At 67.4% G+C, this 41,557-nt stretch carries 37 protein-coding genes and 1 pseudogene; 25 read left to right on the top strand and 13 right to left on the bottom strand.

Annotated elements, in window-relative coordinates:
* Positions 1–247: 247 nt before the first annotated feature.
* From IEW19_RS19620 to IEW19_RS19585, 8 genes are all read left to right on the top strand, one after another.
* Positions 248–1,006, top strand: coding sequence for a LamB/YcsF family protein (locus IEW19_RS19620; protein ID WP_188573259.1), 759 nt, complete (start codon positions 248–250; stop codon positions 1,004–1,006).
* A 2-nt stretch (positions 1,007–1,008) separates the two neighbouring features.
* Entirely contained in the window at positions 1,009–2,691 is a 1,683-nt protein-coding gene (locus IEW19_RS19615) for a 5-oxoprolinase subunit B/C family protein (protein WP_188573258.1), read from the top strand.
* Positions 2,684–4,447 (top strand): acetyl/propionyl/methylcrotonyl-CoA carboxylase subunit alpha, encoded by a 1,764-nt coding sequence (locus tag IEW19_RS19610; RefSeq protein WP_188573257.1) that lies wholly within the window; start codon positions 2,684–2,686, stop codon positions 4,445–4,447. Before IEW19_RS19615 ends, IEW19_RS19610 begins: the two co-directional genes overlap by 8 nt.
* Positions 4,448–4,496: 49 nt before the next feature.
* Positions 4,497–5,174 (top strand): GntR family transcriptional regulator, encoded by a 678-nt coding sequence (locus IEW19_RS19605; RefSeq protein WP_188573256.1) that lies wholly within the window; start codon positions 4,497–4,499, stop codon positions 5,172–5,174.
* 286 nt (positions 5,175–5,460) lie between these two features.
* Positions 5,461–6,174, top strand: coding sequence for a DUF969 domain-containing protein (locus IEW19_RS19600; RefSeq protein WP_188573255.1), 714 nt, complete (start codon positions 5,461–5,463; stop codon positions 6,172–6,174).
* Positions 6,171–7,142 carry a DUF979 domain-containing protein gene (locus tag IEW19_RS19595; protein ID WP_188573254.1) on the top strand — a complete coding sequence of 324 codons (972 nt, stop codon included), beginning with the start codon at positions 6,171–6,173 and terminating at the stop codon, positions 7,140–7,142. The genes IEW19_RS19600 and IEW19_RS19595 overlap by 4 nt, the downstream gene beginning before the upstream one ends.
* Positions 7,143–7,166: 24 nt before the next feature.
* Positions 7,167–8,264: a DUF2891 family protein gene (locus IEW19_RS19590; protein WP_188573253.1), complete on the top strand. Its 1,098-nt coding sequence runs from the start codon at positions 7,167–7,169 to the stop codon at positions 8,262–8,264.
* 185 nt (positions 8,265–8,449) lie between these two features.
* The gene (locus tag IEW19_RS19585) at positions 8,450–8,752 is read left to right on the top strand and encodes a hypothetical protein (protein ID WP_188573252.1); all 303 of its coding nucleotides are present in this window, start codon (positions 8,450–8,452) and stop codon (positions 8,750–8,752) included.
* Positions 8,753–8,755: 3 nt separating this feature from the next.
* Here the strand turns inward: IEW19_RS19585 and IEW19_RS19580 are convergent, their stop codons facing one another.
* From IEW19_RS19580 to IEW19_RS19565, 4 genes are all read right to left on the bottom strand, one after another.
* Complete coding sequence (locus IEW19_RS19580) at positions 8,756–9,391, bottom strand: hypothetical protein (protein ID WP_229748604.1); 636 nt, start codon at positions 9,389–9,391, stop codon at positions 8,756–8,758.
* A gap of 105 nt (positions 9,392–9,496) precedes the next feature.
* Positions 9,497–12,325 (bottom strand): FAD-binding and (Fe-S)-binding domain-containing protein, encoded by a 2,829-nt coding sequence (locus IEW19_RS19575; RefSeq protein WP_188573251.1) that lies wholly within the window; start codon positions 12,323–12,325, stop codon positions 9,497–9,499.
* Between the two features lie 16 nt (positions 12,326–12,341).
* Entirely contained in the window at positions 12,342–13,094 is a 753-nt protein-coding gene (locus tag IEW19_RS19570) for a FadR/GntR family transcriptional regulator (protein WP_188573250.1), read from the bottom strand.
* 69 nt (positions 13,095–13,163) lie between these two features.
* Positions 13,164–14,909 carry an L-lactate permease gene (locus IEW19_RS19565; protein ID WP_229748603.1) on the bottom strand — a complete coding sequence of 582 codons (1,746 nt, stop codon included), beginning with the start codon at positions 14,907–14,909 and terminating at the stop codon, positions 13,164–13,166.
* Positions 14,910–15,102: 193 nt separating this feature from the next.
* Here IEW19_RS19565 and IEW19_RS19560 point away from each other — a divergent pair, with 193 nt between their 5' ends.
* From IEW19_RS19560 to ppsA, 5 genes are all read left to right on the top strand, one after another.
* Complete coding sequence (locus tag IEW19_RS19560; protein WP_188573248.1) at positions 15,103–15,906, top strand: (Fe-S)-binding protein; 804 nt, start codon at positions 15,103–15,105, stop codon at positions 15,904–15,906.
* The gene (locus IEW19_RS19555; RefSeq protein WP_188573247.1) at positions 15,903–17,420 is read left to right on the top strand and encodes a LutB/LldF family L-lactate oxidation iron-sulfur protein; all 1,518 of its coding nucleotides are present in this window, start codon (positions 15,903–15,905) and stop codon (positions 17,418–17,420) included. Before IEW19_RS19560 ends, IEW19_RS19555 begins: the two co-directional genes overlap by 4 nt.
* A complete protein-coding gene (locus tag IEW19_RS19550; RefSeq protein WP_188573246.1) occupies positions 17,417–18,076 on the top strand; it encodes a LutC/YkgG family protein in 660 nt (219 codons plus the stop codon). The genes IEW19_RS19555 and IEW19_RS19550 overlap by 4 nt, the downstream gene beginning before the upstream one ends.
* A 9-nt stretch (positions 18,077–18,085) precedes the next feature.
* The gene (locus IEW19_RS19545) at positions 18,086–18,904 is read left to right on the top strand and encodes a pyruvate, water dikinase regulatory protein (protein ID WP_188573245.1); all 819 of its coding nucleotides are present in this window, start codon (positions 18,086–18,088) and stop codon (positions 18,902–18,904) included.
* Positions 18,905–19,049: 145 nt separating this feature from the next.
* Positions 19,050–21,461: a phosphoenolpyruvate synthase gene (ppsA, locus tag IEW19_RS19540; protein WP_188573244.1), complete on the top strand. Its 2,412-nt coding sequence runs from the start codon at positions 19,050–19,052 to the stop codon at positions 21,459–21,461.
* A gap of 93 nt (positions 21,462–21,554) precedes the next feature.
* Here ppsA and IEW19_RS19535 read toward each other — a convergent pair whose 3' ends face one another.
* On the bottom strand, positions 21,555–21,908 hold the full coding sequence (locus tag IEW19_RS19535) for a nuclear transport factor 2 family protein (RefSeq protein WP_188573243.1): 354 nt from the start codon (positions 21,906–21,908) through the stop codon (positions 21,555–21,557).
* A gap of 164 nt (positions 21,909–22,072) precedes the next feature.
* On the opposite strand from IEW19_RS19535, the gene IEW19_RS19530 reads away from it, so the two are divergent.
* Complete coding sequence (locus IEW19_RS19530; protein ID WP_188573242.1) at positions 22,073–22,966, top strand: helix-turn-helix transcriptional regulator; 894 nt, start codon at positions 22,073–22,075, stop codon at positions 22,964–22,966.
* A 17-nt stretch (positions 22,967–22,983) separates the two neighbouring features.
* Positions 22,984–23,913, top strand: a complete 930-nt coding sequence (locus IEW19_RS19525) for a CPBP family intramembrane glutamic endopeptidase (RefSeq protein ID WP_188573241.1) — start codon at positions 22,984–22,986, stop codon at positions 23,911–23,913.
* Positions 23,914–23,962: 49 nt separating this feature from the next.
* Here IEW19_RS19525 and IEW19_RS19520 read toward each other — a convergent pair whose 3' ends face one another.
* Positions 23,963–25,279 (bottom strand): MFS transporter, encoded by a 1,317-nt coding sequence (locus tag IEW19_RS19520; protein ID WP_188573240.1) that lies wholly within the window; start codon positions 25,277–25,279, stop codon positions 23,963–23,965.
* 21 nt (positions 25,280–25,300) lie between these two features.
* Positions 25,301–26,320: an MBL fold metallo-hydrolase gene (locus tag IEW19_RS19515; protein WP_188573239.1), complete on the bottom strand. Its 1,020-nt coding sequence runs from the start codon at positions 26,318–26,320 to the stop codon at positions 25,301–25,303.
* Positions 26,321–26,445: 125 nt separating this feature from the next.
* Between IEW19_RS19515 and IEW19_RS23995 the strand changes: the two are divergent.
* Both IEW19_RS23995 and IEW19_RS19510 read left to right on the top strand, forming a co-directional pair.
* A pseudogene (locus tag IEW19_RS23995) lies at positions 26,446–26,604 on the top strand (helix-turn-helix domain-containing protein); the annotation flags it as partial.
* The gene (locus IEW19_RS19510; RefSeq protein WP_268236310.1) at positions 26,596–27,333 is read left to right on the top strand and encodes a LysR substrate-binding domain-containing protein; all 738 of its coding nucleotides are present in this window, start codon (positions 26,596–26,598) and stop codon (positions 27,331–27,333) included. The pseudogene IEW19_RS23995 and the gene IEW19_RS19510, both read left to right, overlap by 9 nt.
* A 19-nt stretch (positions 27,334–27,352) precedes the next feature.
* Here IEW19_RS19510 and IEW19_RS19505 read toward each other — a convergent pair whose 3' ends face one another.
* Positions 27,353–27,847, bottom strand: a complete 495-nt coding sequence (locus IEW19_RS19505) for a DinB family protein (RefSeq protein ID WP_188573237.1) — start codon at positions 27,845–27,847, stop codon at positions 27,353–27,355.
* A gap of 42 nt (positions 27,848–27,889) precedes the next feature.
* The gene (locus IEW19_RS19500) at positions 27,890–28,780 is read right to left on the bottom strand and encodes a potassium channel family protein (RefSeq protein ID WP_188573236.1); all 891 of its coding nucleotides are present in this window, start codon (positions 28,778–28,780) and stop codon (positions 27,890–27,892) included.
* A gap of 177 nt (positions 28,781–28,957) precedes the next feature.
* On the opposite strand from IEW19_RS19500, the gene IEW19_RS19495 reads away from it, so the two are divergent.
* The 4 genes from IEW19_RS19495 (at position 28,958) to IEW19_RS19475 (ending at position 33,411) form a co-directional block, all read left to right on the top strand.
* Positions 28,958–29,410, top strand: a complete 453-nt coding sequence (locus IEW19_RS19495) for a DUF1214 domain-containing protein (RefSeq protein ID WP_188573235.1) — start codon at positions 28,958–28,960, stop codon at positions 29,408–29,410.
* Positions 29,407–29,979 (top strand): DUF1254 domain-containing protein, encoded by a 573-nt coding sequence (locus IEW19_RS19490; RefSeq protein ID WP_188573234.1) that lies wholly within the window; start codon positions 29,407–29,409, stop codon positions 29,977–29,979. The genes IEW19_RS19495 and IEW19_RS19490 overlap by 4 nt, the downstream gene beginning before the upstream one ends.
* 120 nt (positions 29,980–30,099) lie before the next feature.
* Positions 30,100–31,845, top strand: coding sequence for a SulP family inorganic anion transporter (locus IEW19_RS19485; protein ID WP_188573233.1), 1,746 nt, complete (start codon positions 30,100–30,102; stop codon positions 31,843–31,845).
* Between the two features lie 237 nt (positions 31,846–32,082).
* The gene (locus IEW19_RS19475; RefSeq protein ID WP_188573232.1) at positions 32,083–33,411 is read left to right on the top strand and encodes a diacylglycerol/lipid kinase family protein; all 1,329 of its coding nucleotides are present in this window, start codon (positions 32,083–32,085) and stop codon (positions 33,409–33,411) included.
* A gap of 81 nt (positions 33,412–33,492) precedes the next feature.
* Here IEW19_RS19475 and IEW19_RS19470 read toward each other — a convergent pair whose 3' ends face one another.
* The 3 genes from IEW19_RS19470 to IEW19_RS19460 are packed head-to-tail and all read right to left on the bottom strand — an operon-like array spanning position 33,493 to position 37,620.
* Positions 33,493–35,169 carry an FAD-binding dehydrogenase gene (locus IEW19_RS19470; RefSeq protein WP_188573231.1) on the bottom strand — a complete coding sequence of 559 codons (1,677 nt, stop codon included), beginning with the start codon at positions 35,167–35,169 and terminating at the stop codon, positions 33,493–33,495.
* 52 nt (positions 35,170–35,221) lie between these two features.
* Complete coding sequence (locus tag IEW19_RS19465) at positions 35,222–36,355, bottom strand: alkaline phosphatase family protein (RefSeq protein ID WP_229748602.1); 1,134 nt, start codon at positions 36,353–36,355, stop codon at positions 35,222–35,224.
* Positions 36,352–37,620 (bottom strand): alkaline phosphatase family protein, encoded by a 1,269-nt coding sequence (locus IEW19_RS19460; RefSeq protein WP_188573230.1) that lies wholly within the window; start codon positions 37,618–37,620, stop codon positions 36,352–36,354. Before IEW19_RS19460 ends, IEW19_RS19465 begins: the two co-directional genes overlap by 4 nt.
* A gap of 359 nt (positions 37,621–37,979) precedes the next feature.
* Here IEW19_RS19460 and IEW19_RS19455 point away from each other — a divergent pair, with 359 nt between their 5' ends.
* Both IEW19_RS19455 and IEW19_RS19450 read left to right on the top strand, forming a co-directional pair.
* Positions 37,980–39,371, top strand: a complete 1,392-nt coding sequence (locus tag IEW19_RS19455) for an OFA family MFS transporter (RefSeq protein ID WP_188573260.1) — start codon at positions 37,980–37,982, stop codon at positions 39,369–39,371.
* Position 39,372: 1 nt separating this feature from the next.
* Positions 39,373–39,519 carry an MFS transporter small subunit gene (locus IEW19_RS19450; protein WP_188573229.1) on the top strand — a complete coding sequence of 49 codons (147 nt, stop codon included), beginning with the start codon at positions 39,373–39,375 and terminating at the stop codon, positions 39,517–39,519.
* Positions 39,520–39,696: 177 nt separating this feature from the next.
* On the opposite strand, the gene IEW19_RS19445 is transcribed toward IEW19_RS19450, so the two are convergent.
* On the bottom strand, positions 39,697–40,128 hold the full coding sequence (locus tag IEW19_RS19445; protein ID WP_188573228.1) for a DUF2177 family protein: 432 nt from the start codon (positions 40,126–40,128) through the stop codon (positions 39,697–39,699).
* A gap of 267 nt (positions 40,129–40,395) precedes the next feature.
* On the opposite strand from IEW19_RS19445, the gene IEW19_RS19440 reads away from it, so the two are divergent.
* A complete protein-coding gene (locus tag IEW19_RS19440; protein WP_188573227.1) occupies positions 40,396–41,265 on the top strand; it encodes a DUF1295 domain-containing protein in 870 nt (289 codons plus the stop codon).
* Between the two features lie 75 nt (positions 41,266–41,340).
* On the top strand, positions 41,341–41,557 hold a 217-nt coding region (locus IEW19_RS24310; protein WP_373283628.1), incomplete at its 3' end, for a twin-arginine translocation signal domain-containing protein.

Raw genomic sequence — 41,557 nt, 5'->3', positions numbered from 1 at the left:
GAATGCCACACCGTGACACTAGAACAAATCCCATTAGTGCGTGAAAAACCATGAAGCAGCCCGCATCACCGCAGGTCAGCACGATACGCTCCCGAAATATCCCGGCCCATGAGCCAAGTCAGGTTGGGGTGGGCGCGCAGAATGTGATGGAGCGTCCTGGATGGGCTCTAATGGGCGTGCAAGATTGTTGAACAATCTGAGTTTTTAGGGCATCCTTGAAGGACAGCAATTCGAGACGGAGATCACAATGCCCAGCATCGACCTGAACAGCGACGTCGGCGAGTCCTTTGGGAACTGGTCCTTCGGCGATGACGCCGCCATTTTTGAAAGCGTGACCAGTGCCAACGTAGCCTGTGGCTTCCACGCCGGGGACCCAGTGGGCATCATGGCCACCTGCCAGGCAGCCGTGAAAGCCGGCGTAACGGTGGGCGCGCATCCGGGATACCGGGACCTTGCCGGCTTCGGCCGCCGCTATGTGGACATGACTCCGGACGAGTTGACGGCAGATGTCGTCTACCAGATCGGCGCAGTCCAGGCCGTTGCCCTTGCTGCCGGTACCGCCGTCCGCTACGTCAAGCCCCACGGCGCCCTTTACAACACCATCGTGAACCACCCGCAGCAGGCCGGCGCCGTAGTCGCCGCCATCCTGGCCGTGGACCCCACGCTGCCGCTCATGGTGCTCCCGAACTCCGAGATCCACCGCCAGGCCGAGGCTGCCGGGCTGCGGACCGTGGCCGAAGCGTTCGCTGACCGTGCCTACAATCCGGACGGTACCCTTGTCTCCCGGCGCGAACCGGGCTCCGTCCTGCACGAGGTAAGGGACGTCGTCGAGCATGTCCTCCGCCTGGCCGGGGACGGCGTGGTCCGCGCCACCGACGGATCACTGGTTCCCGTCAGGGCGGAAAGCATCTGCCTGCACGGTGACACCCCCGGCGCCGTGGCGATGGCCGCCGCCGTCCGCGCCGCGCTGGTGGACGCCGGCATCCAGATCCAGAGTTTCGCCTAGCCATGGCCGGCACTCAGCAACAGGCAACCACGGCGCCGGAGGCGGGAAACCGGGCCACATACGCCGAACTGACCGGGATCCGGCCGGCGGGGGACCGGGCCATCCTGGTGGAGCTGCGGTCCCTGGACGCGGTACTCAGTCTCCAGGCCAAGCTCGCCGCACATCCACTGCCGGGCCAGATCGACGTCATCGCCGCCGCCGCGACAGTCCTGGTGACGGCGGATTCGCCCCAAACGGCGCGGGCGCTGGCCGCACATATCCGCAGCCTGGACCTGGAGGCACCCGCGGAGACCGAGAGCGCGCTGGTCACCATCGAAGTGGTGTACGACGGCGAAGACCTGGAGCAGGTCGCGGCGCTCACGGATCTGGGCCGCGAGGGAGTGGTGGCCGCCCACACGGGGCAGCTGTGGACCGCTGCCTTCGCCGGCTTCGCCCCGGGCTTCGCCTACCTCACCGGGGAGGACTCCAGCCTGGAGGTTCCGCGCCGCCGTTCCCCACGAACCGCGGTGCCCGCCGGGGCTGTGGCCCTGGGTGGCGCGTACTCAGCCGTCTACCCCCGGCAGTCGCCGGGCGGCTGGCAGCTCATCGGCCGGACCGATGCCGTGATGTGGGACCTCAACCGGGAAAACCCGGCCCTGATCCGGCCCGGCGACACCGTCAGGTTCAGCGCTGTCCGGGCGGGGGCCACGATGACCCAGCGGCAGGAGACGGCCGCCAGCCAGGCACCGGAAGTGGAACCAGCTGCCGCGGGCCTGGCCGTCCGCAAACCCGGATTGCAGGCCACGGTCCAGGACCTGGGCCGCCCCGGATTCGCGTCGCTGGGGGTCAGCAGTGCGGGTGCCATGGACCGCGGATCCCTGCGCCGTGCCAACCGCCTGGTGGGCAACTCCGAAAGCGCTGCAGGGATCGAGGCCCTCTTCGGAGGGCTGGAACTCGAAGCCCTCACCGACCAGGTCCTCGCCGTCACCGGAGCAGCTGTTCCAATCGAAATCACGCCCTCCAGCCAGGCGACACAGCGGACGACGGCGGCACGGCACCCCGGGTGCGACGCCCCCTTCGCGCTGCTGGCAGGGGAAAAGCTCACTCTGGGAAACCCCACCCAAGGGCTCCGCTCCTACATCGGCGTCCGTGGCGGAATCGACGGCCCCGATGCCCTGGGCAGCCGTTCCACGGACACGATGTCAGGCGTCGGCCCGGGACCGCTCCAGGCCGGCACCATCCTGCCCGTGCTGGCCGCGAAACCGGGCAGCGTGGTGGGCCACCCCGAAGTATCACCCCTCCCGGAGCAGGATAAAGCGACCGTACTGCGTGTGGTCCCTGGGCCGCGCCAGGACTGGTTCAGCACCGAAACGCTCCAGGACTTCCTGTTCCGCGAATGGACCGTCACGCCGCAGTCCAACCGGATCGGACTGCGCCTGAACGGCCAGGGCCTCACCCGCAGCCGCGACGGCGAACTGGCCAGCGAAGGCACCGTCCGCGGCGCCGTCCAGGTGCCCCCGGAAGGCCAGCCCGTCCTGTTCCTCGCCGACCACCCGGTGACCGGCGGGTATCCGGTGATTGCCGTCGTCGTCCATGCTGACCTGGACAAGGCAGCCCAACTTCCCCCGGGCACCACCGTGCGGTTCGCTGCCGCGGCGTCCCCGGCAGAACTGCCCGAAGCACCTAAGGAAACCTCCCATGCGTAAAGTCCTCATTGCCAACCGCGGCGAGATTGCCGTCCGGATCGCCCGGGCCTGCGACGATGCAGGCCTGGACAGCGTTGCCGTCTACGCCGACCCTGACGCCGACGCGCTGCACGTCGCCGCGGCCACCGAGGCGTACTCGCTGGCCGGTTCCAGGCCCCAGGAAACCTACCTGGACATCGGGAAAATCCTGGCCATCGCGGCGAAAAGCGGCGCGGACGCCGTCCACCCTGGCTACGGGTTCCTGTCCGAAAATGCCGGCTTCGCCCAGGCTGTCATTGACGCCGGCCTGACATGGGTGGGCCCTTCCCCGGAGACCATCCGGCTGCTGGGCGACAAGGTCAGCGCCCGCGAGGTGGCAGTCCGCGCCGGCGCACCGCTGGCGCCCGGCAGCGACGGACCGGTAGGCAGTGCTGAAGAGGTCCGTGCCTTCGCGGAGCAGGTGGGCCTGCCCGTAGCCATCAAGGCCGCCTTCGGCGGCGGCGGACGCGGCCTCAAAGTCGTCCGGAATATGGCCGACATCGAGGAGAGCTTCGACTCCGCGGTCCGCGAATCGCTGGCCGCCTTCGGCCGGAGCGAGTGCTACGTGGAGAAGTTCCTGGACCGGCCACGCCACGTGGAAGCCCAGGTCATCGCGGACACCCACGGGAATGTAGTGGTGGTGGGCACCCGCGACTGCTCGCTGCAGCGCCGCCACCAGAAACTCGTGGAGGAAGCCCCCGCCCCCTTCCTCACCACTGAACAGCGGACCGCCATCCACGCCTCGGCGAAGGCCATCTGCCGCGAGGCCGGATATGTCGGCGCCGGCACGGTGGAGTACCTCCTGGACGGCAGCGGCTTCCTCAGCTTCCTGGAAGTCAACACCCGCCTGCAGGTGGAGCACCCCATCACTGAAGAGACCTCGGGTGTGGACCTGGTGGCCGCCCAGCTGTCCATCGCAGCGGGGGAGAGGCTTCCCGTCCTCGAGGACCCGGAACCGCGAGGGCACGCCTTCGAGTTCCGCATCAACGCCGAGGATCCGGGCCGGGGCTTCCTGCCGTCGCCCGGCGCGGTTGAGTCGTTTGAGGTGCCCACCGGGCCCGGGATCCGCCTGGACACCGGCGTCCGCGCCGGCTCGGTGGTCCCCGGGCAGTTCGACTCCCTGCTCGCCAAGCTCGTGGTGACCGGCGCGGACCGGCGGCAGGCCCTCCGCCGCGCCCGCCGCGCCCTGCGCGAGTTCCGGATCGGCGGCCTGGCCACCGTCCTCCCGTTCCACCGCGCCGTTGTGGACGCTCCGGAGTTCACCCGCACGGACACCCTGGGCGTCTACACCACCTGGATCGAGAACGAATTCACCACCGAACTCGAGGCGGATCCCGCGTTCAGCCCCGCCGCGCCGGAGGAGCCCCGCCGGACCATCGGCATCGAGGTGGACGGCAAGCGGATGGAGCTGGGGCTTCCCCAGGCGCTGATGGATTCCCTGCTCGACGGCGGCGGCCGGCGCGGTGCCCAGGCTCGGGATACACAGGCGGAAGCTCCGGAGGAGACGGACGACGGCGACCTCCTGGCAACGATGGCCGGCACCGTGGTGAAGTGGCTGGCCGCGCCCGGTGCCACGGTGGAGGAGGGGGAGACGGTGCTGGTCCTCGAAGCCATGAAGATGGAGACAATGGTGGCTGCCCACCGCGCCGGCACCCTGGGGGAGCAGTTCGCTTCGGCGGGAGACGCCGTCGCCCCCGGCCAGGTGCTTGCAACCATCGGTGAGCCGGGAGCCGAATAAGCGGGTGCGCCGGCGATTCGGTGCAGGTCCGGGCCGATATCGTGGTGCCATGACGTTTGACGAGGTACTGGCGGATCTCCAAGCCCAGGCCAGGACCACAAAGCACGCCGAAACCGGCCTCTGGGTGGCCTCCCAGCTCCGCAGCCGCATAGAGGCAGGCCAGCTCAAGCCCGGCTCCAAGCTCGCGGAGGAAGCGCTCCGCGAGGCCCTTGGCGTGTCCCGCAACACCCTGCGGGAGGCGTTCACGGCGCTCCATGCCGAGCACATTGTCACCCGCATCCCCAACCGCGGCGTGTTCGTGGCCCACCCCACCGCCGACGACATCCGCGAGATCTACCGCGTGCGCCGCTTCCTGGAGCCTGCCGCGGTGCTGTGGTCCGGCGAAGCTTCCAATGAAGCCCTGGCGGGAATCATCAAGGCCGCCAGGGGCGCCGCCGCGGAGGGCGACATTCCCGGCATGGCCGGCGCCAACCAGCACTTCCACCGCGCCATCGTTGACCGGGCCGGCAGCGAGCGGCTCAACAGCCTCATGGACCAGGTCCTGGCCGAGATGCGCCTGGTGTTCCACTCCATGGCTGCCAACCCTGCCTTCCACGAGCCGTACGTTGAGGACAACGCCAGGATCGTGGAACTCCTGGAGGCTGGCGACCGGGCCGCGGCAGCGGACTTCCTGGCCGCCTACCTGGACCGGGCAGAAGCGCAGCTGCTCGACGCCGTCGGCCGCTAACCCCTCCCGGCACACCCAACTAGGTAGCGCCAACTGTCGTTTTGAGCCCTCAAAACGACAGTTGGCGCTACCTAGTTGGGCGGGGGTCGCGCAGAGGGGTTGCGGGATTGTTGAACAAAACGCTATGCTGTGGATCACACCGATGTTCTGCAGCTCACTTAATCCTGCAGCCCTAACGTGACCGGGGCTCCCGCCCCTCGGCGCCGTCACCCCAATGACCAACCCCACGGACGCGCCGGCCCCCATTTACGCAGACCCGTCACGGGTCCCCTGGGAAGGGATAATCATGCTTGTACTCATCGGGGTGCTGCTGGTGATCGTTGGCTTCGCCATCCGCCTGAACCCCCTGATTGTCGTCACCGTCGCGGGCATCGTCACCGCACTGCTGGGCGGCATGAACCCCGCACAGATCCTCGACTCGTTCGGCACCGGCTTTGCCAGCAGCCGCTCGGTCACCATCTTCGTGGCGGTGCTGCCGGTGGTGGGCATTATCGAGTTTTTCGGGCTGCAGGAGCAGGCCAAGGTCCTCATCGGCCGGCTCGCCAAGCTGACCGCCGGACGCGTCCTGATCGGTTACCTGGCCGTCCGCCAGATCACCGCCGCCGTGGGCCTCACCAGCATCGGCGGCCACGCACAGACCGTCCGCCCGTTGGTGTTCCCGATGGCTGAAGGTGCAGCGCTGCGCCGCTACGGCCACGTGCCGGAAAAGATCAGCGAGAAGATCAAGGGCCACTCCGCCGGCGCCGACAACGTTGGCGTGTTCTTCGGCGAGGACGTGTTCGTGGCGGTCGGCTCCATCCTGCTGATCACCACGTTCGTGGACACCACCTACCACCTGCACCTGGAACCGCTGCAGCTGGCGCTCTGGGCCATCCCCACCGCCATCGCAGCCTTCCTCATCCACGGCTTCCGGCTCCTGCGCCTGGACAAGCAGCTGGACAAGGAATATCGCGAGTTCGAGCTCACCGCCCAGAAGGAAACCGCAGGAGAAGCCAAATGATCAACGTTGAAGCCGTTTACTGGCTGGTCGGCATTCTGTTCGTCGCGTGGGCATCGCTGATCGCCGCCGACACCAACCACCCACGCCGCTGGGGCAGCTCGGCCTTCTGGGGCCTGCTGGGCCTGTGCTTCTTCTACAGCACCTGGGTCCAGGCCGGAACCGCACCCGCCTGGATCCTCGGCGTCGCCGTCCTGGTCCTGGTGGTGCTGGCCTCCACCGGCCTGCTGGGCCACGGCAAGCACCGCACCTCCACCGGGCCCGAGCGCGAGGCGTACGCCAAGCGGTTCGGGAACAAGCTCTTCATCCCGGCCCTGACTCTGCCACTGGTCACCGTGATCCTGGTGCTCGCAGCTCCTGTGCTGGTGATCGGCGGCACCCCGCTGCTCGACCCCAAGAACACCACGCTGGTAGCCCTGGCCATCGGTGCCGTGGTTGCCGTCGTCGTCGCCCTGGTGATCCTCAAACCCAAGAACCCGGCGACGCCCATCTTCGAAAGCCGCCGCATCCTTGAGTCCATCGGCTGGGCCGCGCTGCTGCCGCAGATGCTCACCACGCTGGGCATCCTCTTCACCAAGGCCGGCGTGGGCACCGCCGTGGGCAACCTGGCCTCCGGGCTGCTGCCCAAGGGCTCGCTGATCGCGGGCGTGCTGGTCTACTGCATCGGCATGTTCCTCTTCACCGTGCTGATGGGCAACGGCTTCGCGGCGTTCCCGATCATGACCGCGGCCATCGGCTGGCCCGTGCTGGTGGAAGGATTCCACGGCGACCCCGCGATCGTCTTCGCCATCGGCATGCTGGCCGGTTTCTGCGGCACGCTCTGCACGCCCATGGCCGCGAACTTCAACCTGGTGCCGTCCGCGCTGCTGGAGATGAAGAACAAGTACGGCGTCATCACGGCGCAGGTGGGTACGGCCATCCCGCTGCTGGCGGTCAACATCGCGCTGATGTATTTCCTGGCCTTCCACTAAGACCTTCCCTTGAAGAGGAGCATGATGGACAACGATCTCCGCGTACAGGCGGCACCGGACTACGCGGCCGTGGTGCTGGGCAACCTTTCGGAACCCTTCCCGCATTCGGCCCACCACACCCAGGTTTCCGCCGATGACCGGCCCACGCCGGAGCAGATCCACCCCGCCTTCTACACCTCCTTCGACTGGCACTCCTGCGTCCACATGCACTGGCTCGGGGCCAGTTTGCTGGGTGGGACCCCTGGCTCACCCCTTGCCGGGGCTGCTCCGGCAGGGGCGTCCGACGGCGGCACGGCGGCGTGGGTGGACGGCCCCACCGCCGCGTCGCTCAGGGAAGCGATCGGCGCCAACCTGACCAAGGCCAAGCTGGCGGTGGAGCGGGACTACCTGCTGGCCAACCCGTCCTGGGAGCGGCCTTACGGGTGGGCCTGGCTGATGCGGCTGGCGGCCACCTGCTCCGTTTCCGACGATGCCCAGCTCCGCGAGTGGGGCGCTGCGCTGGACCCGCTGGTGGATGCGGTGGCGGGGCTCAGTGTGGCGTGGATGGCCAAGGCGCAGTACCCCGTCCGGCACGGGCTGCACACCAACGCGGCGTTCGGCGTCGGCTACATGCTTGATGCGTTCCGCTCCCTGGGCCGAACGGAAGCCGCAGAGGCCTGCGAGGAAGCGGCACGCGGCTGGTTCGGTAAAGACCGGGGCTGGCCGGCGGACTGGGAGCTCAGCGGCCAGGACTTCCTCTCCGCCGGCCTCAGCGAAGCGGACCTCATGCGCCGCGTCCTGCCGGCTGACGAGTTTGCCGCCTGGTTTGCGGCGTTCCTCCCCGGGCTTTCCGTTGAGTCGCGGATCCTGCGGCCGGTCAGCGTCACCGACGAGAGTGACGGCTACCTGGTGCACCTGCACGGGCTGAACCTGACCCGGGCCGGGCAGGTGGCACGGATTATTGCCGCGCTTAGGGAATCTGGCAGCGCGGAGGCTTCCACTGCTGCGGGTGTGCTGAATGAGGCGCTGGATCCGCTGCTGAAGGCCGGACTCCACGGGCTGGAGAGCGGCGACTTCATGTCCACCCACTGGCTGGCCAGCTTCGCGTGGGACGCACTCGGATCTGTGGCGGCTTTGGACTGAGTTTTTTCGCTTTGCCCAACGGCCCCCTTGGAACGGAGCAGTCACACTCCGTTCCAAGGGGGCCGTTTGTGCATCCGGGAGTACCGCCGCGCTAGTCTTGCTGCACCACGCCGGAGCGCGTGACCTGGGAGCAGCGGGCAGGGTCGTAATGAGCTGACCGTCCGTCCGCGAGCCCAAGGAAGCCGATGAGCCAGCACGCCACCACCTGCCCGTCATACCCTGCGATGGCAGGGAAAGCAGCCTCGCCCAGGCCCCGGAGGAAACGGACGAGGCATCCGCGGCTGGCGGTCGGGGACAGGGTCCGCTTCGCCGAAGGAACCCTGGCCGGCACCGGCGTAGTGGATGCGGTAACGTCCGACTACTCAGTCATCTGGGTGTGGACCGACGAAGGCCAGGGCCGGCGGATGTTTTTGCAGGGTTACGGCAGCATCGTGTCCGCGTTTTCGGATGAGGCAGCGGAACCGGAGCAGGCCGCGGCCCCCTGCTGACTGCTACCTGCGCTCCTCCTCCGGCCAGTATTGCTGGACGGACGCCGACGCCTGACGCAAGGCCCCGCCGTCGAGCATTAGGGACGTTTCCTCCAAACCGAAGTCGGTCCACTGGGCAACCAGCCGGAGGTCACCGGCAGGCGGCAGCGGCCACAGCCACAGCGTGCCGCTGCCGGAGAACTCCTCATCGCCCCCGCCGCCACCGCCCCCGTTCAGGGCCAGAACCGGCGGTACCGGGTCGGTGCCCGGTTCCATCATTCCGTAGGGAATTTGGCTGCCGGTACTGGCCTTTGAGCCGTCGGGGAACTCGACGCCGAACATCAGCCCGGTTTTGCGGCCACTGCCCCGGCGGATGCCCCTGCCGGACTGGAAGAACAGCTGCTGGAGGTCGGCCCAGTCCTCGTCGGATTGATCGCCCCGGCGAAGGACCCAGGACAGGCTGAACAGGCACCCGGTGGAGAACACCTCGGCGCCTTTGAGCGCCACCACCATGTTGGGCGTCCGGCTCACAAACTTGCCAAGGTGGACGACAGCCGGAACTTCATAGGCGGGAGCGGCCACCCACGGCGGCGGCACATGGAGTTGGGACCGTGGGCGAGGCGGCAACGGGGGTACGGGTAACTCCTGGAAGAAGGTCATGGTGGTCCTTGGGTCCGCGGGCTGCGACCGACCAGGCGGAACAGCGGCGCCGCCGCCCTGGATCCCCCCAATCCGTCCTTGCCCGGCCAGTCTAGCGGGGATGCCTCAGGGCCTGGTGGCCTCCTCGAGGATTTCCAGGAGGTGGCGGTAGGAGTGGCCGGTCGCCTTGGACATTCCCAGCTCGCAGGTGCGGTTGGTGGAGGCGTAGGCGTCGAACTGCCGTTCGTTGATCTCGCTGGCCTGCCGGTCGGTGGCGGAGTCGGTCAGTTCCGGGTGGAGCAGGCCGCGGTCGCCCGCGAACGCGCAGCAACCCCAGTTCAGCGGCACGAACACGTCATCGGTCACAGCCCGGGCGATCTCCATCAGCGCCGGGTTGGTCCCCAGCTGGGTGGAAGAGCAGGTGGGGTGCAGCGCCATGGAACCCAGCGGGGCGGTCACTGTGAGCTGGTCCAGGACGTGCTGGTGGACGAACTCCACTGAGTCGACAAAGCGCAGCCCGGCGTACCGCTCTTCGCCCGCAGCCGCTAGCCGCTTCATAGTGTCCAGGCCCTCCGTGCAGGAGGCGGCATCGCACACCACCGGCAGCTTGCCCCGGCCGCTGGCCTCGTACAGCCCGTCCAGGACCTTGGCGGCCATGGCGTCGTAACCCTGGGAGAAGCCCTTGGACTTCCACGGCGTGCCGCAGCACAGGCTCTCGATCCCTTCTGGAACGGCGACCCGCACACCGGCGCGCTCACAGAGGTCCAGGAAGGCCTGGGCCGAGCCCTTCCCGGCGCCTCCTGCAGCATCCGCCGGGCCGAACATCGTTCCGATGCAGGCGGGGAAGAACACGGCGATGCTGTCCGGATCCGGACGTGCGCTGCGCCTGGAACCGCCGCCGGGCAGCACGGCGCTGTAGGCGGGTACCGCCTCCGTCCCCAGCAGGGCGCGGCCGACGGCGGTCGCAGCCTTGGGCAGCGGCGCAGGCATGGCCTTGGCTACAGTCAGGGCCAGCCCGCCGGCGGCGCTCACGGTGCCCCAGTTTTCGGCGGCTTTGTTCCAGCCGGCCGCGGCGACGGTGTTCGCGTTTTCCTTCCGCAGCCGCCGCACCAGGTCTCCGGTGTTGATCAGCACCGGGCAGGCGGTGACGCACATGCCGTCCGCCGCGCAGGTCTGCACGCCATCGTAGTCATAGTCCTTGCGCAGGCTGGCGGCGAGGGCGTCATCACCACGCTGCTCAGCGGCAGCAATGTCGCGCCGAAGCACGATGCGCTGGCGGGGTGTGAGTGTGATGTCCTTGCTGGGGCACACCGGTTCGCAGTACCCGCACTCGACGCAGCGGTCCACTTCCTCCTCGACGGTGGGAGCCACCTTCAGGTTCTCGATGTAGGAGAGGGGTTCGTCGGCGAGCAGCACGCCCGGGTTCAGGAGGTTGGGCGGGTCGATCAGCCGCTTGATTTCCTGCATGACTGCATAGAGCTCGTCGCCGTACTGGCGGCGGACGAAGGGCGCCATGATCCGGCCGGTGCCATGCTCGGCCTTGAGTGAACCGCCCGCGCCGAGGACCAGGTCCACCATCTCGTCGGTGAAGGCCTGGTAGCGCAGCAGTTGGGCCGGATCGTCGAAGCGCTCGTTGAGCATGAAGTGGACGTTTCCGTCCTTGGCGTGCCCGAAGATCACCGATTCCTTGTAATGGTGCTCGCGGAAGAGCCGTGTCAGTTCGCCGCAGGTGCCCGCGAGGGCAGGAACCGGCACCACGATGTCCTCCAGCAGCGCGTTGGTTCCCGACGGGCGGGCACCGGCGACGGCCGTGTACAGGCCCTTGCGCACATGCCAGAGTGCAGCGCGGTCTTTCGGGTTTGAGGTCAGCGCGAAGGGTGTGGCCAGGTCCAGCGAGTCGAACAGCGGCTGCGAGCCTTCCCGCTTGCCGGACAGCTCGGCGGCGTCCGAGCCCTGGTGTTCAACCAACAGCGCGGCGTGTCCCTGGACCGGCAGCGTTCGGATGGCAGCGGGGGCGTCGGCGGCAAGCTGGGCCACCCTCAACGCTGCCGCGTCCATGAGTTCGACGGTTGCAAGGCCGGTGGAAACCAGGTCGGGCAGGGCTGCCGTCGCGGCGTCGAGGCTGTTGAAGACCAGCAGCCCGGTGGCGACAGCCGGTTTGACCTCGACGGTCCGGAAGACAGCCCCGGCCACGAAACCGAGGGTTCCTTCGCTGCCGATCATGAGGTGCATCAGGATGTCCACGGCGCGTTCATAGTCCAGGAAGGAGTTCACGCCGTAGCCCATGGTGTTTTTCATCGAGAACAGTGAACGGATGATGCGGACGGACTCGTCGTTGCCCACCACCCGGCGGCGCAGCCTCAGCAGCCCCTCGTGGAGTTCCGGTTCCAGCTCACGCAACCGCCGGTCGGCGTCGGCGTCGGCGGTGTCGATGACCGTACCCGAGGGCAGCACCAGCACCATTGATTCCAGCGTCCGGTACGTGTTGAATTCGGTGCCGCACGCCATCCCGGAGGAGTTGTTGGCGATGACGCCGCCCACGGTGCAGGCGATCTCGCTGGCGGGATCCGGGCCGAGCTTACGCCCAAAGGGGGCGAGCCGGGCGTTGACGCTGCGCACCGTGGCGCCGGGCTGGACGCGGACCCGGGCGCCGCCGTCGAGCACCTCGATGCCGCGGAAGTGCTGGCGGGTGTTGATCAGCAGGCTGTCGCTCAGGGCCTGGCCAGACAGGCTTGTGCCGCCGGACCGAAAGGTGGCGGGAAGCCCGAGTTCCCGGCTGCGCCGGAGCAGGGCGCCGACGTCGGCGGCGTTGCGGGGAGTGGCTACTCCCTGCGGGACCAGGAGGTAGTGCGAGGCGTCGTGTGCCATGGCATGGCGGTCCAGGTCCCGTGTGCTGACGGTGTCCAGCTCCAGCTGGTCGATGGGTGTTCCGGCTCCTGCCGTTGCGGTTCGCATGCGTAACTCCAAAAATTTAGGTGACGATGGGGGCCTGCGGCGCAGTGGCGTCGCCGGCCCGCTGGTAGAACCATTCGATGTGTTCGCGCAGCAGGCGCGCGGCGAGATCGCCGTCGCGGGACTGGACGGCATCGAAGATTCCGTGGTGTTGGGTGCGGAGGACTTCCAGGACCTCCGGCCAGTCCTCCATGGCGTCCATGGATCCCTTGACATAGCCCACGATCGAACCGCTGAGGGACTCCATGATGGTGGCCATCACCTCGTTGCCCGCGAGTGAACTCAGCGCCACATGGAACCGGGCATCCAGCTCGTGGAAGGCTGCCCGGTCCACCTGGGGGTGGTCCATGGCCTCCAGCAGCTGGGCGGCCTGTTTCCGCTCCGCGTCGCCGCCTTCCCGGGCGGCGCCGGCACGGGCGGTCCAGGTTTCCAGGAGGATGCGGGTTTGGACAATGTCCTGGACAGGCAGCCGGTTGCTGGCAACGTGCAGCCGGAGGGCTGAGGAGAGCCCGGCGGACGGATCGGAGACCACAATGGCGCCGGAGGTGGGACCGGAGCCCACCGAACTGCGCACCACGCCCATGGCGTCGAGGATACGGATGGCTTCGCGCACGGACGCCCTGGAGATCCCGTAGTTTTCGGCCAAGGTCCGTTCGCCCGGAAGCCGGTCACCGACCTTGATCTTGCCGGCCCGCAGGTCCGCTTCAATGTCTTTCAGGAGCGCGTCGTGGGTTCGACGGCGGGGGGCTGCTCCGGCTGCGGCGGTTGTCACGGGCGATCCTCTGGAGTGGGGGAGTGCGGGCCGGTGGACCCGCACTCCCGGTTTTGTGCGGGCGGTGGGTTACGGAAGCATCCAGCCCAGCACCGGGGTGGACTGCAGGTAGACGATGGTGCACAGCACCAGCAGCAAGCCCACGCTCCATCCGACTACCTTACGCAGAAGCACCGATTCCTGGCCGTCAAGGTTGACAGCGGTGGCGGCAATGGCAAGGTTTTGCGGGCTGATGAGTTTGCCCACCACCCCGCCGGCCGTGTTGCCGGCCACGAGCAGGTTCGGGTCGATGCCTGCATTCAGGCCGGCGGTCTGCTGCAGCTTGGCAAAGAGGGCGTTGGCGGAGGTGTCCGAACCGGTCACGGCCGTGCCCAGCCAGCCGAGCACAGGGGAGAGGAACGCGAAGAAGCTTCCGGTACCGGCAAGCCAGACGCCGATCGAGACCGTCTGGCCTGAGTTGTTCATCACGTAGGCCAGGGCCAGCACGGTGATGATGGTGAGCCCGGCCCAGCGCATCTTGAAGATGGTCCGTCCGATTTCGGCCACGGCGTTGCCTACCGTCATGGGGAAGCGGCCGCCGTCGTCGAAGCGGCTGTAGACGATCGCGACGATCAAACCCGTGATCAGCAGGAGTGTGCCGGGGCTGGACAGCCATTGGAACACGTAGGTGGTGGAGGACAGCGGCTTGCCGTCGGCGCCCACCAGGGCGTCGTGGAGGACAGGCCACGGGATCTTGACGTCGGTGGCGGCGAGGACGGCGGGAAGGTCGACGCCGAGCTTCCACAGTTTGGCGATACCGAACACCACGATGACGAGGAAGTAGGGAAACAGCGCCAGCCATGTGCGTGGCGGGGTGAGGCCTTCGCCGTCGGCGGCCTGCAGGGTGGCGACGCTGCCTGCGCGGGCGCTCCGCGGGCCGTGGTCTCCCGGGGTGGAGCCGGCGGCAGCGGCCTCCCCGGCGACGCCCAGCCGGCCACGTGCTGCCGCGGTACCCCTGGGCTTCCAGAAGCGGAAGAACAGGACAGCCGCGCCCAGGCCAACCAGCGAGGCCATGATGTCCGTGAGTTCGTAGGAGAAGAAGTTGGAGCAGAGGAACTGCGCCGCGGCGAAGGAGAATCCGACGACCAAGGCGGCGGGCCAGCAGTCTTTCAGGCCTTTGCGTCCGTCCAGGATGAAGAGCAGGATCAGCGGGACGAAGGTGGCCAGCAGCGGCGCCTGGCGGCCCACCATGGCACCAATGTCCGTCGCGTGCAGGCCGGTGAGCCCGGCAGCGGTAGTGATCGGAATGGCCATGGCTCCAAAGGCGACCGGCGCGGTGTTGGCCACCAGCACGGCAGCAGCGGCACGGAGCGGGGGCAGGCCTAGGGCAAGGAGCATGGTGGCGGTGATGGCCACCGGCGCGCCGAACCCGGCAAGGGCCTCGAGCAGGCCGCCGAAGCAGAACGCAATCAGGACACCTTGCAGGCGGACGTCGCCGCCGCCGATGACATCGAAGACCCGGCGGAGGTCTTCAAAGCGGCCGCTGAGCACCGTCACCTGGTAGAGCCAGACGGCCATGACCACGATCCAGAGCACAGGGAAGGCGCCGAAAACCCCGCCCTGCGTTGCGGACAGGAGCGCAAGGCCAGCCGGCATTTTGAAGGCCAGGATGCCAACAACCAGGGCCACCAGCAGGGCGAACGCGCCGGCCACGTGGGCTTTGGTTTTGACGACGGCGAGCAGGACGAAGAAGGTCAGCAGCGGAAACAAGGCGACGATGGCCGACCAGGCAACGCTGTTCAGCACGGGATCGGTGCTGGGGGTGAAGTGGTCCACGGAGGTCCTCCACGTTGAGGGGCAATGGGGATATGTTTGGTCAGACCACAATGGTCCGACCACGGAAGTGTAGCCCATATTTGAGGAGGGTGTGAGCGGGTTCACCTTCCCGTGGGCGGCTTGAAAGTGGTAGGCGTCACGTGGTCTACTATGGTCAGACCACACCAACCCCTGAGCTCCTCGGAAGGCTGTCATGAGAATCGCCTTGTTCGCCACCTGCATCGTGGATGCGATGTATCCGGCCACGGCGCGGGCTACCGTAAAGATCCTGGAACGGCTGGGACACGAAGTGGTGTTCCCCTCCGGCCAGGCCTGCTGCGGCCAGATGCACGTCAACAGCGGCTACCTCAAGGAGGCCGTTCCCGTCGTCGCCAACCACGTTGCCGCGTTCGACACCGCTGACTACGACGTCGCCGTCGCCCCGTCCGGCTCCTGCGTCGCCTCGGTCAAGCACCAGCACCCCATGGTGGCCCGGTCCTGCGGCGACACCGCGCTGGAAGCCCGCGCCACCGCCGTCGGCGCCAAAACCTACGAGCTCTCCGAACTCCTGGTGGACGTGCTGGGCGTGACCGACGCCGGCGCGCAGCTGGGCTCCTATTTCCCGCACCGCGTGACCTACCACCCCAGCTGCCACGGCATGCGCCTGCTCCGGCTGGGGGACCGGCAGTCCCGGCTGCTGCGCACCGTGCAGGGCATAGAACTGGCCGATCTCCCGGAGGCGGACCAGTGCTGCGGCTTCGGCGGCACGTTCTCCATGAAGAACGCGGACGTGTCCTCCGCCATGCTCCAGGACAAGGCCGACAACGTCCGGTCCACGGGCGCAGAGCTGTGCACCGGCGGGGATGCCTCCTGCCTGATGCACATCGGCGGCGGGCTGTCCCGCGAGGGCAGCCCCGTGACCACCCTGCACCTGGCCGAAATCCTCGCGAGCACCATGGCGGAGCAGGCGTCCGTTGCCGGCGAAGTCCGCGTCTCCACCGGAAAGGCAACACGATGAGCACCTTCCTTGGCATGCCCTCCCTGCCGGCCTTCGGCTCGGGCAACCTGTTCGCCGGGGAATCCTTCCCCAAGGCCGCGCACCGCGAACTGGGCAACGCCCAGCTGCGCGCCAACCTGGGCCACGCCACGCACACCATCCGCGACAAGCGCATCAACGTGGTCTCCGAGCTGCCCGACTGGGAGCAGCTGCGCGACGCCGGGTCCGCCATCAAACAGTCCGTGATGGCCCGGCTGCCTGAACTCCTGGAACAGTTCGAGGAGAACTTCACCGCCCGCGGCGGCGTGATCCACTGGGCCCGCGACGCCAAGGAAGCCAACTCGATCGTGGCCGGACTGATCCGGGACACTGGCGAAACCGAAGTGGTCAAGATCAAGTCCATGGCCACCCAGGAGATCGGGCTCAACGAATACCTCGAGGAGCAGGGGATCGAGGCGTTCGAAACGGACCTCGCCGAGCTCATCGTCCAGCTGGACCATGACAAGCCCAGCCACATCCTGGTGCCAGCGATCCACAAGAACCGCACCGAAATCCGGGACATCTTCCTGCGGGAAATGCCGGGAGCGGACCCGGACCTCACCAACGAACCGTCCGTGCTGGCCATGGCCGCCCGGGAGCACCTGCGCAGGAAGTTCCTGACCGCCAAGGTGGCCGTGTCCGGCGCCAACTTCGCGCTCGCCGACTCCGGCACCCTCGCCGTCGTCGAATCCGAGGGCAACGGCCGCATGTGCCTGACCCTGCCGGAAACCCTCATCACGGTCATGGGCGTGGAAAAGCTGCTGCCCACCTGGCAGGACCTTGAGGTGTTCATGCAGCTGCTGCCCCGGTCCTCCACGGGGGAGCGGATGAACCCGTACACCTCGCTGTGGACCGGCGTCACCGAGGGCGATGGGCCGCAGAACGTGCACCTGGTGCTCCTGGACAACGGCCGCAGCGCCGCGCTCGCCGACGAAATGGGCCGCTCCGCGCTGCACTGCATCCGCTGCAGCGCGTGCATGAACGTCTGCCCCGTATACGAACGGACCGGCGGCCATGCCTACGGTTCCACCTATCCCGGCCCCATCGGCGCCATCCTTTCGCCCCTGCTCACGGGCATCGAGGCGGAGGAGAACAACTCGCTGCCGTACGCGTCCTCGCTGTGCGGGGCCTGCTACGACGCCTGCCCGGTGAAGATCAACATCCCCGACATCCTGGTGCACCTGCGCAGCGTCGACGTGGACAGCAAGCGCGGAAAGAAGAAGGTACCAAGCCAGATGGACGTGGGCATGAAGGCCGCCTCCTGGGCGCTGTCCTCCGGCAAGCGGCTGGGCCTGGTGGAGAAAGGCCTCCCCCTGGGGCGCATCGCCGCCGGGCCGGACAAGAAGATCACGAAGCTGCCGGGCATTGCCGGCGGCTGGACGCAGAGCCGGGACATTCCCGCCCCACCGGCCCAGTCCTTCCGCGACTGGTGGGCCAAGGAACACCAGACGCCGGACAACACGCCGTCAACCAACAACAAGGAAGCCCAGCCATGAGCGCACGCGACGACATCCTCACCCGGATCCGCGGGGCACTGAAGGACAGCCCCGAGGCACCCGAGATTCCGCGGGAGTACCGGTCGGCATCGCAGCTGGACGGGGACGCGCTGATCGAGCTGCTGGTGGACCGCCTGGTGGACTACAAGGCACAGGTGGCAGTAGTTGCGGAGGCCGAGGTGCCGGCCCGGATTGCCTCGCTCCTGGAGGGGGCACGCACGTACGTGGTGCCCGCCGGGCTCGACGACGGCTGGCTGGCAGGGCTCGACGGCGGGGGCGACGGCGGCGCGCCAGGCAGCCGTCGTGACTCCCGCCGTCGGCTGGACTCCCCGGCCCAACCCCTCACGGTGGCGGAACTGGACGGGGTGGACGCCGTGGTGACCAGCTCCGCCGTCGCCGTGGCCGAAACGGGGACCATCCTCCTGGACGGCAGCCCCAACCAGGGCCGCCGCGCCATCAGCCTGGTCCCCGACCACCACATCTGCGTGGTGAGGGCGGCCGACATCGCCGGCATCCTGCCTGAGGCGCTGCGCCGGATCGACGGGACCCGGCCCATCACCATGATCAGCGGGCCGAGCGCCACCAGCGACATCGAGCTCGAGCGGGTGGAGGGGGTCCACGGGCCGCGGAGGCTTGACGTCATCATTGCCCGCTAAAGTCATGCCATGACCAATGATGATCTGCGGCCTGTCTATTTCCTGTCCGACAGCACCGGCATCACCGCCGAAACGCTGGGCAACACGTTGCTGACGCAGTTCCCGGTGGGCAATTACGACCGCGTGACCATTCCGTTCATCACCACCGCCGAACAGGCGCGCTCCGTGGTCCGCACCATCGACGGGCTCGCCGCCGCGGGGCCGCGGCCCATCGTCTTTTCCACCGCGGTCAGCAGTGAAATCCGGCAGATCCTGGCCGGGTGCAGCGGCATCATCGTTGACCTCATCGGCACCCACGTGGGCGTGCTGGAGCAGGCGCTGGGCACCTCTGCAAGCGGGGAGCCGGGGCGGGCGCACGGGCTGGGAAACGCCGCGCGCTACCAGTCGAGGATGGCGGCGGTGGAGTACGCCATGGAGCACGACGACGGCCAGAGCCTGCGTGCCCTGGAGAAGGCCCAGGTGATCCTTGTGGCGCCGTCGCGGTGCGGCAAGACGCCCACCACCATGTACCTTGCGCTGCAGCACGGGATCTTCGCCGCCAACTTTCCGCTGGTGGACGAGGACTTCCAGCAGGACGGGCTCCCCAAGCCGCTGCGGCCGTTCGTGTCGAAGTGTTTCGGCCTGTCGTCCAACCCGCTGCGGCTGAGCCAGATCCGGACCGAGCGGCGTCCCAGCTCCCCTTATGCGTCCCTGCGCCAGTGCGGCTTTGAGCTGCGCAGTGCCGAGCAACTGTATGTTTCGCACCGGATTCCGTACCTGAACTCGGCCACCGTCTCCGTGGAGGAAATGGCCGCCACCATCCTGCAGCGCATGAACCTCAAGCATTAACGAAAATTTTCACAAGCGCGGTGTGGCGCACATCATGTGGAAAGTGCGCGGCAGACCTGCCACTGTGGACTGGAATTTCTTCGCGCCGGCACCACCGTGAGCGGCGCAGGCACGCCTATGCCATCCCTGCAAAGGAGCAGTAAACATGACAACAGACGTTCTGTGGTTCTCTGAACTCGGACTCAAGGACCTGGACAAGGTGGGCGGCAAGAACGCCTCCCTGGGCGAGATGGTGCAGAACCTGACGTCCGCCGGCGTCCAGGTCCCTGACGGCTTCGCCACCACGGCCGATGCGTACCGCCGTTTCCTGGCCGATTCCGGCCTGGACCAGACGATCGCCGACAGGCTGGTTGGGCTGGATACGGATGACGTCACCGCCCTGGCCGCGGCCGGCCAGGAAATCCGGACCCTGGTGCGCGAGACGCCGTTCCTGCCGGACTTCGAGGCCCAGGTCCGCGAGGCCTACCAGGAACTGGTGGACAAGCACGCCGGCTCCCAGGACCTGTCCTGGGCTGTGCGTTCCAGCGCCACGGCCGAGGACCTTCCCGACGCCTCCTTCGCGGGGCAGCAGGAGACGTTCCTGAACGTCCGCGGAATCGACAACATCCTGCAGGCCATCAAGGACGTCTTCGCCTCGCTCTACAACGACCGCGCCATCGCCTACCGGGTGCACCACAAGTTCGAGCACGCCGAGGTGGCACTCTCGGCGGGGATCCAGCGCATGGTGCGTTCCGACGTCGGCGCTTCCGGCGTCATGTTCACCATGGACACCGAATCCGGCTTCCAGGACGCAGTGTTCGTCACCTCCTCCTACGGCTTGGGTGAGGCAGTGGTCCAGGGCGCCGTGAACCCGGACGAGTTCTACGTGTACAAGCCTGCCTTGGAGGCCGGACGTCCCGCGATCCTCAAGCGCGGCCTGGGCGAGAAGGCCCTGCAGATGACGTACACCAACAGCAGCGAGATCGGCCGCACCATCGATTTCGTGCCGGTGGAGGCATCGCTGCGGAGCCGCTTCAGCCTGACGGACGACGACGTGGAGCAGCTTGCGCGGCACGCCATCGCCATTGAGAAGCATTACGGCCGCCCCATGGACATTGAGTGGGGCAAGGACGGCATCGACGGCGGCCTGTACATCCTGCAGGCCCGCCCGGAAACCGTGCAGTCCCGCCGCGCCCCCGGCAGCCAGACCCGGTTCCGCCTGAACGAAACCGGCCCGGTGCTGGTGGAGGGCCGTGCAATCGGCCAGCGGATCGGGGCCGGCAGCGTCCGGATCCTCACCTCGATCGACCAGATGGCCTCGTTCCAGAGCGGTGACGTGCTGGTGGCAGACATGACCGACCCCGACTGGGAACCGATCATGAAGCGCGCCTCCGCCATCGTCACCAACCGCGGCGGACGCACCTGCCACGCCGCCATCATCGCCCGCGAACTGGGGATCCCCGCCGTCGTGGGCACCGGGAGCGCCACCGACGCCGTGTCCGACGGCCAAGAGGTGACCGTGTCCTGCGCCGACGGCGAGGCCGGTGCCATCTACGAAGGCCTGCTCGATTTCAGCGTGGAGGAAACCGGCATCACAGACCTGCCCGAGGCGCCGGTGAAGGTGATGATGAACGTGGGCACGCCGGAGCAGGCGTTCACGTTCGCCCAGCTGCCCAACCACGGCGTGGGCCTGGCCCGGCTGGAGTTCATCATCAACCGGCAGATCGGCATCCACCCCAAGGCGCTGCTGAACCTGGACATCCAGCCTGCCGACGTGGCCGCGGAAATCCGGGAGCGGATCGCCGCCTACAGCAGCCCGCGGGAGTACTACGTCAAGCGGCTGGCCGAGGGCGTGGCCACCATCGCGGCGGCGTTCGCGCCGGAGCCGGTGATCGTCCGCATGTCCGACTTCAAGTCCAACGAGTACGCCAACCTGATCGGCGGCCCGGCGTACGAGCCGCACGAAGAGAACCCGATGATCGGTTTCCGCGGCGCGTCCCGGTACCTGGAGCCGTCCTTCCGGGACTGTTTCGACCTGGAGTGTGAGGCCCTGTCCTTCGTCCGCAACGAGATGGGCCTGACCAACGTCAAGCTGATGATCCCGTTCGTGCGGACCCTAGACGAGGCGCGGGGCGTCATCGAGCTGCTCGCCGAGAACGGCCTGCGCCGTGGCGAGAACGGACTCGAGGTGATCATGATGTGCGAGCTGCCCTCCAACGCGCTGCTCGCCGATGAATTCCTGGAGTACTTCGACGGGTTCTCCATCGGCTCCAACGACATGACCCAGCTGACCCTTGGCCTGGACCGCGACTCGGCGATCGTGGCCAACAGCTTCGACGAGCGGGACGCTGCCGTGAAGAAGCTGCTCAGCATGGCCATCAAGGCCTGCCGGGCCCGCGAAAAGTACGTCGGCATCTGCGGCCAGGGCCCCAGCGACCACCCGGACTTCGCCGAGTGGCTGGTGAAGGAGGGCGTCAACTCCGTTTCCCTGAACCCGGACACCGTGGTGGACACCTGGCTCCGGCTCTCGGGTGCATCCGAAGACGCCCCCGCCGGCGCCACGCTGGGCGCAGCCTAACCACCTAATCCGATGGGTTCCAGGGGCGGTCCCGTCACGGCTGAAAGGCCGTAACGGGACCGCATGGTTCGTTTCCCCTGCTTGCGGCCCCCGTCAGTGGGTGGACAGTTCGCGGAGCAGCCCCAGCTGGCCCAGGAGTTCCATCTGGTCAAAGTAGGCGCTGTGCGCGGTGGGCAGGGCCAGTGGTCCGGTGTTGGTGCCGGCCATGAAGCCCTCCACGACGGCCACGTCTCCGGCTTCATGCTTCTCCGTTTGCTCGTACCTCACGTCCGGCATGGCCTCCCAGAAATGGAAGAAGTAGTCCGCGATGGCGTCGCGGCCCGTGATTCCGCCCTGGTCCGGGGTGCGGATCACGGCGTCAACGGCGTAGCAGCCTGCCAGCGCCTCCCTGTCCTTTGCGTCCATGGCCGTCATCAGCCGGTCCATGGCTTCGCGTGCCTGTCCCATTGCAGCCTCCCTTTGTTCCGTAGGTATGGACGTGCGGCGTCCATGAAGGAAAAGTACGACGCCGGAACGCACCGCCGCGATCCCCCCGCCGGGGGTTTCGGGGTGCTTGGGAAACCCCCAAATTGGGGGATTGCTGCCCTGCCTGCCGGGCGGATACTGGAGGTATGTGGGAGGAGCGCGGGGAGCGTGCCCGGCGGGACATCGCCGCCATGGCCGCCGGCGGGATGGGCCTGCCTGACCTTTACGCATCGGCGCTCGCCGTGGTGCAGCGTGAGGTGCCGTTCGCGCAGGGGTGCTCGGCCGGCGTCGACCCCGACTCCATGGTGATGACGTCCGTCACCAACTGGCAGCCGTGGCCTGTGGGCAAGCACCGGTTTGAGGAGTATTTCCTGCGCTTTGCCCAGTCCGAATACACGGGCCAGGAACCCAACACGTTCGCCGAGCTGCTGCGGCGTCCGCGTCCCATCGCCAGGATTTCGGATGCCCCGCACCGCGACGCGGTCCGCAGTGTCCGGATCAATGAGCTCCTCAGGCCGCTGGGCTTTGAGCACGAGCTGCGCGCCGCCTTCCGGGTGGACGGCGCGTGCTGGGGAGTGGGCAGCATCTTCCGGGAGGCCGGACCGGACTTCACGGACCGGGAGGTGGAATTCCTGGGCGCCGTGGCCGCAACCCTGGCTGCGGCCACCAGGGCCGCTGTCCGCGTGGCGCACCAAACAGGACCAGCCGCCGTCGGGCCCGTGATTGTCCTGGCCGGGCTGCACGGCGAACTGCAGGCGGCTACGCACGCCGCCGCCTCCTGGCTGGCCGAGGTGGAGGAAGCTGCACCCGGCCGGTTCAGCCAGACGCTCTACTCCGTGGTGGCGCAGGCACACTCTGCGGCGTTGGGGACGGCGCGGGAGCGGGACGTCTGCCTGGAGGTGCTGTCCGGCAATCCGACGGCGGAGATCGCACGGCACCTGTTCATCTCCCCGCATACGGTGCACGACCACCTGAAATCGGTTTTCGAGAAAGTCGGCGTCGGGAGCCGCGGCGAGCTGGTGGCCAGGCTCGTTGCCTGAAACGCGGGGAGGTTCCCATGCATGACCTGAAGGGATCGTTGCGCAAGCACCCGCTGCCCTGGTACTACGGCATGACTTTCCTATTATCCTGGGGTGCCATTGTGCTGGCCGTATGGGTGGTCACTGGCGGTTTGTCGCCCACGCCTGAGCAGTTCCAGCTGACCATCCCCGTGACGGTGCCGGCGATGCTGCTCGGTCCTGCTCTTGCCAGCCTGGTCCTGACGGGAATCGTTGCAGGACGGGCAGGGTACCGGGATCTTTGGGCGCGGCTGCTGGCCTGGCAGGTGGGCGGACGCTGGTACCTCTTTGCGCTGCTCGCCGCACCGCTGACGTTGGCCGTTCCCGTGCTGGTGCTGTGGCTGTCTTCCCTGGATTACGCGCCGCGGATTGCCACGGAGCCTGACAGGGCCGGGACACTCGTCACGGCAGTCGTGCTGGGGCTGGGGGTCGGGCTTCTTGAGGAGATCGGCTGGACCGGGTTCGCCGTTCCGAGGGCCAGGCAGCACCACAGCGTTCTCTGGACTGGGCTGCTGGTGGGCGTGCTGTGGGGCGCCTGGCATTTTTTCGTGAACTACTGGGGCGGCGGCGGGACAAACGGCGGAGTGCCTCTGGGGATCTTCATGTCGCTGTGGCTGGTTTCTGTGCTGGTCGGCCAGCTCACGGCATATCGGGTGCTCATGGTCTGGGTATACGACCATACGGGGAGCGTGCTTGTGGCGGCGCTGATGCACGCGAGCCTGGCAGCCTTTCAGTTCATCCTCAACCCGCTGACACCTGGAGTTCCCCAGCAGGTCTACCCGTGGGGCCAGGCTGCCGCGATGTGGCTGCTGGTTGGCGCCGTGGCACTGACAAGCCGGGAAGAGATGACCGGTCCGCGGCGTTTCCTGCCGATCCACGTCCGGTCCCGGCACCGGCCGCCACGCAGGTCACCGCGAAGGCGGAGGTAGCCTCGGTGCAGCCACACCGAGGTGTCTTCATGACTTACCCGCCCGGCCGTTACTGGGCTGCGCGGCGTGTTCCCTCCGGCGTTGCGCGTACTGCGGCCGCCGCCGCGCCCAGGACAGCGATCCAGAAGACGCCGATAAGCCAGATGCTTCCGCCGCCGGCGAGGCTCAGGCCGGTGACGATCAGGGGTGTGAACCCGGCTCCAAGCATTGAGGCGCCCTGGTAGGCGAGCGAGGCCCCGGTGTAGCGGTTGCGGGTGGGGAACTGCTCGGCGACGTAGGCGGCGATGGGCCCGTACAAAAAGCCCTGTACGAGTCCGTTCCCGAGCACTATTGCAAGGCCGAAGCCCCAGAGCGTTCCGTTGGTGATCAGGATGAGGATCGGGTAGGTGAGGACAATGCCAAGAAGGGAGGCTCCGATGAGAACCCGGTTGCGGCCAATCCGATCGCTCAGGCGTGCTGAGTAAAAACAGATGATGAGGGTCAGGACCGCCGCACCCGCCTTGACGTTCAGTACACCGTTCTTGTCGGCACCATTCTCCACCGCGACGGATACACCCCACACGGTGGTCATCGCCTGGCACACATAGAACGCCGTCGCGGCAGTGAGGCCAAGGAGTACGGCGCGGGAGTTGTTGCGCAGGACGTCCAGCAACGGCACCCTTCGTTGCTCGCCTGCTGACTGAAGCCGCTGGAACGCAGGAGTTTCGGACACCTTGAGCCGTATGACGAGGCCGACGATGATCAGCAGGGCGCTCAGCAGGAACGGGATCCGCCAGCCCCAGACCAGGAAGTCCTCGCCGGACAGGGCTGCGAACAGTGAGAGCGCCAGCGTGCCGAGGATCGCACCGGCCGGGCCGCCGGCATTGGCGAAGGCTGCTGCGAATCCGCGGCGCTCCGCCGGGGCGTGCTCGATCGCCATGAGGGCAGCGCCGCCCCATTCGCCTCCCACGGCGACCCCTTGGATGAGGCGCAGGAGCACCAGGGCCACCGGGCCCGCGATGCCGGCCTGCGCCGTTGTGGGGAGGAGCCCGATCGCAACGGTGCCGAAGCCCATGATCAGCATCGAAACCACAAGCATCTTCTTACGTCCGAGCAGGTCGCCGAAGTGACCGAACACGACGCCGCCGAGAGGCCGCGCAAGGTAACCGACCGCGAGCGTGGCAAACGAGGCAAAGAGCGCAAACCCGGGGCCAAGGTCCGCAAAGAACACCTTGTCGAACACCAGCGACGCTGCCGTGGCGTAAAGCATGAAGTCGTAGTACTCGATCGCGCTGCCGATGAAGGACGAGCCGAGGATGCGGCGCATGTCCCTTGTATTGAGGGAAACAGGCTGGTGGTCCGTCGTGAGCGGGGTTGTGGAGGTCATGTTTTAGTCCTGACGTGGTTCTCAGCGCTGGCCGAAAGGGATGATGTCGAGGTCGTTTGGCAAAACGAAGTGGCCGGAAAAGTGTTCGGCCGCTTCCAGCCAGACTTGTGCGGGGGCGTGGCCCGGGACCAGATGGTGCAGGGCGAGCTGCCGGGCGCCGGCTGCTTCGGCAGCCTTGGCGGCGTCACGGACGCTGGTGTGCGATTTGTAGTGATGGTCGCGGGCGGCACGTGAAGCGCCGTCCGTCTTGTCGCCGTACAGCTGTTCGACCCAATCGAAGTCGATTGCCTCATGCAGCAGAAGATCGGTGTCCCGGGCAAGGGTGACCAGGTTTTGCGTGAAGCACGTGTCCCCGGAAATGGTCACGGAGCCCTCCGCGGTGTCGAAGCGGAACGCGAACGCCGGGGCCACCGGGGGATGCTCCACCAGGATCGCGGTGACAGTGACGAGTTCATCGCGGTAGACCTCAAAGGGGTCCATTGGCGGGGTCGGGTTGCTGTTGGGGTGGTATCCGGTGCCGTCGGGGACCCTGATGTCTTCCGCCTGGAAGACTTCAAGGGGGCTGGGCTTCAGGCTGTCGAGGATCCGGTCGTTGAGGTCTGTTGCGTGCGCTGCCATCAGGGTTTCGAACATCTGGCGGGTTCCCGGGGTGGGGCTGTTGGGGGCTAGAGGTGCGGGGGCGACGGCGGCGCGCGGCGACACCGGAGGCAGAGCGCCGCGGTCTCCGGGGCCGAGGATCCGGACGGGATCGTTGGTCCGGTGCTGGAGCGCATATAGGCCGAAGATGCCGATGCCGGCGAGGTCGTACACGTGGTCGGAGTGGAGGTGCGTAATGAACAGCGCCCGGAGGTCCTTCAGGTCCAGGGCCGCCTGGCCGAGACGCCGGCCCGCTCCCTGGCCGCAGTCAACGAGGTAGAACGCGTCGCCGACGACGACAGCCGTTGCGATACCGGTCCGTTCGCCTGAGTCGGCGGCAGCCCACCAGCGTGGACCGCCGGCTGTGCCGAGAGTGATGACGTAGGGGGAGGAAGTGTGCGCCATGGGAATCTCCTTTGGTTCGGGGCTGGTTTCAAGTGTGGTTTGGCGCACACTATTTGTATAATCAATCAATTTGAGCAGTATGATCAGGAAAACTTGAGCCAGCCGAATTCACCCTCCGCCAACTCCAGTACTTCGTTGCTGTCCTCGATGCAGGCTCGGTGACCGACGCAGCGAGGAACAGCAACATCTCCCAGGCCGCAGCGTCCATGGCGATCGCCCAGCTCGAGCGGGCCCTCGGCGTCGAACTCTTCGTGCGGACCCGGTCCAAGCGGGTAGTGCCTACCGCTGCGGGCGAAGCGCTGGGTGCCCGGGCGCGCCGCATCCTGGGAGAGGCCGCCGAAATTCCGGATGCTGTCCGTTCGGGCTGGGAGGAACTCCGCGGACGGGTGTCGATCGGTTGCATGGTGGCCATCAGCCCGCGTTTGATGCCGCGGCTCCTGGCCGAAGTAGGCAGGCGCTGGCCGGAAATCGAAGTGAACTTCACCGAAGGTGCCGCGGAGGAACTGCAGCAGGCTGCCGCCGGTGGTTCCCTGGACGCGGCATTCATCTACTCGCTCCAGGCTGTTCCCGGTGTGGACCTGATTCCCGTTGCAGAATCGCGCATGCACTTTCTCCTGCATGCCAAGCATCCGCTCGCGAACCGGAAGTCGCTGCACTTCGCCGACCTCGCTGACGAGGACGCGGTCCTGTTCAACGTTCCACCCAGCGCTGAGCGCGTCCTGGCGATGTTCCAGTCCGCCGGCGTCGAGCCGCGCGTCAGGTGGCGGAGCGTGGTGTCGGAAACCATCCGCGGGATCGTGGCAAGCGGCCAGGCCTACAGCGTCAACAATGTCTGGCCCGGAATGGAACATCAATATCCGGAGTCCGGCGTCTGCCTGGTGCCGGTGGCCGACGACGTTCCGCCGAACGGTGTGGTCGCGGCTGTCCCGCCGGGTGGGCACCGGCCCCGCCGGGTCGACGTCGTGATCGAGGTGGCGAAGGAAATTGCAGGTGCCGTGGCAACTGTGCCCTGAACCAACTGGCCTCCAGGCGCTACTCCGCCAGGATCTGCTCCCGGAGGATGTCCGCGTGGCCGCAGTGCTGCGCCAGTTCCCGGAGCATATGCAGGTAGACCCAGCGCAGCGGCACCGGTCCACGCCGGTTTCCGGTGACTACGTCATCCAGGCCCAGAGGGGCGGCCGCCGCCCGGGATGCTGCGCAGGCTTCCAGGTGCGACGCCACGATGGACCCGATGGTGTCGCCGTCGTTAAGAATGAATGACTCGTCAGGCGTGGCAGGGATGCCAATCTCACTGCGCGGGCGGCCCGTGACGGCTTCATCGAACCAGACCTTCTCCACGAAGGTTGCGTGCTTCACCAGGCCCAGCAGGGTGGTGCGGGAAGGGACCAGCCGACGGCGGGCCTGCTCCTCGGTCAGCCCGTCCAGGCAGCTGTTGAGGGCCGCCCGGTGCTCATCCAGGAAAAACTCGAACTGGACGCGCTCAGGTTCGTTGATGACGTCGTCCATGGAGTGGGAGTGGGAAGCCATACGCAGACCCTAGCAAGCTGGGCACGGCAGAACACCTGCACGTCACCGGCGCGGTTCCGGAGGCCGGCGGTGCCTGTGGTGGAGCTCGTAGTGGTCAAAGACGTCGGAGGACGTGTCTCCCACATGGCCGAACTTTCCGCGCAGCACGTCGGCAAGGTCGTCCAGCGCCGCGTAGAGCATCCGGCCGGCAAACCGCAGTTCGGCGTTCTCGCTGACCTGGGCCGCCGAGGCCAGTTGGTGGGCGTAGGCGATGGTGGCGGGAAGCGATCCCCGCTGCTCCACCTCATGGAAGTAGTAGGTTTCGTGGAAGGACAGAAGGTCGATGCTGACGGACGCCACGTTTTCAGCCATCGACTCCAGCAGTCCCGCCGCGTGCCGCGCCTCCAGCGAGGCGATGCCGGAGGGCCCCGCAGCCTCGCGGAACAGGTTGAGCTGGTGGGCAAGGGCCCGGCGCCGGCTGAGCGCTGGGTAGGTCTGCAGGATCCACGAGACCGTGGCGGTCAGCAGGCCAAAGCCGGCGACGGCCTGGAAGGCCATCACCAGCCGAAGCAAGGGGTTGTTAGCAACGATCTCGCCGAATCCCGCCGTTGAAAGGGCCACCAGCGAGATATATAGAGCTTCCGCGAAGTCTGCCTGCCGGGGGACATCGGCCGAGTACGAGAACCCGTCCGGCAGATGGGGGAGGTACAGCAGCGCCCAGCCCACGGCGGCCAGGGCGGCCCAGGCGGCGATGACCGCAGCCATCGCCAGCGGGGCTGCGATGGAGGAAGCCCCGCCCCTGAGTTTTTTGGACAGCAGCCAGAACCCGCGCATGATGGTCCGGCCCACCGGACCGGAGCCGTGGGGGAACAGCAATGTGTGGAAGACGTCGGCGACCATCAGCAGAATCAGCGCGGCGCCAACCGCCGTCACGAGCACGTCCTCGAAGTCCATGCCTCATCCTAAGTGCGCAGGTTCGCCCTCCCGGAGGGGCGGGGCAGGCAAAGTACGACGGCGGCACCGGGCCTGGGTGCGCGGGTTCACTGGCTAGGCTGGCGCCATGGACTTTCCGGAGTTGGAGCGCCCGCCCGAATTCCGGCTGGTCCGGCCTGCACAAGGAGGAGCCGGCACATGAGCAAAACATATGCGTATTTCACGGCGCTGATCGGTACCATCTGTGTGGCTTTCATCTTCTCCATGATCTTCTTTCCGCCCGCGAGGACTGTGCGCAGTGACCTGCTGCAGGGCTTCCTGATCGGCTTCGGCATGGCTTTTGTCACCGCTCAGAACTACGCCAGGATCAAGGCCGCCAGGGTCAACGGCTGGATCACGATGTTCGGGTTGGGCGACCCGGGCAACGGCATGATGATGCGGGCCGCGTGCGCCCAACTGTTCCCCAACCCGGATGGCTCCGTAGACGTCTACCTCCAGAACACGGTTCCGGCAGGCCGTGATTCAAACTGGCTGCCCGCCCCCTCCGGCAGGTTCATCCTCTGGCTGCGCGTGTATGAGCCGGGCCCGGCAATCCTGGACCGTACCTACCAGGTACCGCCGGTCATCAAAGCGGGAGGGCAGGGCGCATGAGGCTCGAGCACCTGCTCATCTTCGGCTCGGTCATGGTGGTGACTTGGTTCGCGGCCATCCGCTTCTGGCCGCGCATGCTCCTGTCCGTGTTCAAAAGGGCGGTCCTCGTCAAGGGGTTCGGCGGTGGCCCCATCCCGGTCAACACGCTGTACACGCAGCCGGAGGCTTCCTTCGCGGACCCCCTGCACGCGGCCACGGGCGGCTCCAGATTGGCGTCGGCGGGAGTGAACCGTGACACCCTCATGACCCTGGGCTGGCTCGACCTCTCGAAGGGGCCGCTGGTCCTGCACGTCCCGGACATGGCTGGCCGCTACTACAGCGTGCAGTTCACCAATCCGTCCAGCAACACCAATTTCGCCTATGTGGGCAAGCGCACCACCGGCACCGAGGCCGGGGACTATTTCATCACCGGGCCCCGGTGGACAGGGCAAGTGCCCAACGGGATGAAACAGATCGCCTCGCCGAACCGTTCGGTGCTCGTTGTCGGCCGGGTGCTTGTCTCCAGCGACAGCGACCTCAAGGCCGCCTACGGCCTCTCCACGCAGATGAGGTTGGCGCCGCAGCAGTGACTTTGGGGAGGGGAAGCGTACGACGGCGTCGCCCGGCTAAAGTGCGGCCGTCAGGGTTCTGCCCGTGGCTCACCCTTGACGGGGGATGCGCCGGCCGGCGCCGGACGGCAGAGTGCCCCTATGACCAACGCTCGACGGCGGCGCATGGGTCCGTTGCGCAGGGTGATGCCCGGGCTCGACGTGCCCAGCACGTACCAGAGGGCCTGGTTCGGCAATGACGTCGTCGCCGGAGTCGTGCTGGCAACGCTCCTGGTGCCCCAAGGCATGGCCTATGCCGAACTGGCCGGCCTGCCGACGATCACGGGGCTGTACACCACCATCCTCTGCCTGTTCGCCTATGCGGTTTTTGGGCCGTCCCGGATTCTGGTGCTGGGACCGGACTCAGCGCTCGGGCCGATGATCGCCGCGACCGTCCTGCCGCTGGTCGCCTCCGGCGGCGACCCGCAAAAGGCGGTGGCGCTCGCATCTCTGCTTGCGCTCATGGTCGGCCTCTTCATGGTCCTGGCGTCCGTGGCCAAGCTGGGCTTCATCGCCGACCTCATTTCCAAACCCACAATGCTCGGCTACATGAACGGCCTGGCGATCACCATCCTGGTGGGCCAGCTTCCGAAACTCTTCGGCTTCAAAGTGAGCAGCGGGAGCTTCATCGGTGACCTGGTCGCCTTCATCGGGGGTGTTGCCGGCGGCGAAACTGTGGTTGCCGCCGCCGCCGTCGGCCTGGCCGGGATCCTGTTGATACTGGCGCTGGAACGGTGGCTGCCGAAGGTTCCTGCCGTACTCGTCATGGTGGTCCTCGCGATCGTGGCGGCGACGATCTTTGATCTGGCCGCCCGGGGTGTCTCGCTGGTGGGGGAACTCCCGCGGGGCTTCCCGCCCTTCACCATCCCCAAGGTGGAGATCACCGACATCCCGCTGATGTTTGTCGGGGCGCTTGGAATCGCATTGGTGTCCCTGACGGACACGATCTCGAATTCGGCGTCGTTCGCGGCACGGTCCGGACAGGAGGTCAGCAGCAACCAGGAGATGATCGGGATCGGTGCCGCAAACCTGGCTGCGGGCTTCTTCCAGGGCTTTCCGGTGAGTACGAGCGGCTCCCGGACCGCTGTTGCGGAACGTTCGGGATCCAAGAGCCAGCTCACGGGCGTGACGGGTGCCGTGCTGGTCCTCCTCATGCTCGTTCTGCTGCCTGGGCTGTTCCGTAACCTGCCCCAGCCGGCCCTGGCCGCCGTCGTGATCACCGCGTCGTTGTCCCTCGCCGACATTCCGGCCACCGTGCACCTCTGGCGCCAGAGCAAATCCGAGGTCAGCCTGTCGCTCGCGGCGTTCCTCGGCGTTGCATTCCTCGGCGTGCTGCCCGGCATCGGCATTGCCGTGGGGCTCTCCATCCTCAATATTTTCCGCCGCGCGTGGTGGCCCTACGAGACGGTGATCGGGCGGGTTCCGGGCGAGGAGGGGTTCCACGATGTGAACTTCCACCCGGACGCGAAGCACCTGCCCGGCCTGGTGATTTACCGCTGGGACGCCCCGGTCTTCTTCGCCAACGTCAAGCCGTTCCGGGACAATATCCGCCAGCTGGCCCGGGCCGAACCCAAACCGCGATGGATCCTGCTCGCGGCCGAACCTATCACGGACGTCGACACCACCGCCGCGGACGTGTTGATCGATCTGGACCGGGAGTTGAACGCGCAGGGCACTTCCCTGGTGTTTGCCGAACTCAAGCACCGGGTCCGGGCGAAGATCGAACTCTACGGGCTCAAGCAGGAGATCGACCCGCACCATTTCTACCCGACCATCGACGCGGCCGTCGAGGCATACGTGGCCCAGACCGGCGCGCAATGGAGTGCCGGGGAAGTGGCGGGTGACTGACGGCCTGACCGAACCCGGTGCGGAGGGCCGCACGGCGGGGAGGTGCCGCCGTTGATTGACGGCAGCCGGGAACGGGGCTTAGGACCCTCGGCAGCGGGCAGCTTTCTGAATAGGGTGGCCCCATGCAGAAGATATCGGTCGATGCCCTTGCCCGGCAGCAGATTGCGGCTGCGGTAGCAGCGTCGAGTGGACGTGTGGCGGATACCGCTTCGGCCGGATGACCGCAAGGAGCAAGACATGACTGCCATCCCTCTCGAAGAGGTCCCGCAGGACCGGCGGTGGTGGGCGCGGGCGACCTTCGCCGCCGTCGTCTGTGCGGCGCTCGTCCCCCTGGCCGCTGCCGGTTTGGCCGGCACCGTTGCGCTGCTCCTGGCGGGTTTCGGCGGCATGGTGGTGGCCGTCGCAGGGTTCTACTGGTTCCTCGTCAGCCGGGGTTTTCTGCGCTGGTGTGCGCTGGCGCTGGCGGCAATCGCCCCGCTGGTGGTGCTGTTCCTGTTCGTGCGCGCGGGACTGCTGTTGGAGGTCATCATCACCCTGGCACTGCTGCTTGTTGCCGTGCTCTGTGCCCGCGTCGCCCTGCGGGAGCCCCGGGAGGCCTCGGCGACGACCGAATACCCCGCACCCACGTGGAAACATGCCTTCCTGGTGATGAATCCGCGGTCCGGGGGCGGCAAGGTGGTGAAGTTCGGCCTCCAGCGGAAGGCCGAGGACCTCGGTGCCGAGGTGGCGCTTCTGGAAGGCCCGGGCCCGGTGGACGTCGATGCGCTGGCCCGGCAGGCAGTGGAGCGCGGCGCCGACCTGCTGGGCGTGGCCGGCGGTGACGGAACCCAGGCCCTGGTGGCCGGCATCGCGGCCGAGCACAACCTTCCGTTCCTGGTGATCAGCGCCGGGACCCGCAATCATTTCGCCCTGGATCTCGGCCTGGACCGGGAGGATCCCACCGGCTGCCTTGATGCCTTGCGCGATGGCGTGGAGCTCCATGTGGACCTAGGCAAGATCAATGGCCGGACCTTCGTCAACAACTCCTCGTTCGGGGTCTACGCCGAGGTGGTGCAGAGCCCGGAGTACCGCGCTGACAAGGCGGGCACCGTGCTGGAGATGCTCCCGGACCTGATCAAGGGCGACAAGGGCGCGCGGCTGCACGCGCAGGTGGACGGCGTTACGGTGGACGGGCCGCAGGCGGTGCTGGTGAGCAATGGTCCCTACGGCAGCCACGACCTCGCGGGCCTGGGCCGCCGCACCCGGTTGGACCGGGGCGTGCTCGGCGCGGTGGCGCTCTCCGCCGCCACCACCAGCGAAGCCGTCGGCCTGCTGCGCCGCGCGAGTAAGCGCGGTCTGGTCCAGCGAACTGCGGCGGAGGTGGTGGTCGACGCCGACGTGCCCCAGATCCCCGTCGGAGTGGACGGCGAGGCCCTGCTGATGAGCACGCCGGTGCGGTGCAGCATCGACCCCGGCGCGCTGCGGGTGCTGGTTCCGCGGAACCGGCCGGGCGTTCCGCCGGCCCAGCCGGCGCTGGACCTGGTGCGGCTCCGTGAGCTGGCGTTGGGGCACCGGGCCGCAGCGTGACCGCCGGAGGCCGTGATCCGCCAAAACCTGCTGGGGCGGAACCGGCCGCTGGCGCTCGGCGCGGTGAACGATGGCGCTCGGCTACAGCGCGCTGGCGAGAGTTCTGCCCACGGTCCTGCCGGTGAAGATACAGCCGCCCAGGAAGGTGCCTTCCAAGGCGTTGTAGCCGTGGGCGCCGCCGCCGCCGAACCCGGCAGCTTCCCCTGCGGCAAAAAGGCCGGGGATGGGGGAACCGTCGTGTCCGAGGGCCCGGCCGGTGAGGTCGGTCTGGATGCCGCCGAGGGTTTTGCGCGTGACCATGTGCAGCCGCACGGCGATCAGGGGCCCGGCGCCAGGGTCAAGGATCCGGTGCGGCTTGACCGTGCGGAAGAGCCTGTCGCCCAGATAGCGGCGGCTGTTGCGGATGCCCGATACCTGGGCGTCCTTGGAGTAGGGGTTCCGGATTTCGGCGTCGCGCTCCTCGATCTGCCGCCGCAGCTGCCCGTAATCCAGCAGCGGCTCTGAGGTCAGTCCGTTCATCCCGCGGACCAGGTCCGCCAGGTTCTCCGCGACTACAAAATCAACGCCGTGCTCCTTGAATGCCTCGATGGGGGCGGCGGCGCCGCCGCCCAGCCGGGTGCGGAGCAGCAGCTTGAGGTCGCGGTTGGTGATGTCCGGGTTCTGCTCCGACCCGGAGAGGGCGAATTCCTTTTCGATGATGCGCTGGTTGAGGATGAACCAGGAATGGTCGTACTGCTGCAGCTCCGGCGAGGCCCGGAGGAGTCCCAGGGTGCCCAGGGTGTCGTAGCCGGGCAGGCCGGGGGAGGGGAGCCGCCGGCCCAGGGCGTCGAACCACAGGGATGACGGCCCGGGCAGGATCCGGATGGCGTGGTCCGGCCAGATGGGGTTCCAGTTCTGGATCCCCTCGGTGTAGTGCCACATCCGGTCGCGGTTCACCAAGCGCACCCCGGCGGCATCGGCGATGTCCAGCATCCGCCCGTCCACGTGCTGCGGGACCCCGGTGACCATCTTCCGCGGCGGCGTGCCAAGCCGCGAAGGCCACCAGCGCCGCACCTGCTCGTGATTGCCGCCAATCCCGCCGGACGCGATCACCACGGCCTGCGCCCGCAGTTCGAACCCGCCAGCAACGTCCCGGGTGGAGGACACCCCGCGCGGGGAACCATCGGGAGCCAGCACGGCGCCCCGCACCCCGGTGACGGTGCCGCCGTCGTACGTTAATCCGTCCACCCGGTGCCGGAAGAAAAACCTGACGCTGCCCGCCGAAGCGGCCGCCCGCGCACGCTCCGCGAACGGTTCCGAGACCCCGGTGCCCGTTCCCCACGGGACGTGGAAGCGGGGCACCGAGTTGCCGTGGCCGCCGGCCCTGCCGTCGCCGCGCTCGGCCCAGCCCACCAGCGGCGTGAACCTGATGCCCTGCTCCCGCAGCCACGCGCGCTTCTCACCGGCGGCAAACTCCACGTACGCCCGGCCCCACTGCTGCGCCCACTCGTCCTCTGGATGGGTGCCGCAAAGCCGGTCCCACTGCGCCGAACCTTGCCAGTCCTGCCACGCCAGCTCCACGGAATCCTTCACACCGAGCCTGCGCTGCATGGGGGTGTCCACCAGGAAGAGCCCGCCCAGGGACCAGAATGCCTGTCCGCCCAGGTTCGCCTCGTTCTCCTGCTCCACGATGGCCACCCGCCTGCCTGCGCGGACCAGCTCGTTGCTGGCCACCAGCCCGGCAAGTCCGGCGCCGATGATGATGACGTCCGCGTCCATGCGGTCCCCTTCCGGCTGTTGTTGCCCGTCCGGAATCGGGCCGTGCCTCTGGTCAGACCCTCGCGTTGTACACGTCGAGTCCAAACCGGTTCAGTCCGGGCGTCCCAGCGTAACCCAGGTACGGCAGGCCGAACGTGTCCTCGATGCTGGCCAGCAGGCTGTAGTGGTTGTAGGGCGTGGTGGACCAGGTGCCGCCCTTGGTGAAGGGGGACAGGACCAATGCGCCCACCCTGCCGCCACCCATACCGGTGATGCCCGGCAGGGGAGAATTCGGCCCAGGACCCTCGCCGCAGCAGGCGCTGGCGTCGGACTGGGGCCCGTCTGACTCGTCGAAAGTGATCACCAGGACCCCGTCCTGTTTGAACGCGGGGGAGGACGTGATGGCCGGAACCCATTGCTTGAGCCATTCGTCGGCGCTCTTCAGGCCGCCGGGCTGCCCGTCGACGCAGGGGGAATCGTGTCCGTCGTGGCAGAGGTTGGGGGTGATCATGGACAGGTTAGGCGTGGTGGCAGCCGAGGCGAGGTCTGTCTTTAAGGCGGACAGGTCGACGTCGTTCTTGGCGCAATCCGGCGAGCCGGTGATCCCTGCGAAGTAGACGAACGGGTTGTGGCGGGCAGCGTACTGGTCGCCCACCTTGGCTTTCTGGGTGTCATCCACGGCGCCCAGCGCAGGATGCCGGCATGGTGTCCCCATGTCCTCCATGTAGCCCTTCCAGGTCTTCCCGGCATCCTTCAGTTGGCCGGCGACAGTAGGAACGCTGGCGGGGAAGACGCAGCCGTCTCCAACGGCCTGGCCCGGGCTGGCCGTGCCGGTGCCCACGAACGGGGTGTAGCTTTGGCAGTCGGCCTGCATCTGCGCATTGGGCCCCTGCCCTGAAATCTGCGCCACGTAGTTGGGCTGGGAGTTGTGGGCCGTGCCAAAGTACTGGTTCAGGAGCGCCCCTTGGCTGCGCAGGGTCTGCGAGAGATACGGAGCGGCCGACGCCGGGCCCCAGGTTTCGTCGTAGCCCTTGTTTTCGAGGTTGATGACGAAGACGTGGTTGGCTCCGGGCAGGTAGCCCTGGCTTGGTGAGGCGGTGGTTGGGGTCGTGGCGTCAGCCGGGGTGGAGGACATAGCCGCCCCTCCGATGGCCGCGGCAGCCAGCACTGACATGGCCGCAGCGGCGGCCCGAAGTTTCAGTTTCACGGGAGCTTCCATCCGTCGGCGAGTGCTTTCTCTTTCAGTCCGGACCATTCCTCGGCCGGGGGCGGGCCTACCGGTGTGCAGGGCGGCCCTGCAACGAACGGCGGGACCAGATAGGTGGGAGCGCTAAGATTGGCCGGCGTGCCGAAGTCCAGGACCTCGGCGATGTTGCGGGCCGCCCCGTCCCGGGGCGTCAGCGGTGCCAGGTTCCAGCGCCATTCGATTGCCTTCAGGACCGAGGTGTGGTCGTAGACGTCGTGGGCCACGTACCGGCGGCGCGCGCGGGGCGAGACCACCAGGGACGGCACCCGGAAACCGCGCAGGGCCGTTTCGGGGCTGGTGTCCGGCGCGGTTCCCGGCGCCACGTGGTCGTAGAAGCCGCCCCATTCGTCGTAGTTGACCACCAGCAGGGTGTTGGCCCAGCCAGGCCCGGACTTCACTGCGTTGTAGACCTCGGCCAGGAAGGTCTCGCCCGAGCGGATGTCCGCGTGCGGATGGTCGTCCCCGGAGGTTCCCGAGCCTTCGTCGGTAAAGCGCGGGTCCACGAAGGAGACCGCCGGCAGCGCGCCCGCTGAGCAGTCCGCGAGGAACTCGGCGTAGGGGCGGGAGATGGGCTGGTACTTGGTGCCCCACAGCGCGGTGAACGGGATATCGCCGTAGTAGTACTTGCCGGACACACCCGCTGCGGCCAGCCGGTCCCAGATGGTGGGCAGCGTGCAGGTTGTGGAGGAGTTGTGGATCCGGTCAGTGGCGGCGGCGTGCTGGTAGAACCTGTTGGGATACGTCTCGGCCATGGTCGCGGCAAAGTACCGGTCGCAGACGGTCCAGTCCGGGCCTGCCTGCCGCCAGAAGTCCAGGTCCGCCCCGTTGTAATACCCGATGGCGAACTCGTCGTTCTCCCCCGCCCGCAGCCAGCCGTCGTTCTTGCCGTTGTTGTACTCGATCCGGCCGCCCTCGTACGAGTGGTCCGGGTCCGGGTGGCCGCAGCCCTGGAAGTCCGCCAGATGGTAGGTGGAATGGGGGATGCCGTACCTGTCCGTGTAGCTGAGCCCGGACTGTTTTCCGTCGGCGCCCGGCATCCAGCCGAGGAAGTGGTCGAAGGAGCGGTTTTCCATCATCACCACGATGATGTGCTCGATGCCCGAGTCACCGGGGGCCGGCAGCGCAGGCGGCGCGGCCTCGGCTGCCCGGAAGGCGCTGCCGGCGGCCAGGGTGGTGACGGCAGCCGTTCCTGCGGCTCCCAGGAGGTGGCGTCTTGAAAGATTCACGTCTGCTTCCTTGTCGGTAGGGAGGACGGCGGCGCGGGCACCCCCCACCCGGGGCCGGCCGCCGGACCGTAAGTTACTGGTCGGTAAGCTTTTGCGCTCACCAGTAGATCACGGTGAGGTTACGGTTCCGGCAGGAATCCTGATCCGTTCACGCACTGTTCACCTGAGGTTCCCGTGGGCGCCCGGCCCGGCGAATGGAACCGCTTGCCGTAAATTCCCTACCGCCCGGCGCGCCAGCAGTACGTTTGCTGATGATCTGCACGATGATTGCCGGAGACATGGGCAATGGACCCAAGATGGGGCCTTTCGCCTCTGGACTGCTGGACACTGTCGTCTTCAACCAAGCAAGGAACATCACCATGGGCTTCCTGGACCGTGAACGAACCATCGCCCCGCCGGGCTTCAACCGCTGGCTGGTCCCGCCCGCCGCGCTCGCCGTCCATCTCTGCATCGGGCAGGCCTACGCCACCAGCGTGTACAAGACCGCTCTGGTCAAGCACTTCGGGGCCAGCCTGACCGAGATCGGCGTGATCTTCTCCATCGCCATCGTGATGCTGGGTCTTTCCGCCGCCATCATGGGCACGTGGGTGGACCGGAACGGCCCCCGCAAGGCGATGTTCACCTCCGCCATGTTCTGGGTGGGCGGCTTCCTGATCGGCTCGCTGGGCATCTTCTCCCATCAGCTCTGGCTCGTGTACCTGGGCTACGGCGTGGTGGGCGGCATCGGCCTGGGCATCGGCTACATCTCGCCAGTGTCCACGCTGATCAAGTGGTTCCCGGACCGTCCCGGCCTGGCCACTGGCATGGCGATCATGGGCTTTGGCGGCGGTGCGCTGATTGCCAGCCCGGTGTCCCAGGCCCTGCTCAAGGCGTACGACCCCAACTCCGGCGCGCAGGGCTGGGTGGCCAGCGGCGATGCGGTGGGGAAGCTCTTCCTGACCCTCGCCGTCGTCTATCTCGCCTACATGCTCTTCGGCGCGTTCACCATCAAGGTGCCCGCGGACGGCTGGCGGCCGGCCGGGTTCGACCCCGCCAAGGTCAAGGCAGCCAAGCTGGTCACCACGGAGAACGTCTCCGCCAAGAACTCCATCAAGACCCGTCAGTTCTGGCTGGTGTGGGTGGCGCTGTTCTGCAACGTGACAGCGGGCATCGGCATCCTGGAACAGGCGGCGCCCATGATCCAGGACTTCTTCCGGCAGTCCGACGGCAAGTCCCTGGTGACTGCCGGCGTCGCTGCCGGCTTTGTGGGGCTGCTGTCCATCGGCAACATGGCCGGCCGGTTCGCCTGGTCCGCCACCTCCGACGTCACCGGGCGCAAACGGATCTACATGATGTACCTGGGCGTGGGCGCGGTTCTCTACACAGTGCTGGCGCTGGCGGGATCCACCGCCACGGCCCTGTACGTGGTACTCGCGTTCCTGATCATCTCGTTCTACGGCGGCGGATTCTCCACGGCGCCTGCCTACCTGCGGGACCTTTTCGGGACGTACCAGGTGGGTGCCATCCACGGGCGGCTGCTCACGGCGTGGTCCGCCGCGGGTGTGGCTGGCCCGTTGATTGTCAACACCATCCTGGACGCGCAGGGCAAGCCCGGCCAGCTCAACGGCGCGTCCTACCAGCCCGCGCTGCTGACCATGGTGGCGCTGCTGGTCATCGGGTTCGTGGCCAACCTGCTGGTCAAGCCCGTCGACGCACGATTCCACGAACCCCGGCCGGACCGCGGCCGCACCGAACCAGCCATGGAGGCCTGAAATGAGCAGCACTGCACACACCCCCGGCGCGCACCAGCCCGTCAAGCGGTCCACCGGCCGGCTGGTACTGGGCTGGATATTGGTGGGGATCCCGCTGGCCTACGGGGTCTTTCAAACGCTGACCCAGGTGGCGGCGCTGTTCGGGTAACCGCCGGGCCGGCCCTTGCGCCACGCTGGACGCCCTGCCAGACTGGCGCCCCGCGTCACGCCCGGCGCGCTTTGACGGGAACGGACGACGGCGGCCCACGGGTTTCCGGGGCTTCCTCGCCGCGGACATGACTAAAGCGTGCCTGGCGTGACGGCGGGCCAGTCCGGCAAGCAGGCTTCAGGCCGTTGCAGGTTTCGCGAGTCGGCCCCGCAGGACAGTCGCGGTCATCCAGGTGACCAGGCTGCAGGCCGCGGCTCCCCACAGGATGTCCGTCACGGCCACCAGCGCTGTGAAGTCCTTCAGCACGGCGAGTCCGGTCAGCGCCCAGGTGGCGTAGGTAAAGAATCCGAACAGCGCAGCGCCGGTGATCCGCTGCCGGACCGTGGCACCCGGATGGTTGGGCCGGACGCCGTAGTGCACCATCCCGGCCACGAAAACGACGTAGAACAGGACCGCGCCTGGCAGGTTGGCCTTGGGCGCCAGCAGCCCGCCGATCTGGCTCTGGTACAGCGGGTTGGCCACCAGCATGATCCACACCATGTCCAGCGCTGCGAAAATCAGGGCGCTGACTACATAGGCCGTCAGCCATTTCTTGGTGCGCGGGCTCATCCTTGCTCCTTGCGTCGGGGTAAAACCGTTACCAGAGCAGTTCGGTGCCAGTGGTGCGGCCGGACTGCCTAACCGGTTGTGTCTCCTGGGCAGCAGTGTAAAAACTGTGCCGACGCCACCCATACGACATTGTCCCTGCTTCGAAGAATAAGTGGACAAGGCCAGCGCGGATGGGCTGTTGTTGGGTTACAGCCGCGCCCGGAGGGGCCCGCGGCGGGACCATGCCGTGCAGCAGCGCGCGGCGGGCCAGGGGAAAGGAATCTGTTCGTGAACGAAAAGAGCCGCAAGGCCCTCATCAGTACTGTCATCGCCGTGGTGGTAGGGGTGCTCATCGCCCTCGCCGGAAGCCAGGGCGGGTCCAGGATCGGCGGGTTCCCGGTGTTCGCGCTGGGGGTCGCCATCGCGTTCGTGATCCAGTGGCTGGTGTTCATCCCGTCCTACAGGGCACAGACGGAGAAGTTCTACGACCTCACCGGCGCCCTGACGTACATCTCCATCACGGTGTTCCTGGTGCTGGCCTCACCGGGAGTGGATGCCCGCGGCATGCTGCTGGCAGCCATGGTGGTGCTCTGGGCAGCGCGGCTGGGCAGCTTCCTGTTCCTGCGGATCAGCAAGCACGGCAAGGACGACCGCTTCGACGAGCTCAAGCCGGACTTCTTCCGCTTCCTGAACACGTGGACCATCCAGGGCCTGTGGGTGGTGCTCACCGCCGCGCTCGCGTGCATGGCCATCACCTCGGACAGGAAGGTGGGCCTGGACGCATTCTTCTGGGCCGGCCTGCTGGTGTGGCTCGCGGGCATCACCATCGAGACAGCCGCAGACGTGCAGAAGAACCGGTTCAAGGACGACCCCGCCAACAAGGGCCGCTTCATCAACACCGGGCTGTGGTCAAAGTCCCGCCACCCCAACTATTTCGGCGAGATCACCCTCTGGGTGGGCGTGGCCATCATCGCCCTGCCCGTGCTGCAGGGCTGGCAGTGGGCGGCGCTGGTCTCCCCGGTGTTTGTGGCCCTCCTGCTGATCAAGGGCAGCGGCGTGCCGCCGCTGGAGAAGAAGGCCGACAAGAAGTGGGGCGGGCAGGCGGACTACGAGGAGTACAAGAAGAACACGCCGGTGCTGGTTCCAAAGCTCAAGTAGCGGCTTCTTAGTGGGGGAGTGCGACGGCAGCACCAGGACTGGGTGTCCAGCAGGACGGACGACGGCGGCACGTGGATGGGGTGCCTTGGCAGGGGAACGGAGGGTGGACGGGAGGTTCCATTATGTTCAGTTGGGGTACACGGAGCCGTAACCATGCGCTGGCATAGTTCCCGGCGGGGGACATTAAAAAGTCAACGCATTAGGAGCGCCCTCATGGCAGGTCTCAATCGCCGTCGTTTTCTTCAACTTTCCGCCGCCGGTGCGGCCGGAACCGCTATTTCCCAGATGATGG

This window comes from Arthrobacter liuii, from assembly GCF_014639275.1.
Taxonomy (GTDB): Bacteria; Actinomycetota; Actinomycetes; order Actinomycetales; family Micrococcaceae; genus Arthrobacter; species Arthrobacter liuii.
The sequence above is the reverse complement of the archived record's forward strand: the minus strand, read 5'-3'. Positions and strand labels throughout refer to the sequence as shown.

Coding starts and splice junctions, on each gene's coding strand:
- IEW19_RS19620 (WP_188573259.1), top strand. CDS start 248: ATGCCCAGCATCGACCTGAACAGCGACGTCGGCGAGTCCTTTGGGAAC.
- IEW19_RS19615 (WP_188573258.1), top strand. CDS start 1,009: ATGGCCGGCACTCAGCAACAGGCAACCACGGCGCCGGAGGCGGGAAAC.
- IEW19_RS19610 (WP_188573257.1), top strand. CDS start 2,684: ATGCGTAAAGTCCTCATTGCCAACCGCGGCGAGATTGCCGTCCGGATC.
- IEW19_RS19605 (WP_188573256.1), top strand. CDS start 4,497: ATGACGTTTGACGAGGTACTGGCGGATCTCCAAGCCCAGGCCAGGACC.
- IEW19_RS19600 (WP_188573255.1), top strand. CDS start 5,461: ATGCTTGTACTCATCGGGGTGCTGCTGGTGATCGTTGGCTTCGCCATC.
- IEW19_RS19595 (WP_188573254.1), top strand. CDS start 6,171: ATGATCAACGTTGAAGCCGTTTACTGGCTGGTCGGCATTCTGTTCGTC.
- IEW19_RS19590 (WP_188573253.1), top strand. CDS start 7,167: ATGGACAACGATCTCCGCGTACAGGCGGCACCGGACTACGCGGCCGTG.
- IEW19_RS19585 (WP_188573252.1), top strand. CDS start 8,450: ATGAGCCAGCACGCCACCACCTGCCCGTCATACCCTGCGATGGCAGGG.
- IEW19_RS19580 (WP_229748604.1), bottom strand. CDS start 9,391: ATGACCTTCTTCCAGGAGTTACCCGTACCCCCGTTGCCGCCTCGCCCA.
- IEW19_RS19575 (WP_188573251.1), bottom strand. CDS start 12,325: ATGCGAACCGCAACGGCAGGAGCCGGAACACCCATCGACCAGCTGGAG.
- IEW19_RS19560 (WP_188573248.1), top strand. CDS start 15,103: ATGAGAATCGCCTTGTTCGCCACCTGCATCGTGGATGCGATGTATCCG.
- IEW19_RS19555 (WP_188573247.1), top strand. CDS start 15,903: ATGAGCACCTTCCTTGGCATGCCCTCCCTGCCGGCCTTCGGCTCGGGC.
- IEW19_RS19550 (WP_188573246.1), top strand. CDS start 17,417: ATGAGCGCACGCGACGACATCCTCACCCGGATCCGCGGGGCACTGAAG.
- IEW19_RS19545 (WP_188573245.1), top strand. CDS start 18,086: ATGACCAATGATGATCTGCGGCCTGTCTATTTCCTGTCCGACAGCACC.
- ppsA (WP_188573244.1), top strand. CDS start 19,050: ATGACAACAGACGTTCTGTGGTTCTCTGAACTCGGACTCAAGGACCTG.
- IEW19_RS19535 (WP_188573243.1), bottom strand. CDS start 21,908: ATGGGACAGGCACGCGAAGCCATGGACCGGCTGATGACGGCCATGGAC.
- IEW19_RS19530 (WP_188573242.1), top strand. CDS start 22,073: ATGTGGGAGGAGCGCGGGGAGCGTGCCCGGCGGGACATCGCCGCCATG.
- IEW19_RS19525 (WP_188573241.1), top strand. CDS start 22,984: ATGCATGACCTGAAGGGATCGTTGCGCAAGCACCCGCTGCCCTGGTAC.
- IEW19_RS19520 (WP_188573240.1), bottom strand. CDS start 25,279: ATGACCTCCACAACCCCGCTCACGACGGACCACCAGCCTGTTTCCCTC.
- IEW19_RS19515 (WP_188573239.1), bottom strand. CDS start 26,320: ATGGCGCACACTTCCTCCCCCTACGTCATCACTCTCGGCACAGCCGGC.
- IEW19_RS19505 (WP_188573237.1), bottom strand. CDS start 27,847: ATGGCTTCCCACTCCCACTCCATGGACGACGTCATCAACGAACCTGAG.
- IEW19_RS19500 (WP_188573236.1), bottom strand. CDS start 28,780: ATGGACTTCGAGGACGTGCTCGTGACGGCGGTTGGCGCCGCGCTGATT.
- IEW19_RS19495 (WP_188573235.1), top strand. CDS start 28,958: ATGAGCAAAACATATGCGTATTTCACGGCGCTGATCGGTACCATCTGT.
- IEW19_RS19490 (WP_188573234.1), top strand. CDS start 29,407: ATGAGGCTCGAGCACCTGCTCATCTTCGGCTCGGTCATGGTGGTGACT.
- IEW19_RS19485 (WP_188573233.1), top strand. CDS start 30,100: ATGACCAACGCTCGACGGCGGCGCATGGGTCCGTTGCGCAGGGTGATG.
- IEW19_RS19475 (WP_188573232.1), top strand. CDS start 32,083: ATGACTGCCATCCCTCTCGAAGAGGTCCCGCAGGACCGGCGGTGGTGG.
- IEW19_RS19470 (WP_188573231.1), bottom strand. CDS start 35,169: ATGGACGCGGACGTCATCATCATCGGCGCCGGACTTGCCGGGCTGGTG.
- IEW19_RS19455 (WP_188573260.1), top strand. CDS start 37,980: ATGGGCTTCCTGGACCGTGAACGAACCATCGCCCCGCCGGGCTTCAAC.
- IEW19_RS19450 (WP_188573229.1), top strand. CDS start 39,373: ATGAGCAGCACTGCACACACCCCCGGCGCGCACCAGCCCGTCAAGCGG.
- IEW19_RS19445 (WP_188573228.1), bottom strand. CDS start 40,128: ATGAGCCCGCGCACCAAGAAATGGCTGACGGCCTATGTAGTCAGCGCC.